Origin of the sequence: Paenibacillus sp. YN15 (assembly GCF_003285005.1) — a bacterium.
Lineage (GTDB): Bacteria > Bacillota > Bacilli > Paenibacillales > NBRC-103111 > Paenibacillus_AR.
On sequence record NZ_QMFA01000041.1, the window covers coordinates 1 to 56578 of the forward strand.

Annotated in this window: 54 protein-coding genes, 1 tRNA gene and 1 other annotated feature (1 of these 56 cut by a window edge); of the genes, 13 read left to right on the top strand and 42 right to left on the bottom strand. The window is 56.5% G+C overall.

Features of this window, described 5'->3' with window-relative positions; all coding sequences use genetic code 11:
- Window positions 1–225: 225 nt before the first annotated feature.
- The gene (locus DQG13_RS24480) at window positions 226–1026 is read left to right on the top strand and encodes an AraC family transcriptional regulator (RefSeq protein WP_113022808.1); all 801 of its coding nucleotides are present in this window, start codon (window positions 226–228) and stop codon (window positions 1024–1026) included.
- 340 nt (window positions 1027–1366) lie between these two features.
- Here DQG13_RS24480 and rbsK read toward each other — a convergent pair whose 3' ends face one another.
- From rbsK to DQG13_RS24495, 3 genes are all read right to left on the bottom strand, one after another.
- On the bottom strand, window positions 1367–2302 hold the full coding sequence (gene rbsK / locus DQG13_RS24485; RefSeq protein ID WP_113022809.1) for a ribokinase: 936 nt from the start codon (window positions 2300–2302) through the stop codon (window positions 1367–1369).
- Complete coding sequence (locus DQG13_RS24490) at window positions 2295–3245, bottom strand: nucleoside hydrolase (protein ID WP_113022810.1); 951 nt, start codon at window positions 3243–3245, stop codon at window positions 2295–2297. The genes rbsK and DQG13_RS24490 overlap by 8 nt, the downstream gene beginning before the upstream one ends.
- A gap of 91 nt (window positions 3246–3336) precedes the next feature.
- Window positions 3337–4773: an aminotransferase-like domain-containing protein gene (locus tag DQG13_RS24495; RefSeq protein ID WP_181592973.1), complete on the bottom strand. Its 1437-nt coding sequence runs from the start codon at window positions 4771–4773 to the stop codon at window positions 3337–3339.
- Between the two features lie 132 nt (window positions 4774–4905).
- On the opposite strand from DQG13_RS24495, the gene DQG13_RS24500 reads away from it, so the two are divergent.
- Complete coding sequence (locus DQG13_RS24500) at window positions 4906–5850, top strand: DMT family transporter (RefSeq protein ID WP_113022811.1); 945 nt, start codon at window positions 4906–4908, stop codon at window positions 5848–5850.
- A gap of 68 nt (window positions 5851–5918) precedes the next feature.
- Here the strand turns inward: DQG13_RS24500 and DQG13_RS24505 are convergent, their stop codons facing one another.
- The 13 genes from DQG13_RS24505 to DQG13_RS24565 form a co-directional block, all read right to left on the bottom strand.
- Window positions 5919–9389 (bottom strand): ABC transporter substrate binding protein, encoded by a 3471-nt coding sequence (locus DQG13_RS24505; RefSeq protein ID WP_113022812.1) that lies wholly within the window; start codon window positions 9387–9389, stop codon window positions 5919–5921.
- Window positions 9390–9643: 254 nt separating this feature from the next.
- Entirely contained in the window at window positions 9644–10522 is an 879-nt protein-coding gene (aguB, locus tag DQG13_RS24510) for an N-carbamoylputrescine amidase (protein WP_113022813.1), read from the bottom strand.
- A 50-nt stretch (window positions 10523–10572) separates the two neighbouring features.
- The gene (locus DQG13_RS24515; protein WP_113022814.1) at window positions 10573–11601 is read right to left on the bottom strand and encodes an agmatine deiminase family protein; all 1029 of its coding nucleotides are present in this window, start codon (window positions 11599–11601) and stop codon (window positions 10573–10575) included.
- 127 nt (window positions 11602–11728) lie between these two features.
- Window positions 11729–12289, bottom strand: a complete 561-nt coding sequence (locus DQG13_RS24520; protein ID WP_113022815.1) for a hypothetical protein — start codon at window positions 12287–12289, stop codon at window positions 11729–11731.
- A gap of 460 nt (window positions 12290–12749) precedes the next feature.
- The gene (gene qoxD, locus DQG13_RS24525; RefSeq protein WP_113022816.1) at window positions 12750–13049 is read right to left on the bottom strand and encodes a cytochrome aa3 quinol oxidase subunit IV; all 300 of its coding nucleotides are present in this window, start codon (window positions 13047–13049) and stop codon (window positions 12750–12752) included.
- 2 nt (window positions 13050–13051) lie between these two features.
- Window positions 13052–13657 (bottom strand): cytochrome aa3 quinol oxidase subunit III, encoded by a 606-nt coding sequence (gene qoxC / locus DQG13_RS24530; protein WP_113022817.1) that lies wholly within the window; start codon window positions 13655–13657, stop codon window positions 13052–13054.
- Window positions 13644–15623 (bottom strand): cytochrome aa3 quinol oxidase subunit I, encoded by a 1980-nt coding sequence (gene qoxB / locus DQG13_RS24535; protein ID WP_113022870.1) that lies wholly within the window; start codon window positions 15621–15623, stop codon window positions 13644–13646. Before qoxB ends, qoxC begins: the two co-directional genes overlap by 14 nt.
- Window positions 15613–16584, bottom strand: coding sequence for a cytochrome aa3 quinol oxidase subunit II (qoxA, locus tag DQG13_RS24540; RefSeq protein WP_113022871.1), 972 nt, complete (start codon window positions 16582–16584; stop codon window positions 15613–15615). The genes qoxB and qoxA overlap by 11 nt, the downstream gene beginning before the upstream one ends.
- Window positions 16585–16920: 336 nt before the next feature.
- Window positions 16921–17280, bottom strand: coding sequence for a 50S ribosomal protein L20 (rplT, locus tag DQG13_RS24545; RefSeq protein ID WP_113022818.1), 360 nt, complete (start codon window positions 17278–17280; stop codon window positions 16921–16923).
- Window positions 17281–17359: 79 nt separating this feature from the next.
- Entirely contained in the window at window positions 17360–17560 is a 201-nt protein-coding gene (gene rpmI, locus DQG13_RS24550) for a 50S ribosomal protein L35 (RefSeq protein ID WP_113022819.1), read from the bottom strand.
- Window positions 17561–17597: 37 nt separating this feature from the next.
- Window positions 17598–18089: a translation initiation factor IF-3 gene (gene infC, locus DQG13_RS24555; protein ID WP_113022820.1), complete on the bottom strand. Its 492-nt coding sequence runs from the start codon at window positions 18087–18089 to the stop codon at window positions 17598–17600.
- 52 nt (window positions 18090–18141) lie between these two features.
- Window positions 18142–18283: a sequence feature (ribosomal protein L20 leader region), on the bottom strand.
- 69 nt (window positions 18284–18352) lie between these two features.
- Window positions 18353–19588: a glycosyltransferase family 2 protein gene (locus DQG13_RS24560; protein WP_113022821.1), complete on the bottom strand. Its 1236-nt coding sequence runs from the start codon at window positions 19586–19588 to the stop codon at window positions 18353–18355.
- A gap of 409 nt (window positions 19589–19997) precedes the next feature.
- Window positions 19998–21176: a glycosyltransferase family 4 protein gene (locus tag DQG13_RS24565; RefSeq protein ID WP_113022822.1), complete on the bottom strand. Its 1179-nt coding sequence runs from the start codon at window positions 21174–21176 to the stop codon at window positions 19998–20000.
- 231 nt (window positions 21177–21407) lie between these two features.
- Between DQG13_RS24565 and DQG13_RS24570 the strand changes: the two genes are divergently transcribed.
- On the top strand, window positions 21408–21929 hold the full coding sequence (locus DQG13_RS24570) for a phosphatase PAP2 family protein (RefSeq protein WP_113022823.1): 522 nt from the start codon (window positions 21408–21410) through the stop codon (window positions 21927–21929).
- A gap of 83 nt (window positions 21930–22012) precedes the next feature.
- Here DQG13_RS24570 and trmB read toward each other — a convergent pair whose 3' ends face one another.
- Together trmB and DQG13_RS24580 are read right to left on the bottom strand one after the other, a co-directional pair.
- Window positions 22013–22723: a tRNA (guanosine(46)-N7)-methyltransferase TrmB gene (gene trmB, locus DQG13_RS24575; RefSeq protein ID WP_113022824.1), complete on the bottom strand. Its 711-nt coding sequence runs from the start codon at window positions 22721–22723 to the stop codon at window positions 22013–22015.
- 168 nt (window positions 22724–22891) lie between these two features.
- Window positions 22892–23098: a hypothetical protein gene (locus tag DQG13_RS24580; protein WP_113022825.1), complete on the bottom strand. Its 207-nt coding sequence runs from the start codon at window positions 23096–23098 to the stop codon at window positions 22892–22894.
- Window positions 23099–23361: 263 nt separating this feature from the next.
- Here DQG13_RS24580 and mnmL point away from each other — a divergent pair, with 263 nt between their 5' ends.
- From mnmL to DQG13_RS24595, 3 genes are all read left to right on the top strand, one after another.
- Window positions 23362–24330 (top strand): tRNA modification radical SAM protein MnmL/YtqA, encoded by a 969-nt coding sequence (gene mnmL, locus DQG13_RS24585; RefSeq protein WP_113022826.1) that lies wholly within the window; start codon window positions 23362–23364, stop codon window positions 24328–24330.
- 3 nt (window positions 24331–24333) lie between these two features.
- Entirely contained in the window at window positions 24334–24924 is a 591-nt protein-coding gene (gene mnmM / locus DQG13_RS24590; protein WP_113022827.1) for a tRNA 5-(aminomethyl)-2-thiouridylate-methyltransferase MnmM, read from the top strand.
- A gap of 115 nt (window positions 24925–25039) precedes the next feature.
- Window positions 25040–26005: a type I phosphomannose isomerase catalytic subunit gene (locus DQG13_RS24595; protein WP_113022828.1), complete on the top strand. Its 966-nt coding sequence runs from the start codon at window positions 25040–25042 to the stop codon at window positions 26003–26005.
- 725 nt (window positions 26006–26730) lie between these two features.
- Here the strand turns inward: DQG13_RS24595 and DQG13_RS24600 are convergent.
- Complete coding sequence (locus DQG13_RS24600) at window positions 26731–28527, bottom strand: B12-binding domain-containing radical SAM protein (RefSeq protein ID WP_113022829.1); 1797 nt, start codon at window positions 28525–28527, stop codon at window positions 26731–26733.
- A 248-nt stretch (window positions 28528–28775) separates the two neighbouring features.
- Here DQG13_RS24600 and cysK point away from each other — a divergent pair, with 248 nt between their 5' ends.
- Window positions 28776–29711: a cysteine synthase A gene (gene cysK, locus DQG13_RS24605; protein WP_113022830.1), complete on the top strand. Its 936-nt coding sequence runs from the start codon at window positions 28776–28778 to the stop codon at window positions 29709–29711.
- Between the two features lie 414 nt (window positions 29712–30125).
- On the opposite strand, the gene DQG13_RS30985 is transcribed toward cysK, so the two are convergent.
- A complete protein-coding gene (locus tag DQG13_RS30985; protein WP_181592975.1) occupies window positions 30126–30302 on the bottom strand; it encodes a hypothetical protein in 177 nt (58 codons plus the stop codon).
- Between the two features lie 171 nt (window positions 30303–30473).
- On the opposite strand from DQG13_RS30985, the gene DQG13_RS24610 reads away from it, so the two are divergent.
- Window positions 30474–31370, top strand: a complete 897-nt coding sequence (locus DQG13_RS24610) for an RluA family pseudouridine synthase (RefSeq protein ID WP_258525845.1) — start codon at window positions 30474–30476, stop codon at window positions 31368–31370.
- 159 nt (window positions 31371–31529) lie between these two features.
- On the opposite strand, the gene DQG13_RS24615 is transcribed toward DQG13_RS24610, so the two are convergent.
- From DQG13_RS24615 to DQG13_RS24625, 3 genes are all read right to left on the bottom strand, one after another.
- The gene (locus DQG13_RS24615; protein ID WP_113022831.1) at window positions 31530–31844 is read right to left on the bottom strand and encodes a hypothetical protein; all 315 of its coding nucleotides are present in this window, start codon (window positions 31842–31844) and stop codon (window positions 31530–31532) included.
- Window positions 31845–31864: 20 nt separating this feature from the next.
- On the bottom strand, window positions 31865–32095 hold the full coding sequence (locus DQG13_RS24620; RefSeq protein WP_113022832.1) for a DUF1128 domain-containing protein: 231 nt from the start codon (window positions 32093–32095) through the stop codon (window positions 31865–31867).
- Window positions 32096–32351: 256 nt separating this feature from the next.
- Window positions 32352–33530 (bottom strand): radical SAM protein, encoded by a 1179-nt coding sequence (locus tag DQG13_RS24625; RefSeq protein ID WP_113022833.1) that lies wholly within the window; start codon window positions 33528–33530, stop codon window positions 32352–32354.
- 223 nt (window positions 33531–33753) lie between these two features.
- On the opposite strand from DQG13_RS24625, the gene DQG13_RS24630 reads away from it, so the two are divergent.
- The gene (locus DQG13_RS24630; protein WP_113022834.1) at window positions 33754–34959 is read left to right on the top strand and encodes a TIGR04053 family radical SAM/SPASM domain-containing protein; all 1206 of its coding nucleotides are present in this window, start codon (window positions 33754–33756) and stop codon (window positions 34957–34959) included.
- Window positions 34960–35111: 152 nt separating this feature from the next.
- Here the strand turns inward: DQG13_RS24630 and DQG13_RS24635 are convergent, their stop codons facing one another.
- The 3 genes from DQG13_RS24635 to DQG13_RS24645 form a co-directional block, all read right to left on the bottom strand.
- Window positions 35112–35723 (bottom strand): TetR/AcrR family transcriptional regulator, encoded by a 612-nt coding sequence (locus tag DQG13_RS24635; RefSeq protein ID WP_113022835.1) that lies wholly within the window; start codon window positions 35721–35723, stop codon window positions 35112–35114.
- 36 nt (window positions 35724–35759) lie between these two features.
- Window positions 35760–36395, bottom strand: coding sequence for a YigZ family protein (locus DQG13_RS24640; RefSeq protein ID WP_113022836.1), 636 nt, complete (start codon window positions 36393–36395; stop codon window positions 35760–35762).
- A 209-nt stretch (window positions 36396–36604) separates the two neighbouring features.
- Entirely contained in the window at window positions 36605–37957 is a 1353-nt protein-coding gene (locus DQG13_RS24645) for a glucose-6-phosphate isomerase (RefSeq protein WP_113022837.1), read from the bottom strand.
- Between the two features lie 134 nt (window positions 37958–38091).
- Between DQG13_RS24645 and DQG13_RS24650 the strand changes: the two genes are divergently transcribed.
- Window positions 38092–39342 carry an NAD(P)-binding domain-containing protein gene (locus DQG13_RS24650; RefSeq protein WP_113022838.1) on the top strand — a complete coding sequence of 417 codons (1251 nt, stop codon included), beginning with the start codon at window positions 38092–38094 and terminating at the stop codon, window positions 39340–39342.
- Window positions 39343–39423: 81 nt separating this feature from the next.
- On the opposite strand, the gene DQG13_RS24655 is transcribed toward DQG13_RS24650, so the two are convergent.
- Window positions 39424–40314 (bottom strand): LysR family transcriptional regulator, encoded by an 891-nt coding sequence (locus DQG13_RS24655; protein ID WP_113022839.1) that lies wholly within the window; start codon window positions 40312–40314, stop codon window positions 39424–39426.
- Window positions 40315–40415: 101 nt separating this feature from the next.
- Here DQG13_RS24655 and DQG13_RS24660 point away from each other — a divergent pair, with 101 nt between their 5' ends.
- Window positions 40416–40787 (top strand): CidA/LrgA family protein, encoded by a 372-nt coding sequence (locus tag DQG13_RS24660; RefSeq protein WP_113022840.1) that lies wholly within the window; start codon window positions 40416–40418, stop codon window positions 40785–40787.
- A complete protein-coding gene (locus tag DQG13_RS24665) occupies window positions 40784–41470 on the top strand; it encodes an LrgB family protein (RefSeq protein ID WP_113022841.1) in 687 nt (228 codons plus the stop codon). The genes DQG13_RS24660 and DQG13_RS24665 overlap by 4 nt, the downstream gene beginning before the upstream one ends.
- A 185-nt stretch (window positions 41471–41655) precedes the next feature.
- Here the strand turns inward: DQG13_RS24665 and ppnP are convergent, their stop codons facing one another.
- The 13 genes from ppnP to DQG13_RS24730 form a co-directional block, all read right to left on the bottom strand.
- Window positions 41656–41967 carry a pyrimidine/purine nucleoside phosphorylase gene (ppnP, locus tag DQG13_RS24670; RefSeq protein ID WP_113022842.1) on the bottom strand — a complete coding sequence of 104 codons (312 nt, stop codon included), beginning with the start codon at window positions 41965–41967 and terminating at the stop codon, window positions 41656–41658.
- Window positions 41968–42022: 55 nt separating this feature from the next.
- Window positions 42023–44044: a transketolase gene (gene tkt / locus DQG13_RS24675; RefSeq protein ID WP_113022843.1), complete on the bottom strand. Its 2022-nt coding sequence runs from the start codon at window positions 44042–44044 to the stop codon at window positions 42023–42025.
- 442 nt (window positions 44045–44486) lie between these two features.
- Window positions 44487–45383 carry a formyltetrahydrofolate deformylase gene (gene purU / locus DQG13_RS24680; protein ID WP_113022844.1) on the bottom strand — a complete coding sequence of 299 codons (897 nt, stop codon included), beginning with the start codon at window positions 45381–45383 and terminating at the stop codon, window positions 44487–44489.
- Between the two features lie 48 nt (window positions 45384–45431).
- Window positions 45432–46565 carry a deoxyribonuclease IV gene (locus tag DQG13_RS24685; RefSeq protein WP_113022845.1) on the bottom strand — a complete coding sequence of 378 codons (1134 nt, stop codon included), beginning with the start codon at window positions 46563–46565 and terminating at the stop codon, window positions 45432–45434.
- Between the two features lie 76 nt (window positions 46566–46641).
- The gene (locus DQG13_RS24690; protein ID WP_113022846.1) at window positions 46642–47802 is read right to left on the bottom strand and encodes an ROK family protein; all 1161 of its coding nucleotides are present in this window, start codon (window positions 47800–47802) and stop codon (window positions 46642–46644) included.
- A 62-nt stretch (window positions 47803–47864) separates the two neighbouring features.
- Window positions 47865–48407 (bottom strand): chromate transporter, encoded by a 543-nt coding sequence (locus DQG13_RS24695; RefSeq protein WP_113022847.1) that lies wholly within the window; start codon window positions 48405–48407, stop codon window positions 47865–47867.
- 81 nt (window positions 48408–48488) lie between these two features.
- Window positions 48489–49130 (bottom strand): chromate transporter, encoded by a 642-nt coding sequence (locus DQG13_RS24700; RefSeq protein ID WP_113022848.1) that lies wholly within the window; start codon window positions 49128–49130, stop codon window positions 48489–48491.
- A 155-nt stretch (window positions 49131–49285) separates the two neighbouring features.
- Window positions 49286–49837 (bottom strand): superoxide dismutase family protein, encoded by a 552-nt coding sequence (locus tag DQG13_RS24705; RefSeq protein WP_113022849.1) that lies wholly within the window; start codon window positions 49835–49837, stop codon window positions 49286–49288.
- A 162-nt stretch (window positions 49838–49999) separates the two neighbouring features.
- Window positions 50000–50719, bottom strand: a complete 720-nt coding sequence (locus DQG13_RS24710; protein WP_113022850.1) for a hypothetical protein — start codon at window positions 50717–50719, stop codon at window positions 50000–50002.
- A 95-nt stretch (window positions 50720–50814) separates the two neighbouring features.
- Window positions 50815–51903, bottom strand: a complete 1089-nt coding sequence (locus tag DQG13_RS24715; protein WP_113022851.1) for a GerAB/ArcD/ProY family transporter — start codon at window positions 51901–51903, stop codon at window positions 50815–50817.
- A gap of 97 nt (window positions 51904–52000) precedes the next feature.
- Window positions 52001–52219 (bottom strand): hypothetical protein, encoded by a 219-nt coding sequence (locus DQG13_RS24720; protein WP_113022852.1) that lies wholly within the window; start codon window positions 52217–52219, stop codon window positions 52001–52003.
- Complete coding sequence (locus DQG13_RS24725; RefSeq protein ID WP_113022853.1) at window positions 52216–53397, bottom strand: Ger(x)C family spore germination protein; 1182 nt, start codon at window positions 53395–53397, stop codon at window positions 52216–52218. The genes DQG13_RS24720 and DQG13_RS24725 overlap by 4 nt, the downstream gene beginning before the upstream one ends.
- Entirely contained in the window at window positions 53394–54974 is a 1581-nt protein-coding gene (locus DQG13_RS24730; RefSeq protein WP_113022854.1) for a spore germination protein, read from the bottom strand. The genes DQG13_RS24725 and DQG13_RS24730 overlap by 4 nt, the downstream gene beginning before the upstream one ends.
- Window positions 54975–55081: 107 nt before the next feature.
- Here DQG13_RS24730 and corA point away from each other — a divergent pair, with 107 nt between their 5' ends.
- A complete protein-coding gene (gene corA, locus DQG13_RS24735) occupies window positions 55082–56017 on the top strand; it encodes a magnesium/cobalt transporter CorA (RefSeq protein WP_113022855.1) in 936 nt (311 codons plus the stop codon).
- A gap of 102 nt (window positions 56018–56119) precedes the next feature.
- Here the strand turns inward: corA and DQG13_RS24740 are convergent.
- Both DQG13_RS24740 and DQG13_RS24745 read right to left on the bottom strand, forming a co-directional pair.
- A tRNA-Ser gene (locus DQG13_RS24740) sits at window positions 56120–56205 on the bottom strand.
- 63 nt (window positions 56206–56268) lie between these two features.
- Window positions 56269–56578 carry the 3' portion of a SprT family protein gene (locus DQG13_RS24745; RefSeq protein WP_113022856.1) on the bottom strand. It continues 179 nt past the right edge of the window, so 310 of the gene's 489 nt are visible here — the last part of the coding sequence; the start codon falls outside the window, past its right edge; the stop codon is at window positions 56269–56271.

A 56578-nucleotide genomic window follows, 5' to 3' on the forward strand; every position in this document is an offset into this window, starting at 1 on the left:
CTTTCCAAGATGCGACTTATTCACAGCACAACAGCTACGCCGAGGCCTCCTGGTAGGCGGCCTCAATTCTACACTGAAAGTGACATTTTCTTAGAAGAGTTACGGTGACATTTTCTCAGACTATTGACACCTTTTTTTATAAAACTTTGAAAGCCTCCCCCCTGCTATATGCTATATTGGAATCAGACCGGTATAAACCCATATCCGAAATAAGGGGCTTCCACTATGAAACACTCACTCCATTTCCTGCGCAGGGCCACCCATCCCCCAGGGCATCAGGTGGATTGGCACGCCCATCCGATTCATGAAATTGTATATTACGAAACCGGCACCGGCACCACCGAATTCAGCCGCAATCACTACCGTTATCAATCCGGCACCTTTGCGGTTTTGCCTGCAAACAGCAAGCATAACGAGCATTCGACTACTCAAACGGATGTGACGTTTTTCTGCTTTGATTATGATCCCGGCTTCCCTACCCTTACCCCGGGGCTCTATCAGGATCACTCGGGCAGGATATTCTATTGGATCGGCCAGATTCACCGTGAGCTTATCTGCAGAACCAGCTATTCGGATGAGGCTGTCGGGTGTTATTTGGAGCTGCTCCTAATTGAGGTATTGCGCTTGACCGGAGACAGAGCGGCTGCCCCTGCAAACCGGCAAACCCTGTATGCCGCCAACTACATCGAACAGTATTATAGCCAAAAAATCCAGCTCGGCCAACTGGCGGATATGTGCGGATACAGCCCGGATCATTTCCGGCATGTTTTTAAGGAAGAGAACGGGATGACTCCCACCCAATACATCCGCAAAATCCGCATCGACAAATCCAAGCAAATGATCCTCGAGCAAGGGGACAAGAACCTCACCGCCATTGCCCTGGATTGCGGCTTTGCATCCCTTTCCCAGTTCGGCAGCGTATTCAGGCAGTTAACCGGACAAAGCCCCAGCGGCTTCAGCAAAAAGGCAGAGCGTACGGCAATCCCCGGAAGCGGCGGGGCAGATGCGGCCAACCCATCCCAATAGCCATTCATGCTGCGTTTCCCGCCCCACCTTTAGACCGATGAAATGTCCGAGAGGCCCTCGAAACCGGCTTTGCCGGTTTCGAGGCTTCCATAACACCATCCGGCCTGCGGCAAGGACCAGTGTTATTTCAGGGTAGCGGCACGCCTTTTTCCCTTACCCCTATCCCCCCATCATCGAGGCTTGCAGAGAAAAAGAAGCGCAATAAGGGAAACTCTCCTTCCCTTGTTGCGCTTTTTGCTGGCGGAAGCAGGCAATAGCGGAAAACCGACTGCCGCTATCCCATAAACATAATCCGTTCCGTCCGCCCTCTATCCGCAGCCCCAGACGGACGGCCTTCCCTCTACCTTCGTCCGTCGAGCCACCGGTTGACCTCGTCCGCCGCCGGAATCGAGGATTGGGCGCCCGGCCGGGTAACGGCAATGGCTGCGGCGGCGCTGGCCCACCGCAACGACTCCTGCACAGAGCCCCCCCGCTCCCGCGCCGCGGCATACGCGCCGATGAAGGTGTCCCCTGCCGCAGTGGTGTCCACGGCCTCCACCCGGAAGGCGGGAACGTTCACCCGCTCCCCCTCCCGGCTGGCATAAATCACCCCGGCCGCCCCCAAGGTGACGATGACCTCCCCGACGCCGCGGCCAAGCAGCCATTCTGCAGCCGCCTCCGCATCCCCGGGACCGCTCACCCGGATACCGCTGATGGCGGCAGCCTCAGTCTCATTGACCACCAGCACATCCACCAGCGCCAGCACCTCATCCTCCACCTTGCGTGCAGGAGCCGGATTCAGATACACAGTGGCGCCGAGGATACGGGCGCGGCGGGCGGCGGCAGATGTAGTTTCCCAGGGAATTTCATTCTGCAGCAGCACCCCGTCCAACCTCCCGTCTCCCCGGTCCGCCGCGTTCTCGAGCCCCGCTTCCATATCGGCAGCATCCAGCTTGCCGTTGGCTCCGGACGACAGAATAATGTTGTTCTCCCCGCTGTTGTCCACGGTAATAAACGCCATACCCGAGGTGCCGGCCTTCACCAGCACTCCACCAGTGTCTACTCCCGCCGCCTCCAACGCCTGAATCAGCGGCCCGCCAAAGGGGTCCCGGCCCACGGCGCCGATCATCAGCACCTGCGCACCGGCCTGAGCCGCCGCCACCGCCTGGTTGGCCCCCTTGCCTCCGGGGACATAAGCCGTATCCAGGCCGCTGACCGTTTCCCCGGGCAAGGGATGCCGCTCCACCCGGTTCACCACATCCATATTGATGCTGCCCACCACCGCTATTTTACCCATCCATTCCACCCGCCTTTATTGTTCTGTATCCTAGCTTCCGGAAAAAATCCCGCATGATGCGGTCCCGCTCCACCCAATACGCGCACCGTATAAAATGCCGGCCCGCATCCTCGCTTAAGGTGAGCTGATCGGTCAATATCGGGCTGTGCACCAGATGCGCCGGGATAAACTCCGGATTTACCAGGTAAGCAATGGCAGTCATATCCCACATAATTTTGGAAAAACCGAAATGGTCCTCCCGGAACCCGTAAAACCGCTCCATCAAAAAATCCCCGATTGCGCCGCAGCCCTTCACATACTGTTCCATCTCGGAGGTGGTGGTGTTCAAGCCAGAGGCAACGCCGTAACAGGGGATTTGCACCAGGGGGACTCCGCAATCAAAGATAAGCCGCGCTGCCGGCACATCCTGCATCAGGTTGAATTCATCCTGGGCAGGCCAATGGCGGGCATGTCCCCCCAGCCACACCACCACAATACGATCCACAATCGCCGGCTCCATCAGAATGGCCGAAGCCACATTAGTAATCGCTCCGATAGCAACCACGTACAGGGGATCATCCGCCGAGGAAGCCATCGCCCGCCGCACCAGATCACGGGCCGCTTCACTTTCCACAGGAGTACGCCCGTCCGGCAGATAGCTCTTGGAGCCTCTGAACACAAATCCCTCCGACGGACGGCCCATCTGCTCCAGCAGCCGGTGGATTTCCTCGTAGCTGCGCTCCATGCCGTCGGCAGGACCGGTGCTCATATGGTTGAAGAAAGGAGCGGCGTACAGCGCTTCCACCTTCAGCTCTTCCGGAGACAGCAAGGCATAGACCACCGCAAACTGGTCATCAATTTCGTTATAGGTGTCCGTATCCAGCACCATGCGGACAGGCGCTGCAGGCGCCCGCTCCAGCCTGCGGACCAGCTCTGCATGATGAAGATTATTCGGCCTGTTCATATCTTTTTCCTCCTCTAATGGTTGAATCAGCAACACTTCCAGCATAGCAGCCGGCGGCCGCAAGGGCTGTTCAAAATCAGGGGAGTATTGTTCAAATCCGGCGGGAAAGCTCCAGCACCCGCCTCATCCCGGCACGGATTTGCGGCTCGTTGGCGAAGGAAAAGCTGAACCGGGCCCACTCGTTCATCTGGCGCAGGGGATCGCAGATGACTCCGGGCACAAAGGCAATGGAGGCCTCCAGGCAACGCTCCAGGAGCGCCGGAGACGACATGCCCACCGCCAGCCTGACCCACAGGTTCAGGCCTCCCCCGGGACTGGACCATTGCCAGCCGGAATCCCGCAGCTCCTCCTCCATCACGTCCTTGCGGATTTGCAGGGCGATCCGCAGCTTCCCCAGATGCTGCTGCAGCCGGGCGGAGGTGAAATAGTGGAGGAAGATTTTCTGGTTCAAAAGCGGGGTGCCGTTGTCCGCCAGGGATTTGGCCGTCAGCAGATGCTTCATAAGCGGCGGCCGGCAGGCCACACAGGCAATGCGGAGCCCCGGCGACACATATTTGCTGAAGCCCCGGATGTACAGCACCACCCCTTCCGTGTCATAGGCGAATAAGGGGGGAGGGGGCTCTTTGCCGAAATAAATATCGTGATTGGTATCGTCATCCACCAGCAGGCAGCGGTACTGCTCGGCCAGCTCCACCAGCCGCTTCCGCTGCTCCGCCGGGACCGTGTAGCCTGTAGGGTTATGGAAGGTGGGATTCAAGTAGAACAGGCGGGGCTTGTAATGCCGCATGCACCATTCAACCTGCTCCATATTGTAGCCGTATGGATGAATATCCACCGTCACCAGCTTTGCGCCCATCTGCGAAAAAATATCCACCGCCGAGCTGTACGTGGGCCGTTCAATCAGCACCGCGTCCATGGGCTTGATAAATATCCGCGAAATCAGATCGATGGCCTGCTGGGCGCCGGAGGTCACCAGGAGCTCCGGGGCGGTGAGATGGAAGCGGTGGGTACGGGCAAAATAGCGGCAGAGGGTCTCCCGCAGCTCCTCATCCCCCTGGACCGGGGCATAGGTGGCCAGCACCTTGGGGTAGAGGTCGAAGACTTTTTTGACATAATCGGAAAAATACATGTTCGGCAGCAGATTGGGGTCAATCAGCGCCTCGGAAAACTGGTAGCCGACGGGAACCTGGTGGATCTCCGAGAGGCGGTTGCGCACGGCATAAGCGGGAACAATCGCTCCGCTGGACGGCTCCGGGGCACGGGCTTCGGCTCCGGGATGGACATAATAGCCGGACTTGTCCTTCACATACACCAGCCCTCTTGTTTTCAGCTCCTGGTAAGCGCGAAAAACCGTCAGCCGGTGCACCTTCAGCTCCATGGCCAGAATGCGGACGGAGGGCAGCTTTTCATGGATCTGCCACTCCCCCCGGGCAATCCGGGTGGCCAGATACTCCACCACCTGCTCGAACAGATGAAACGTCCGGCTCCGCTCCCGTTGCTCCTTTTCTTCCCTTTGCTCCTTTTGCACCTGCGGTCACTTCCCCTGCACAAGTCATATTCCCTATTGTACATGATTTCCGGGCATTCTGTTCTGTCGGTTTCATTCTGTTCTGCCCCCTCTCCCTTATGATAAAAACCACAGCCCTTAGGAGGAATCAGAATGATCGCATTGGGTTTTATTGTTATGTGCCTGATTTTCGGAACGACCTTTCTCGCCATCAAAATTGGGATTGACGCCGGGCTTGCCCCCTTTTATTCCGCAAGCATCCGGTTTATTGCAGCAGGCGGACTGCTGTTCCTCTACTTGCTTTGGAAGAAAAAAGCGTCCATGACCCTGTTGTGGCGGAGGGAAACCTTAGTGACCGGCTTCCTGGTCACCTTCGGCACCTTCTCCACCCTCTATTGGGCGGAGCAGCATATCAGCTCCGGACTGGCGGCCGTATTGTCGGCAACGGGTCCGATCATGATCCTGCTGCTCCAGACGGCGCGCACCCGCAGGAGGGCCCCTTTCACCTCAGCCGCAGGCTGCGTCATCGGCTTTGCCGGAGTATTTGTGCTGATGCTGCCGGGGCTGAAGCTTGATTTCAGCTATATGTGGCTGGCCGGATGCCTGGCGGTGCTGCTGGGCGAGCTCTGCTACTCAGGCGGCGCGCTGTATTCCAAGGCTGTGATGGACCGGCGTCCGGAAGCATCGCCCCTGGCCCTGAACGCGGCGCAGATGCTCTTCGGCGGTGTCCTGCTCCTGATTCTCTCCCTGTTGGTGGAGCATCCCCGGCCAACCCGGATTTTCACCCTTCCGGCAATGGGCTCCATTCTGTATCTGACTGTAGCCGGGTCCATGATCGGCCACAGCCTGTTCTACTGGCTGAATGCCAAGACCAATCCGGTATTCCCCTCCACCTGGCTCTACATTTCCCCGCTGATTGCCATGGGCTTGGGCAGCGCCGTATACGGGGAAGCCTTCTCCTGGATTTCCGCTGCAGGCGCATTGGTTATTCTGGCCGGCATCATTCTGGTGAATCTCCGCAGCCTGCGGATGCTTCTGAACGGCCGGAGGAAACCCGCCGCTCCTGTTCCCCTGCAAGGGAAGGCGGAATCCGCCTGACTGCCGCAAACAGCCCGTTCCTTAAGCAGCTGCCGGAGACAGCATGCAGGAAACGGGCTGTTTATTTTTTATCCCCCGGAATCCGGAGGCGTATCGGAGATATCCTGCGCCGCGGCGGTTTCCCGCAGCCATTCCACAATGGCATGCTCCGGCAGAGGCTTGCTGATATAGTACCCCTGAATTTTATCGCATTTGCGGCTGCGCAAATATTGCAGCTGCTCCCGGGATTCCACTCCCTCGGCAACCACCTCCAGCCCCATCCGGTGGCCGATCATCACAATAGAGCTGGCCAGAGAACGGTTCTCCGCCGCGCCGGGCACATCGTCAATGAAGGTCTTGTCCACCTTCAAGGTGGTGATAGGCAGCGCCTTGAGGTAGCTGAGGGATGAATATCCGGTGCCGAAGTCATCCAGGGCAATGCGGATGCCCAGGGCCTTCAGATAGTCCAGCTTTTCTACGATCCGGTCGAAGGACTCCATAAAAATGGACTCGGTAATCTCAATTTCCAAATACTCAGGGGCCAGATCGGCTTCCTTCAGGGAATCAAGCACCGTGCTGATAAAATCGTCCTGAACCAGCTGAACCACAGAGATGTTGACGGATATCCGGTACGGCTTCCCGTCCCGCCGCTGCAGCTCCCGGATAAAGCGGCAGGCTTTGACCAGCACCCAAGCGCCAATGGGAAGAATCAGCTGGCAGGCCTCCGCAATGGGAATGAACGACAGGGGCGACACATTGCCGAGCTGGGGGCTGTTCCAGCGGATCAGCGCCTCGAAGCCGGAGATTTCGTCGTTTTGAAGCTCGTATTGGGGCTGGTAATGAAGCTCCAGCTCCCCGTTCTGCAAGGCATTGCGCAAATGCCGCTCAATCTCCATCCGCTTGGCAAAAGACTGCTGCAGCGTTGCCCCGTACAGAATGTAGCCGCCCTTGCAGGTTTCCTTGGCCTTGTACATGGCCACATCGGCGAACATCAGCAGCTCCTCCGCCGACCGGCCGTCCTCCGGATAACGGACAATGCCGATGCTGGGAGCCAAATGAATGATGCTGCCCCCCACCAAAAACGGCTCCTTCAACCAGCGGATCAGCCGGTCGGCAGTCCGGGCAACAACCTCGGGAGACTGATATCCCCCGTGGAGCATCACAAACTCATCGCCCCCCAGGCGGTAGAAGGTTCCCTCCACATCGGTAAAGGCGTCCAGACGGCGGCTGACCAGCCGGATCAATTCGTCGCCCACGGAATAGCCCATCGTATCGTTGATATATTTGAAATTATCGATATCCATATAAAAAATGACGGCATGAGCATCTGCGTCCCCCACGTAACGCTCCAATTCCTCCGTCAGGGACAGCCGGTTGGGAAGACCGGTAAGCGGGTCGAAGTAGGCCAGATCATGAAGCTTCTCCTCGGATGTCTTCAGATCATGGATGTCCAAATCCGCTCCTACCACCCGGATAATCTGCCCGTTCTCATCCCTGATCGCCTTGCCCTTGCCCAAAAACCAGCGGTATTCCCCCGTTCCCAGCCTCAGGCGGTACTCGTACTGGTAATAATCGCTTTTGCCGCTTTTATGCTCCTCAATGCAATGTTCGTAACCTGCCAGATCATCGGGATGAATCATCTCGGAGAAGGCAAAATCCTTCACCCGCCGCGACGGGTCCACCTTCATCAGGTCCCACCACCGTGGAGAGATAAACGTCTCCCCGGTTGTATAATCAACCTCCCAGACACCGTCATTGGTGGCTTCGGTAATCAGGCGGTACCGTTCCTCGCTTCTGGCCAGCATAGCCTGATTCTTCACCAGCTTATCGTACTGCTCCATCAATTCATCCTGAAGAGCAGTTACTTCTTCATAAGTTGCCTCCAGTTCCTGATAGCTTTTTTGCAGCATAGCCTCATAATTTTTGCGCTCGGTAATATCGGTCATGGACCCGGCAAAACGTTTGGGCTCCCCTTTATTCCCCCGGCTTACCTTGCCCCTCACCTGAAACCAGATATATTCCCCCGACTGCTTCCGCATCCGGTATTCCGCAGCATAAAAAGGAGTTTCCCCGCGGAGATGGGCCTGCATGGCACGGTCTGCTTCCTCGACATCCTCGGGATGGATCAATTGACGCCAGCCGTCATCGCTGATTATGTACGGGTCTCTGGGATATCCCATCAGCTCATACCACCGGTCCGAATAATAGGAACGTCCCTTCTCCATATCCAGATCCCATATGACCGCTTCAGAACCGTCGGTAGCCAGCCGGAACCGCTCCTCGCTGACAAACAGACTCTCCTTGACGAAGGACAGCTCCTTGAATTGACGGCGCAGCACCTCCTCGGAGGCCTCCAGGTTGCGGTTCAGCATCGTCAGCTCCATATTGCTGCCGGCAAGCCTGCGGCGCATCCGCCGGGTCTGCCGGATATGAAGCAGAAGCAGCAGGATAAAGCCCACAAGGGCCACAAACGACCAAAACACCCCCAGCACCAACGGCCGGTATTCATCATAAAAGGAAAAAGGCTTGTTCAGGATGATGCTGCCCTCGGGAAGACGCTCCTCCCCGATTCCGAATTTGCGGAGCATCTCATAGCTGAAGGTGGTGGTGAAAACCTCAGGCTTCACCCGGGGAATCTCATCGGCCCGCTCCCCCTTCAGAATCCGCAAGGCCAAAGCCGCGGCTTCCTCGCCCTGTTTTTTTCCGCTGATGGTGCTGCCCCCAAAACCCCCGTAATTCATGCCGAAGTTATACAGATGATAGACCGGGGCTTTGCTGGTCAGGCTCAAATCTTTGGACGCCTTTTCGAATTCCACCGTGCTGCCGCTGGCGTCGCTGTAGTAAGTGGTCATGAAGATCATGTCCCGCTCCGGGTTCAAGCCTGAGGCCACATCCAGGACCTGCGGGAAGGTTTTGTCGTCCAGCGGAACCACGGTCAGCTCCGGATAGGTCATACGAATCTTCTCCTGAATCTGCTTGCCCGTCATTATTCCGCTTTCGGAGCGGTCATGGAGCAGGTAGACGCTGGACAATCCGGGATTGACGGCCTTGGCTGTCCGGATGGTGGGAATCGGGTCCACATTTTCCAGGACTCCGGTCACATTCCTTTGGCCATGAAGCAGAGTATCCGCTGCCTCCTCCACAACCCCGGCATAAACCATCGGCGCATTGTTGAAGAGACTTTTGCGATATTGCAGGGCGAATTCCACAGCAAAATCGTCAAAAGCCACAATCAGGTCAATATCCGTGCCCGAATATTTGTAAAGCAGGTTGGAAAACAGATTCTCCCGATTGTATTCCGAAGGAAATCTCTTCCAGTCGGCATATTCGGTATAGATCACCGGATGAAGCTCAGCCTTCTTCAGGGCATCCGTTATTCCCGCCGTTTCTTCATCCGTCCATTCAAATCCCTTATGGTAGGAGTTCAGGACAAGAACCCGGGGAGAGGCAATCATCTTCTCTTCACTGCGTGCGGTCCCCGGAGCCAGCCCGGCGGCGGCCGTCACAATCAGGAAAAGCAGCATCAATCTTTGCAAGTATCGTTGGCGGAATCCTGGCATGAAAAAATCCTCTCCTGAGCAGCCGCATCTGTTTCATTTCTCTTGTAGGCCCGCTGTAAAAACTGTCCCTGACGCTCCCGCCATGTCGAATGATTGACAAATCAATTCCAAATCTATCCGTCTTATCAACATATTTCAACAGGATAATCGGATTTATTATAGCATGTGACATTCCGTTTCGTCATTGATAAATGAAAAAATCCCCAAATCGGCAGTCATAAGACTGTCCAGATTTGGAGATTTTCTACAGGCGTTCAGTCGATGGCGGTGCTTCCGTCATACGTAGTGATCACACGGTACAGGTCCGGGCGGCGGTCCCGGAATATCCCCCATTCAATCCGCTGGATTTCCAATTGGTCCAGGTCGAATTCCGCAGTGAGGACAGCCTCCTCCTCCCTGCCGGCTTCCGCCACCTTTTGGCCGGTGGGTCCGGCAATAAAAGAGGAGCCGTAAAAGGTAATGCTGGAGTCGCCGTCGGACTCCAAGCCGATCCGGTTGGAGGCGATGACCGGCATCAGATTGCAGGCTGCATGGCCCAGCATGCACATTTGCCAGTGATCCCGGGAGTCTATGGTGCCGTCCTGGGGTTCGGAGCCGATGGCGGTGGGATAGAACAGAAGCTCCGCTCCCATAAGCGCCATACAGCGGGCCGCTTCTGGATACCATTGATCCCAGCATACGCCCACGCCAATTTTGGCATAGCGGGTTTTCCAGACCTTAAAGCCGGTGTCCCCCGGGTTAAAATAAAATTTCTCCTCATAACCCGGTCCGTCGGGGATATGGCTCTTGCGGTAGAGCCCCAGCACAGAGCCGTCGGCATCGATCACGGCAAGGGAATTGTAGCGGGCGTAATTCTTCTTTTCATAGAAGCTGATGGGCAGCACTACCTGAAGCTCCCGGGCCACTTCCCGGAAATGGGCCACGGCCTTGTTCTCCTCCAGCTCTCTGGCGTAGACATAATAATCGGATTTTTCCTTCTGGCAAAAATAAGGGGTCTCAAACAGCTCCTGAAGCAGGATAATCTGCGCTCCCTCGGCCGCTGCCTGGCGGACCAGCTTATCCGCCCGGCGGATATTTTCCTCCATATCGGATGTGCAGCTCATTTGGGTAGCCGCTACGGTAACTTTTCTCATTCTTGTCCCTCCTGAAAGTTTTGCGCAAGCAAAACTGGCATCGTAAGCATTTACTGGGGCGCAGGCGTCTGCTGGGTGGTGCAATGCACATTGCCGCCCTCTTTGATAATCGCCATCCCGTCCACGGTGCGAATCCGGCGGTCCGGGAATACCCGGGCCAGCGTCTCCTCCGCCAAACGGTCGGTCTCCGCAGCGTCTTCGCCGAATACGGGGAGGATGATGCCGCCGTTGGCAAAGTAGAAATTCAGATAGCTTAGGGTCAGACGTTTTCCGTTGTACTCCCTGTACGGGGGCTGCTTGATTGGAATAACCTCCAGCGGACGGCCCTTGGCGTCAGCCGCGGCGGCCAGAATCGCCAGATTCTCCCGGGTGATGGCTGTATTCTCATCTCCCGGTTCGTCGGATACCTGAAGAATAACCTTGCCCGGTGCGGCAAAACAGGCAATATTGTCCACATGACCGTCGGTTTCGTCGCCGCTTAAACCCCGCTTAAGCCAGATGATCTTTTCAATACCGGCGTGGCGCTTCAGCTCTTCCTCAATCTGCTCCCGGGTTAAATCGGGATTGCGGTTGGGATTCAGCAGGCATTCCTCGGTGGTGATCATGGTGCCTTCCCCGTCCGTGTGGATGGACCCGCCCTCCATCACAATAGGAGCGTCAAACCGACGCGCTCCCGTGTGGGCGATAATAGCCGGAGCCACCGCGTCATCCAGATCCCAGGGCTCGTATTTGCCGCCCCAGGCATTGAAGCCCCAGTTGACCGCTCCCAGATGTCCGGCCTTGTCCAGCAGGAAGGTGGGGCCGTTGTCGCGGAGCCAGGCATCATTGTGGGGAATGGCGAGACATTCCGCCTGAACGCCGGCCAGCCTGGAGCGCACCGGGCCTTCATCTTCGGGATTGACCACGACGGTCACCGGCTCGAATTCGGCAATGGCGCGAATAATATTTTCATAACCGAGACATACCTGCTCATAATCCTCGGGGTATACCATGGAGTCCCGGACAGGCCAGGAGATGAATGTGCCGCTATGTTTAGCCCACTCGGGGGGCATGGTGTAGGAAAGCTCTTTCGGATTCATGGGGTCCCTCGCATTTCTTGGTATCATAAGTTTGCAGATCCGCAGCGGGCAGGCCTGAGGCCCGTCCATCAACTTCTTATCTTATAGTAAAAACTCCTGTCCCACAATGGCATCCGCCGTTTGAAACTTATTGCAGCAGTTTTTGCGCCACACTCTGCAGCGCGCCGCCGCGTACCAGCTCCTTCAAGGAGATAACCCAAAGCCGGTCTTTATGTGTAAGAAGGCCCGCAGGAATATTTTCATACACGATCAGCAGAACAGCCGATTCAAACTGGTGATGGACGGATGGAGCTTGCTTCATCACTTCTTGAAGCTCGACCATAAACGTATCCGAGCAGTTTTCCAATATGTTTTTGGTGCCGCAAGGGTGATACCAACAGGAACGAAAAGAACGGTGTATCTGCGTCCATTGTTCCTTGTGGCAGCCAGCCAATTGAATATGCGGCGGGATACCCTCCTCCATTTGCTCAAACTGATGAATGTCCAGGGTCAGGAGGGATTGGCCGGGATGCTGCCGCATATACTCCGCAAACAAGCTCAAATACTGTTCCCACGCAGCTTCCATATCATCGAAGCGGCCAATTGGCAAATCAACGGCCCCGGAGCCATCCTGAAAGCGGGACTGCGCTTCATATAACCGGTATATATAAATAAGAAAGTTCAGACAGGCCGATGGCAGGTTGTACAAGGCATCCGCCTCCCTCTTCCGGACAACATCCGGACATAGCTTAATCGCCAACCACATTTTCTTCATATTACCCGACTATCGCTGCAAAGTAAAAGTCCGGGAGGAGTGAAGGCCGAAGTTACTCGCAAGCTCCCTCTCATCCCAACCTCGGAGGAGCGTAGCGGAACTGAGCGACTCTTAAAGCGGCTTTAAGACCCATTGGGCGTCCTTACGGAACTGAGAAGCGCTTATTCCCCGCCACAGCCTCATTTCTCCCCATTTTTGCCGCATAAAGCTGCGTAAGAGTTTCTTAGTTCCGTAAAAACGCCCAGCTCCCGCTTTTGCCGCAATAAGAGTCGCTGAGTTTCCGTCCGCATACCGCCGCCCGTTTCGCCCCTCCATCGCCACCCTGACAACAAAAAAATGGCCCCGCTATAGCCATAGCGGAAGCCATTTTGAGCCGCGATAATCGGGCGATCCATCAGTGATGCTGGTGCAAACCGGACATGATCCAGATGGTGCCTACAACAATGACCAAGGCCAGGAACACTCCGTAGGCGATGTTGAGCAGCTGCACCTTCCGGGCATCGCCCTCGTTCACGTGCATGAACATAAAGAGCTGAAGTCCGGCCTGCAGCAACGCCAGGGAGCCGATGATCCACATAATCGCCGAAAAGCTGAGGGAGGTCTTCAGGGCAATCGCCCCTGCCAGGAAGGTCATCAGAAGAGAGCCCAGAAAACCCAGAACATGCGTGGTAGGAAAGCCGGATTTATTGTGCATCTTTAGATCACCAATCCTTTCAGATAGACGAAGGTGTAGATGAAGATCCATACCACGTCCAGGAAGTGCCAGTACAGGCCGATAATGAAGGTTTTGCGGGTGGTCACCGGGGTCAGCCCCCGCTGAAGCAGCTGGATAATAATCAGCACCGCCCAGCCGATGCCCATGGTCACGTGCAGCCCGTGGGTGCCCAGGAGCACGAAGAAGCTGGACAGGAAGGCGCTGGTCTGCATGGTTGCCCCTTCGTGGATATAGTGCGAAAACTCATTGATTTCCATAAAGAGAAAGCCCGCGCCCAAAAGCAGGGTAACCACCAGCCAGCCGATAAGCCCGTTCCGGCTGCCGCGGCGCATCTGCAGAATGGCCAGCCCGCAGGTGAAGCTGGAGGTCAGAAGCAGCACGGTTTGGATCATCACATCACGGATGTTGATCAGATCCTGATGGGTGGGTCCTCCCGCATACCGGTTGTACAGCACGGCATAGACGCCGAAGAGAGTGGCGAACAGCACAATCTCCGCTCCGAGGAAAATCCAGAAGCCCAGAATATTCATCCGGCTCTGCAGCGTCCGGTATTCCATAGGCAGAGCCGTATTCTCATGATGCGTCATACTTGCTCACCTCTTTCTCCATGCTTCTCCATGCTTTCTCCGTATGGGCGATTTCATCGGTATGAACATGATAGCCTTCATCATAGTCAAAGGAACGGATGACCAGACCGGCCAGGATGCCCACCAGCGCCACCAGCGATGCAATGTGGAGCTCGAACACCAGGAGGAAGCCTGCCACCAGGAACACGCCGCCCATATATACCGGGAGCCAGGAATTGCTGGGCATATGAATCTCCTCCAGCTCCGACTCCTTGAGCGTCAGACCTTCGCCCTTCTTTTTCATATGCCAGAAGGCATCCAGGGAATTAACCTCCGGCAGCTTGGCAAAGTTGTAATGCTGCGGCGGGGAAGCGGTCGCCCACTCCAGAGTGCGGCCGTTCCAGGGATCGCCCACCGTTTTCTTGTCCGCGTAGCGGAAGCTCCAGTAGAGGTTGTAGCAGAAGATGGCGAAGCCTGCGGCCAGAATCGCAGCGCCCAGACCCGAGAGCATAAACAGCGGCGCAAAGCCGGATTCCTCGGAGTAAGTGTAAGCCCGTCTCACAGCGCCGTTCAGCCCCAGGAAGAACATGGGCATGAAGGTCACATTAAAGCCGATGACGAACAGCCAGAAATGCCATTTGCCCAAACGCTCGTTGAGCAGGAAGCCGAAGATTTTCGGCCACCAGTAATACAGGCCGGCGAAGACGGCGAACACAACGCCGGGGATCAGCACATAGTGGAAGTGGGCCACCAGGAACAGCGTATTGTGATATTGGTAGTCCGCCGCGCCCATAGCCAGCATGACGCCGGTTACGCCGCCGATGACGAAACAAGGCACAAAAGCCAAGGCCCACAGCATGGCGGTTGTCATCTTGATCCGGCCTTTGCGCATGGTGAACAGCCAGTTGAACATCTTCACCCCCGTCGGCACCGCAATCAGCATGGTGGAGATGGAGAAGAAGGAGTTCACACCGGGCCCCGCGCCCATGGTATAGAAATGGTGCACCCATACCAGCATACTGAGCAGCGCGATCCCGACAATGGACACGATCATGGACGTATAGCCGTAAAGCGACTTGCGGGAGAAGGTGGCAATCACCTCGGAGAAAATCCCGAAGGCCGGCAGAATGACGATATACACCTCGGGGTGTCCCCACAGCCAGAACAGGTTGGCCCACAGCATATCCATGCCGCCGGCGGAAACCGTAAAGAAGTGGGTGCCGTACAGCCGGTCAAAGGTCATCAGCGCCAGCGCCACAGTCAGAATCGGGAACGCGGCCACGATAATCACGTTGGTAATCAGCGATGTCCAGGTAAACATGGGCATCCGGCGCAGAGTCATGCCGGGAGTGCGCATTTTCAGAATGGTCACAATAAAGTTGACCCCGGTCATCAAGGTTCCGATACCGGATATCTGGAGCGCCACGGCGTAGAAGTTATTGCCGATGCCCGGACTGAATTCCTTGCCCGCCAGCGGGAAGTAGGAGGTCCATCCAGCATCCGGGGAGCCCCCGATAACAAAGCTCAGGTTAAACAGCATAGCGCCGCTGAAGAACAGCCAGAAGCTCAGGGCGTTCAACTGGGGATACGCCACGTCGCGGGCGCCGATCTGCAACGGAATAATAATATTCATAAGTCCGATCAGCATGGGCATGGCCATGAACAGGATCATCACCACACCATGGGTGGTGAATACCTCGTTATAATGCTGCGCGTTCAAAAACTCCATCTCCGGCCGGGCGGTCTGGGCCTTCATCATCAGACCGTCCATACCGCCGCGGAAAAACATCGCCACTCCGGCAAGGATGTACATAATACCGATTTTCTTATGATCAACGGTGGTCAACCATTCCCTCCACAGCCACTTCCAGCGCTTGAGATAGGTTAGAAGGGCCACAATGCCCACCGAAGCCAATATAATGGAAACCTGGGCGCCGAGAATCATCGGATCTCCGGTCACCAGAATTTGATCCCATTTAATGCCCATGATGCTGTTCACCCCCATCTTTCTTGGTGCTGCTTTGGGAATCGCCGCTTGGTGCGTTGTATTGATCAGGCTCCGTAAAGGTTTTGCCCGGATAGCCGTGATCCAGACGGTACATCTCCGGATTGGTGTAAGACTTGGAATCCGGGTCCGCGTGATTTACCCATTCCAGGTGGGTGTTGGAATACGTCTTCCGTCCCAGATGGGTAGGCTCCAGCAGCTTCTCGTATTCCGGCTCCGACAGCTTGGGCGCGGTGGCCTTCACCTCGCTCACCCATTCTTCAAACTCCTTGGGGGTTTGGCTCAATACCTCAAACTCCATTTCCGCGTAGCCCTTGCCGTTAAAGTTGGTATTGCGGCCCAGATACGAGCCCGGGTTATCCGCCACCACGTACAGCTGATTCTCCATCTTCGCCATGGCATACTTCTGGCCTGCCAAAGCCGGAACCCAGAAGGACTGCATCGTGCCGGCGGAGGTCAGCCGAAAATCCACCGCCCGTCCCGCGGGGATGTTCACATAGTTCACCGTTTCGATGTCTTGCTCCGGATAGCTGAAAATCCACTTCCAATCCGCAGAGGTCACGTGAATCACAAGCGGAGCCTGGTCCTCATAGCCGGCAGGCACATCCTCCAGCTTGTAAAGAGCCTTCACCGTAGGGATGGTCAGGGCAATCACGATCAGGATCGGAATGACCACCCAGGTTACCTCCAGGATCATGCTGCCATGCTCCTCGGGAGGCTCGTAGCCCTCATTCTCCGGCTTCTCCCGGTATTTCCACACAATGACTACAAACAGACTGATCACCACAACCACAACCAACAGCATCCATAACATAGACCAGTTGATCAACTCGGCAATGCTTCTTGCCACAGGCCCCTGGGGGTTCAACACCACCAGCTTTTCGCAGCCGCTCAAAAGAGCCGTTCCCGCACCTGCAGTCAACAGAGCAAGCAGCCTTTTCATTCGCATGTATGCCAACTCCCCTTCTGAAAAAATGCGAATTTCACAATATGTTCATTCCACTCTCTATTTTTTGTGATATTTATCACTTTACAAATGAAATCTTACCATGAAAATAAGTTTTCAGCCATCTGAAATTGTTACAAAAGTAGTAAGGAAAATTATACATATGACTTTTTTTACCTCATCTGCTATACTAATTGATCCCATTTTTCAAATTGCTAATATTTAGTTGATTCTATGTGATAGCCGGGCCTTTCATTCCCCAAAATGCAAAAAACCGGACAAGGAGATTTCTCTCCCTGTCCGGTTCTCTCATTCACGCGTAGACCCGCGGTACTAGGCGTTCAGCTTTACCTTGGCGGCGGCAGCCAGATCGGCGAATGCCTTGGCGTCGGTTACAGCCAGATCAGCCAGAATCTTGCGGTTTACATCGATGCCGGCCAGCTTCAGACCGTGCATGAACTTGCTGTAGGACAATCCGTTTTGACGGGAAGCCGCGTTGATCCGGGCGATCCACAGCTTGCGGAAATCGCGCTTCACTTGACGGCGGTCACGGAATGCATACATGTGGGACTTCATTACCTGCTCGTTGGCAGTTCTGAATAACCGGTGTTTGGAGCCGAAATAGCCCTTTGCCAGCTTCAAGATTTTTTTATGACGACGACGAGTCACAAACCCGCCCTTAACTCTTGCCATAGTAGTCAGCCTCCTGAATAAATGAATTGCTTTGCCTGGAATAACATACTCCGGGCCATGGGCCGGATCATGCTATAGATTACTTCACGTATACCAAGAGGGACTCAATACGCTTGGTATCGCCTTTGGTCATGATAGCGGGTTTGCTCAATCCAGCCTTGCGCTTGGAGCTCTTGTGCTCCAGAATGTGGCGCTTGCCCGATTTGTTTCTCTTGATCTTACCAGTACCGGTTTTCGTGAAACGCTTGGCGGCGCCACGGTGAGTTTTCATCTTAGGCATTCCTGAAGTCCTCCTAATAGTTATTGCCGGTTCCGAATCACTTCGGCGCCAGTATCATGATCATGCTGCGGCCTTCCAGCTTGGGTCTGCGCTCCACCGTACAAATGCTCTCGGCTTCCGTCGCTACCCGCTCCAGCACACGCTGGCCGATGGAAGCATGGGTAATCTCACGGCCGCGGAAACGGACGCTGCACTTCACCTTGTCTCCGTCCTGAATGAACTTCAGCACATTGCGGAGCTTGGTTTGGAAGTCATGCTCATCGATGGTGGCGCTGAAACGGACTTCCTTCAGATCAACCACCTTCTGATTTTTGCGGGCTTCCTTTTCTTTCTTCTGCGTTTCGTACCGGAATTTGCCGTAATCCATGATCCGGCAAACCGGCGGCTTGGCGGTAGGTGCTACATTTACCAGGTCAAGATTCGCTTCCTGCGCAATTTGCAGTGCTTCCCGGAACGACTTGATGCCCAACTGCTCGCTGTCGGGACCAATCAAACGAACTTCCTTGGCGCGAATCTCTTCGTTAATCATATGATCCTTGCTAATAACCTTCCACCTCCACTGGATTCTCACCTGTACCTTGAACCTAAAAAAAGGATGCAGGCACTAACCGCCCACATCCTGATCTCGCGTCATAAGCAACACAGCTAAGCGTTCACTTAAGTGACTAGAACCAGCCAACGCTCTGTCGGTCAGGTGAGAAGCGGGCGCTTCTTCTTAATAGCACTCAAACAGTTTACCATAGCAATTTCCATATGTCAACACTGGATCACATGATCCAAACCGCTGCATCCTCAGCTGGCCTGCTTGCTCTGCACTTCCTCCAGCCGGAGCACCCGGGTATGCTGGGTGTGGCTCCATTGTTTGTTGTTCTGGGTGAAGAAGGCGTAGAAGGTGACCGGGTACCAGGAGACCAGAAATACCGGGAACAGGATCAGGGACTTCCAGATCTTCTTCGGGGCCTGCTCCATATACAGAGCCAGCGGGAATACCAGCACATTCATGAGATACAGCACGCCGAAGAACCAGGGCGCGTTCTCGAACAGGGAGGTGAAGTACGGTCCTCCTGCCCGGAGCTGGTCGGCATACAGCATAATGGTGATGATGCCGCTCAGGAACAGGTTATATACATTCAAGGCATATACGGCTGTGTCCACCTTGGCCCAATTGCCTTCCTTCAAGCCCCGCCATACCAGGGGGAAGAAGTAGCGGCGGGCCACATCGAAGTGTCCCTGCATCCAGCGCAGGCGCTGGCGGGCGGAGGCGCTAAAGGTCAGCGGCTTCTCGTCGTATACCTTGGCGTCATAATCAAAATACGGCTTGATGCCCCTTTTGACGCAGCGCATGGTAAACTCCAGGTCCTCCACCAAACTGGTGGCTCCCCAGCCCATTTCCTTGAGCAGGGTGGTCTCGAAGCACATGCCGGTGCCGCCCAAATAATTGGCCAGTCCCAGATTCGTGCGCGGCAGCTGCCACAGCCGGTTGCAATACCAGTACGAAATGGCATACGAGGAGGTAATCCAGGAATCATGGGGATTCTTGGTGTCCAGGTAAGCTTGGACCACACGGTGGCCTGCGCACAGGTCGTTGTTCATGTGGATCAGGAAATCCTGCTCCACCAGGTTGTCCGCATCAAACATCACAATGCCGTCATAGGTGCGGGGAAGCTTCCACAGCTCCTTGAGCATCCATTCGATGGCGTATCCCTTGCCGCGGAGGCTGGGATTAAAACGCTCGAAGGCATAAACGCCGTGGCTTCTTGCAATTTCGGCGGTATTGTCGGTGCAGTTGTCACAGATCACCATCACATCGTACAGCTCTTTGGGGTAATTCAGGCGCTTGAGGTTTTCAAGCAGCGCTCCGACTACCTTGCCTTCATTGTGGGCCGCAACCAGAATGGCAAAGGACTTTTGCGGCTCGAAGCTTTTTTTGGTATTTTTACGCACCCATCCGAAAAATGTAAGCACGAGCTGATAAGCGCCGATTAAAGCCAGTATCAGCTGCAAAGCCAAAACAATATGGTCCAGCATGGTAAGCCCCCTTTTTTTACTTCTTCCCTTTCTTCATTCTCTCTCTAAACCAATCTCTGTAGTTTTGAAAACTTTTTTTGACAGATACGAAAGCCGATTCTGATTTTCCTCTCTTTACCCCCATTTGTCAAAACTCCCAAACCGCCACTTGAGGGCGGTATGCGGCCAATAAAGGGAATACAACCGGGAAATTCCTTCGTCCTGCGCATCCAAGCGCCATCTTGCGGTGTTTCTTGACTTTCGTTGGGTCCCTGGGCATGGAACTCCGCCGGAGCCCAACTCTTGTCCCCTTCTCATTATCACCCAGCATCAGGGGGTTTCATCCACCTTTTTTGGAGCCTGATGGTTCCGCCGGGCATAACAAGGCCCTTCCGGTGCCCGCGCACGGAATTCAGGGCCTTTCGGATTATTATTTGGCGGCTGCCAGCTCATGATTCGACAAATCGTCAAGCTCAGGCACAACCTGTCGATAGCTGTCCAGCAATCGGGAAAAGATGGAATCCCAGGTTTGAAGCTCACTGTAGGCCCGGCCCGCTTGGGCTATTTGGGTACGGAGGGAATCATTCTCCAGCAATGTCGCAATGGCTTCGGCGAAGGCACCCGCATCCCCCGGCGGACAAAGCCAGCCGTTCTCCATATGTCTGACCGTATCCTGGACGCCGCCTGCCGCTGCGCCGATTACGGTTGTGCCGGACGCCATGGCCTCCAGCACCACGTTTCCGAAGGTTTCGGTGGCGGAGGGGAATACGAACAGATCGGCGGCGGCATACAAGTCCGTCAGCGCCGTCCCCTCCGTAAAGCCGAGGAAATGAATATCCGCCCTGTCTATATAGGATTCGGTGAGCTCCTTGAATAAGGGTCCGTCGCCGGCCAGAATCAGCTCCGTTCGGGCTCTCAGCTCCTCCGGCAGACTGTCATACGCTTCGAGCAGCACATCCACGCTTTTTTCGGGGGCCAAACGTCCTACATATAGAAGGGATAATTTGTCGGGATTTGCGCCCGCCCGCCGGAGCACCGCATCACGGTCTACCTCCGGATGAAAGCGGGAAACGTCCACGCCGCGGCTCCAGACCTCCAAATTGGAGAAGCCTCTCTCCATTAAATAATGAAGGGTGGACCGGGAAGGCACATAGATTTTCCGGCAGGTCTGGTGGAACCAGCCCAGATACCGCCACAGCATCCCCTCCACCCACTGGATTTTGTAATATTGAAGATACTGGTCAAAATGGGTATGATAGGAAGCCACGACCGGAATTTTATGCTTCTTGGCGTAATGGAGCCCATATAGGCCAAGATTGAACGGCGTAGCGCAGTGGATGATGTCCGGCTTGAACTCCTGAAGCGTCTTCTTGATGCTGATGGGGTTGGGGATGGCCAGCTTGCACTCCGGGTACAGCAGGAACGGCACACTGTAGAAGCGCTCCACCAGCAAGCTGTTGTAATCCGATCCGGCCTCGTCCTCGCTCTGGGGCGCAAACACACGGCAGGTCGCTCCGTGGCTCTCCAGATAATCCACCCAGCGGCCAAGAGTCCGGGCGACTCCGTTGACATCGGGCAGGAACGTATCGGTAAACAATGCCACTTTCACGAATACTCCCCCTTTTAGAGATCATGCTTACTTTCATTATAGACCCGGATTATTCGGCTATCGTCAAACGCAAGTAAATTTTACATTTCGCGCCCCGTGCGTTTATCTGCGTTTAACATACAAAACGTACGATTATAAAGGTAATATACACAACCTTTACCCGCGATCGCTGCGGATGAATATCTTCGCGCTTGCGCGGGGGCAGATGAATCATTGAGGAGGCGGAAAGCCATGAGCCGTGTTGTCACCTGGCTGCAATACAGGGAAGTGGAGATGTTCCGGTGGGTGAACAAAAGACAGCATATTCTCATCGATTGGCTGATGAACCGGATTACCCATATGGGAGGCGCCACCCTGACCCTTCTGTTTACTCTGGGAATGTCCATTTTGGGCCCCAGCCCCTGGAATGAGGTGGCCATGCAGAGCTTCCTGGCCCTCACCCTGAGCCATGTTCCTGTCCATATTGTGAAGAAGAAGTATCCCCGGCTGCGTCCATACCTTGTCCTGCCCCATATCAATATATGCAAAAAACCGTTGACAGACCATTCATTTCCGTCCGGACATACAACTGCCATCTTTGCCGTGGTCATTCCATTCGTGCTTGCCTGGCCCCTGCTTGGCCTGATGCTCCTGCCTCTGGCGCTGCTCGTAGCCATGTCCCGTATGTATCTGGGTCTGCACTATCCGTCGGACTGCGCGGCCGGCGCCTTCATCGGCACAGTGTCCGCCCTCCTGACGGGCATTCTAATTTGAGGCTACTTCAATATAGTACCAAGAGAGCGGCTTTAATAAAAGCCGCTCTGCGCTCGTTTAAGGAAAGCTTAAGATTCGCCCGCTTACTGCGGTTCCTTCAGACGCTGTACATGCTCCTCCAAGGCAAGCTTGCCAACCAATACCTCGCACCGGTAAATGGGCATGCCCCGATCCACAAACTTCAGCTCATATTCCGTCGGCACCAGGTCCTCGCGCAAGCCCTCCGCATGAAGGTTCAGGGAAATGTTGCGCATGCGCAGCCCCATATCCGCAAAGGAGTTCAGGGAAAACTCGAACAGCGACATGGAATCCGTCTTGAAGTGGATTTCCCCCCAGTCGTTGAGGATCAGCATATATTTGCGCAAAAACTCGTGATGCGTCAGCCTTCTTCTGGCATGGCGCTTCTTCGGCCAGGGATCGCTGAAATTCAGGTAGATCCGCTCCAGCTCCCCGGTTTCAAACATATCAAGCACATATTCCAGATTGCATAATGCCAGAGCCAAGTTGGGAATGGATTCGTCCTCGGCCAGTCCTCCATGAGCCAGCCGCGCTTTCTCCGCGGCTCTCCGCAGCAGCTCATCGTACATGTCCACACCAATGTAATTAATATCGGGATTGCGCACGGACTGCTCGCTGACGAAGCGGCCCTTGCCCATTCCAAATTCCACATGGATGGGATTCGTGTTGCCAAAATACTCGGCCCACCGCCCCTTCAGGCTTTTTCCATCCAGCACAACAAGATCCGGCTGCCGCTCCAGCGACTCGCGGATCCCTTTTCTGCCACGCAAACGCATTCTCTTATTCCTCCAGACAGTGACGAATAGCTTACCTCAAGGATAGTCGATCACCATTGAAAAAGCAAAGCCCTAACCGCTTTCCGAGAAAGAATTGCGGAGAAATGCAAAAAGAGGAATCCTGCCTCATCCGGCGGATTCCTCTATCCGAATACCGACACCATCATGTCAGTGGGTCATCTCCTCATAAAGAAGAGGCATGTCGCTTTCCTTCAACACTTGGCTGTCCAGGGCACTTCTGACCTTGCGGCGGGCATCTGCCAATTGGTTGGAATTCTGATTGAACCGGAAACCGGACAGGGCCATGGCTTCCTTCACCGTCAGCTCTACTGTAATCCGCTCCTCGCCTTGGGGAACCAGAACATGTGTCGTCATTCCTCATACGCCTCCTTTTGTAATTTCCAATTGAATATTGTTGAAAAAAGGGCTTAGTGTCAAGGGTTGGTTGAGAAAAAATCCTTTATTTTTCTCACTTTTAATATAACACATCATGTTAGGTATTGCAAGATGAAACGAAAAATTTCCGCGTTTTATTTCCATTCCCTTTTTTCTTAGAATGCCCGGTATCCGGCAGACTATTCGCTTTCGGCGCCGGCATCCACTACAATGGGAAAGAAGATGGAGCAAGGAGGAAGAAGATGAACGGCAATCAAGGAGCACCGCCGCGGCAAACGCCCCTGCTGTGGGACGACAAGCGGTTTCATACATGGAATTTTGAAATGAAGCGCCAATTCGGGGCCAAGGTATTCAAGGTAATGCTGGATGCGGGCTTCACCTGCCCCAACCGGGACGGCACCATTGCCGCCGGCGGCTGCACCTTTTGCAGCGCCAGAGGCTCGGGAGATTTTGCCGGCAGGCGCCGGGACGATCTGGTGACCCAGTTCAATACAGTCCGGGACCGCCAGCATCTCAAGTGGCCGGAAGCCCGCTATATCGGCTACTTCCAGGCCTATACCAATACCTATGCCCCGGTGGAGGAGCTGCGGGAATATTATGAAGTGATTCTGGAGCAGCCGGGGGTGGTGGGGCTGTCCATTGCCACCCGGCCGGACTGCCTGCCCCCGGAGGTGCTGGATTATCTGGAGGAGCTGAACAGCCGAACCTACCTGTGGGTGGAAATGGGGCTGCAAACCATCCACGAAAGCACCTCCCGGCTGATTAACCGGGCCCACGACACCGACACGTATTACCGGGCGTTGGAAGAACTGCGCAAGCGTGGCATCCGCACCTGCGCCCATATCATTTACGGGCTGCCCGGCGAGGACCGGGACATGATGCTGGCCACCGGTGACGCTGTGGCTCGTATGGATGTGCAGGGCGTCAAGATTCATCTTTTGCACCTGCTCAAAAAAACCCCCATGGTCCGCCAGTACGAGGAGGGGCTGCTCCGCTTTTTGGAGAAGGAGGAGTATGTGGGGCTTGTGGTGGATACGCTGGAGCGGCTGCCGCCGTCGATGATCGTCCACCGCCTGACAGGGGATGCGCCCCGTGATCTGTTGGTTGGCCCCATGTGGAGCCTCAAGAAATGGGAGGTGCTCAACGCCTTCGACGATGAGCTCAAACGGCGGGACAGCTGGCAGGGCAAGTTTTGGACAGGAGGAGCATAAGCAATGGGATTTGTATCGGTACTGAGCCTGGCCCAGGAATTGGCCGGACAGCGCATTGAGCCGGGGGATTGCTGCATTGACGCTACGGCGGGAAACGGGGTGGATACGCTGTTTCTGGCCAAGGCGGCAGGGTCCGGCGGCAGGGTGCATGCCTTCGATATTCAGGAAACAGCCTTGAACAGCACGGCTGCAAGGTTATCCGGCGAGCTTTCGGAGCGTTTTACCGGAGTCAGGCTGCATCTGGCTTCCCATGACAGGATGAAGGAGTTTGTGGAGGCGGAGCACCACGGCCGGATTTCCGCGGTTATGTTCAATTTGGGCTATCTGCCGGGGGCAGAGCATGAGGTGATTACCCGGCCGGACACAACTCTGGCGGCATTGGACTGCTCTCTCACGCTCCTGCGGCCCGGCGGGGTGCTGACGGTGGTGGTGTACTCCGGCCATCCGGGGGGTGCGGAGGAAGCGGAGGCGGTGAACCGGTGGGCGGAGTCGCTGCCGCAGCGGGAGTTTCAGGTGATGTGCTACCGCTTCATGAACCAGCGGAACCATCCGCCCTATCTCATCGCCGTGGAAAAGCGGCAGACGGTGAAATGATTGCGCCGCCGGCATTTTCTGCGGACAACACATTTTCTGCGGGTAGGCTTTACGGGGCCCGGCATAGTGATTACAATGGAAGAAAATCTTTGGAGTGGAAAGTGGGGACGGCATAATGAAACCTTATCCTTTGCAATTTCAGCCCGAGTTTAAGGAACGGGTATGGGGCGGCCGCAATCTGGAGCGCTTCGGCTATACCATGCCTGAGGGCAAAATCGGCGAAGCCTGGACCATCGGCGACCATGCCAACGGCACCACCAAGGTGATGAACGGCGAACTGGCGGGCGCAGGCCTGGATGAAGTGCGGGAGCGCTTCGGCAAGGAGTTTTTCGGGAAGAAGGGCTTCTCCCAGCGGACAGGCCGCTTTCCGCTGCTGATCAAGCTGCTGGACTGCGAGGATGACCTCTCTGTACAGGTGCATCCTACCGATGATTATGACCGTTTGCCTGCGGGCGAGCTGGGCAAAACGGAGATGTGGTATGTGCTGGACGCCAAACCCGGCGCGAAGATCATCTACGGCCTGAAGGACGGGGAAACCCGGGAATCGGTGACCGCAGCCATTGAGGAGGGCCGGATTATGGACACGCTCCATGAGGTGCCGGTTTCCGCAGGGGATACCTTCTATATTCCGGCGGGCACCGTTCACGCGCTGTGCTCCGGCGTGCTGGTGGCGGAAATCCAGCAGAACTCCGACACCACCTACCGGCTCTACGACTATAACCGCCCGGGTCTGGACGGCAACCCCCGGGAGCTGCACGTGGAGGATTCCCTCAACGTGATCGCCTATGACAATGCCGGGGCCGCCCGGATGACCACCGACCTGCCGGAAGCCCATACCTGGCTCAATATCGCCCACTCCCCTTATTTTGTGGTGCAGAAGGGCAAGGTGGACGGCACCTGGGCGCTGACCTCCCCGGGAGACAGCTTCGCCATCCACATTATCTGCGACGGCACAGGCACCCTCCGCTGGGCGGACGGGGAGCTTCCGGCGAAGCCGGGCGACTGCTTCCTGATCCCCGCCTCCCTGGGGGATTACGGCTTCAGCGGCCGGCTGACCATGCTCCGCAGCCTGGTGCCGTAAGGCGCAGCAAACCCGCTTCCCGGGAGGGAGGCGGGTTTTGCTTTGCGGGCATTTGCGAATAAGTATGCGGGCTATCTGCTGATAAGCATGCAGGCTATTTGCGGGCTATCTGCTGATAAGTATATGGACTATCTATGGACATTGCCGATAAGCCTGCGGATAAGCTGAAGACTATCTGCGGGCTATCTCCTGACTAAGATAAACCTATCGATAAACCTATGAATAAACCTACGGATAAGCCTGCGGACAAACTTCCCGTGTAAGCGCCAACAAATGTTTGCTATAAAGCTAAAAGGCGGGAAAAGTGGCAAATAGCGTATATAAAATGTATGCTATTGCCCCGATACGCCGCAAATCGTCCCCACATATGAGCAATAGCATACATTTCAGGTAGCTTATTCGTCTCAAAAACAGCCATCTGAGGAGATAGCAAACATTTTGTGTACCTTATTTGCTCCATAACAGCCGCCGGAGGACACAGCCCCCACCTTGGGGGCATATTTATCCGGGAACAGCCGTTGAAGGACGCCCCCCCACCTTGAGGGGCATATTTTGTCCGGAAACAGCCGTTGAAGGACAGTACCCTCACCTTGGGGGGGCATATTTTGTCCGGAAACAGCCGCTGAAGGACAGTACCCTCACCTTGGGATCATGTTTGTCCGAGAACAACTGTCCGGAGGAATAAGAATCGCCCCGTTGCTCTCCCTCCCGCAGCTATCCTCCGGCTATTCCGCCGCCTCCGTGGCGGTTCCCTTCCGCAGCAGCTCCAGCGGAGCGGAATAATACCGGGGCCCTGCCCCTTCACCGCCCCCGCTGCCTTCGCCGCCGTACAGCACCAAGAGCAGCGTCTCCTCCGGCACAATCTCCCCGCTCTCCTCGTAGGCGCGAAGATTAAACGGCAGCACCTCCACCACCGCCCACTTGTGCAGCTCCCGCTCATTCCACTCTGTCCCGGCCAGCTCCGAAGACAACAGCCCCGGCTCACGGGCGGCCAGCCGCAGCAGCTCCGCCTGACCGCTTTTGCCCAGGGTAAAGTCCCACCAGATTTTCCGCGGTTTGTACTTGTGGTTCAGGAAATAATCCAGCTTCATCAACCCCAGAGCCGTCTCCTGCCCGGCAATGCCCCGCTCCTGCAGAAACGCCTGCAGACGGCTGAACAGATCCTCCAGCTGATGGCCGATCCGCGACCAGCCCTGCTTTTCCCAATAGTCCCCAAACTCCTGGAAAAAATCAAAGGCCGACGGAAACTCATGCCGGATCAGGTACTCCGCGCTCCGGTCCAGCCGGTGGGAGTTCCAGTATTTCTCCAGCACATCCTCCACCCGCTTGATGCGGATCACATCGTCGAAGGACAGCACATCATTGCACAGCATCTCGTAAGGCGCATCCTCCATAAACACATAGCCGTATTTCGCCGCATCCCGCCGCAGGCCCGTCCCCCGCAGCAGCTTCAGGAAGCCCAGTTGCAGCTCCTCCGGACGCAAGGCGAACACATCGTTGAACGTCTTCCGGAAGGAGGCGTAATCCTCCCCGGGCAGTCCGGCAATCAGGTCCAGATGCTGGTCGATGGCGGCGATCTCCTTCACCTTGTTTACCGTCCGGGCCAGCTTCTCGAAATTTTGCCGCCGCTCCACCAGCCGGTTGGCCTCCTCATTGGTGGACTGCACCCCCACCTCGAAGCGGAACAATCCCTTAGGCACATTGCCCGCCAGGAAATCCAGCACCTCCGGCCGCATAATGTCCGCCGTAATCTCGAACTGGAAGGTGCAGCCGCCGTGATTCTTGATTAAATGGCCGAAGATATCCATGGCATAGTCCCGCTTGATGTTAAAGGTCCGGTCCACAAACTTCACCAGCTTAGCCCCGGAATCCACCAGGTACTCCAGGTCGCGTTTGGTCCGGTCCAGGTCGAAATAGCGAACCCCCACCTCGGCGCTGGACAAGCAGAACTGGCAGTTGAAGGGGCACCCTCGGCTCGTTTCAAAATAGACCACCCGGTTGGGCAATGCGGGCACATCCTCCGCAAAGCGGTGCGGCGTAGGAATCGTATCCAGCACCAGCTTCTGCCTGGGCGGGTTCACCACAAGCTCCGTCCCCTGGCGGTAAGCGGCTCCCAGCACCTCATGCCAGCGCTTTTCCCCGCGGAGCTCCGTCAGCAGGTGGTGGAAGGTCTCCTCTCCCTCCCCCATGACGATGAAATCCGCCTGCGGTATACGGCGGAGCCAATACTCCGTATCGTATGAAACCTCGGGACCGCCCAGCACAATGGTCAGCGCAGGCTTCAATTGCTTCAGCGCGGCAATAATCTTGATCGTCTCTTCAATGTTCCAAATGTAGCAGGAAAAGCCCAGAACATCGGGGCTTTTCAGATACAGGTCCGTCACTGCCTGCATCACCGGGTCCTTGATGGTATATTCGGCAATCTCGATATCAAACTCCCGGCCGCTGTACGCCTTCAAATAGCGCAGAGCCAGGGAGGTATGAATGTACTTGGCGTTCAGGGCGGCGAGAACCACCTTCATGGGAATCAAACCTCAATTCATATTAAGTTGCCTCTATCATACCCAGACTCCGCCCCCAAAAGCAAAGCTCCTTCCAGTATCCGCCCAATTAAGCCGGTTTAGGCGGCGGAATGCGCCGAAGCGGAGCAGGAGAGCGCCGGCAGCGACCCAATGTGATGACTTTTTACTTTATTGACATAAACCCATAAAAAACGTAAAATAAACATACTAAATTAATCGGATTTGCCAATTCAATTCAGGAGGGCGCTATGGAACGAATTGCGGAATGCCTGACGGATCTTATCGGGAACACCCCGCTTCTGAAGCTGGGGAAATATGCGGAGAGCCGCGGGCTTTCGGACACCCGGCTCCTGGCCAAGCTGGAATACTTCAATCCGGCAGGCAGCGTCAAGGACCGGATTGGCTACGCCATGATCCGGGATGCAGAGGAGCGGGGTGTGCTTCACCCCGGCGGCACCATTATTGAGTCTACCAGCGGCAATACCGGCATTGCTCTGGCTTTTGTGGCTGCGGCCAAGGGCTATCGCCTGATTCTCACCATGCCCGAGATCATGAGCGTGGAGCGGCAAAACCTGCTCCAGGCATTGGGAGCGGAGCTGGTGCTGACCCCGGGGGCGGAGGGGATGGGTGGGGCGATTCGGCGGGCCAATGATCTGGCCGAGGCCATTCCCGGCTCCGTAATCCTCCAGCAATTCGACAATCCGGCCAATCCCGAGACCCACCGCAACACTACCGCCGAGGAAATCTGGGCGGATACGGATGGGAAGGTGGATATTTTTGTGGCAGGAGTGGGCTCCGGCGGCACCATTACCGGAGTAGGCGAAGCGCTGAAGAAGAAAAATCCCGCCATCCGCATTATTGCCGTGGAGCCGCAGGATTCCCCCGTGCTGTCGGGAGGGCGGCCCGGTCCCAACAAGATTCAGGGAATCGGCGCCGGCTTCATTCCCAAGGTATTAAACCGGAGCATCTATGACGAAATTATTGCCGTCAAATCGGTGGACGCCTACGAAACCACCCGGGAGCTTGGCCGCCGCGAGGGACTTCTGGTGGGCATTTCCTCGGGAGCAGCAGTATGGGCGGCCGCCGCCGTGGCTGCCCGTCCGGAAGCCAAGGGCAAGACCGTCGTCGCTCTGCTGGCCGATTCCGGAGAGCGGTACCTGTCAGTCCCCGGCTTATTCGACTGACCGAAGCTATCCTTTTAGCCCCTATTTAGGAGAGCGGAGTGTAGCGGAACTCAGCGACTCTTAAAGCGACTTTTGCGGCTTATTCCCGTTCTGAACGGAACTGAGAAGCTCTTATCTCCCGTCGCAGCCCCGTTCCCACCCTCTTTTTCGCCGCGTAAGGAATATACGGGTCTCTCAGTTCCGCTAAAAATCCAAATCCACTCTTTTGCCGCAATAAGAGTCGCTGAGTTCGCTGTAAGTTAGAGTAAGTCCAGTAGGTTCAGTCAGTTACACCTTTGCAAGATTTAAAAAAAAGGCTGTCCCCGGTACACCCCTGACAGACAGGATGCTAGCGGCCGGACAGCCTTTTTTCGTCAAAACAGATTTCAGGTGGAGCAGACTTTGGTCCCAATCCCTGCATATCCATTCCTCCGGTCAATAGGTGGCGTGCCTGCCCCAGTCCGAGCAGTCCTCCTCCGCCATTCCCCGCAGGGACAGCTCCATCCGCTCCCGGGCGCGGGCCATTTCCATCAGCTCGCCGAAGGGATCGGAGAACTCCTGCTTCAGGCGGGAATGGTCCTCCACCAGCTTGGTCATACGGTACAATAGCATGCGATTCGTCTCCTTCTCGGCATCAATTTGGTCTTCATGCCGTTTCCATGATACACTGCAAGCATCAACGGATGATGAACACTTATGCCGTATATGGTAAAATGCCCATACGGAGCCTGTTTTATACATGCCGCGGGACAAAGCATCTTTTACAGAAAATGAGGGATTGCATTGAGCAAGTCCAATGAAACTGTCTTCACCGCTTCAGAGCACGAAGAGCTGCTCCCCTTCCTGATCCGCAATATGCCGGGGAAGGGCAGAAACCATGTGAAATCCATTCTGGCCAGAGGCCAGGTCTATGTGGCAGGCAAACGCACCACCAAGCACAACCATCCCCTCTCCCCAGGCCAAAAGGTAACCGTCTCCTGGACCAAAACCTTTGAGGAGGAGATTCTCCAGGGCGTCTCCATCCTGTTTGAGGACGATCACCTTCTGGTAGTGGAAAAAGAGGCGGGACTTCTGTCCATCGCTTCCGAAAAGGAGCAGCAGCTTACCGCCTACGCCATGCTCACGGACTATGTCCGGCGCACCAATCCCCGCAGCCGGATTTTTGTGGTCCACCGGCTGGACCGGGATACCTCCGGAGTGATGATCTTCGCCAAGACGGAGAAGGCCAAGGAAACCCTGCAAAACAACTGGGAGGACGCCGTGGAGGCCCGCATCTATGTGGCGCTGGTGGAGGGCAAGGTACGGCAGCCCGAAGGGGTTATTACCTCCTGGCTCAAGGAAAGCAAAACCCTGAAGATGTACTCCAGCCCCCACCCCAACGATGGCCAAAAGGCGGTGACCCGCTACAAGGTCCTCCAGCAAAACCAGGAGTACACCCTGATGGAGCTGGAGCTGGAAACCGGGCGCAAGAACCAGATCCGGGTTCATATGGAGGATATCGGGCACCCCATCGCCGGAGACAAGAAGTATGGCTCCCGCAAGAATCCCCTGGGGCGGCTGGGCCTGCACGCCCAGTCCATCGCCTTCACCCATCCGGTGACCGGCGAGGCCATGCGTTTTGCAACCAAGGCGCCCAAGGCCTTCTATAAGCGCTCCGAGCAGGGGCAGGGGCAGGAATAAGCCCAAAAAAGGGGCGGGAATATCCTCAAGGGATAACCTCAAAAGAGCAAGGACAAATCCAGAAGAACAGGAACAAACCCAAAAAGGACCGGCAAGGATGTCCCCATCCTCCGGTCCTGCTCTTTTCCCGTGGCTAACTCCCGGGCCGTCCCCCTCCGCCTATTCCCGGGGCTTGTTTTCCTCGTCCGCGAACTCCCCGCGCGCCTTGCGCTCCTCCAGGTCCTTCGCCATCATATCCTGGTAATCCGTGGTGATATGGTAGGCCGTCACTTGGTCCCGGGTAACCTCGAACACCTCGTTGTAATCCCAGGACCCCTCCGACCCGCGTGACCGGCCCCGGAGCGCGTACCGCTGCTGGCCGATGGTGATGAACCGCTCCTCATCGTAATAGGCCTCGTCATGGGCCCCCAGCTTCAGATCCAGCCACTCCTTGGAAAAGGTAATCTTGCGGCCGAATTTAAACATTGTATCCATTGTTCTGTGCCTCCTTGTGCTTACGCCTGCGGCTTGCGCAGCTTGCCCAGCTCGGAGACGATGGCATCAATCTCGCTGACGCTGAACCGCTCCTTGCCGGCAACCAGATCGTAAATATCCTGCAGATCCTCGAATTTGCTCTCGTCAAAAAACTCCGGCCGGATAGCCGCGCCGCTGGCTACCCGCAGCTTGGTTTTGATGGCCTCAATCATATAGGCAATGGCTTCCTCAGTATTGCGGGACAAGTCCATGGTCTACCGTCCTTTGCGGTTTTTTTATGAAAATGCACGACCATCGCATTTTCATTCGGGGGCTCCCTCAAAAGTACCCGGATTCCGCTTCAGAGCTTCTCATCACTTTTGGGGGATTATTTTTCTATTGTATCATGCCTTCCCGCAAAAAACACCGGAAGAGGCTATTCCTCTCTCCCGGTGCTTGTTTGAGATCATTATAGTGTATAGCCTGCCCTATGCAAATATGCCGCAAAGAGGCTGCGCCAAACCCGCTCTAGCGGACAGCCGCCTCGCATCCAATCTCCTCATCGCTTAAGAAGCAGGCCGGATCATCGGCCCACAGGTCGCCATGCACCGCAAGCGAGCGGGAGCGGAAGTTGCCGTTGCAAATATCCAGATAGCGGCAGCCGCCGCAGCGCCCGGTAAGCAGGGGCTTCCTGTCCCGCAGCCCGGCCAGCACCGGATGGGAGCCGAACCAGATGTCCCGGAAGGCTTCCTGCTTCACATTGCCGAAGGTAACATCCGGCGTAAATTGGTCCGGGTGGACATTGCCCAGATGGTCGATATTGCAGATAGCGATTCCCGTCCGATTGCCGCCGTTCATCCGCAGCTTGCGGAGAATATCCGCCGCCCGTTCCCCGTTCAGCTCCAGCGCTTTCATATAAAGGTAAACCGCATCCGCGTGGTTGTCTACTGTGAGAAGCTCCTTTTGCAGCCCGCGGCGGTTAAAATCCCTGGCCTTCTCGAAGATATAGTCCAAGGCAGCCCGGGTCTCCTCGTGGGAAATATCGTCGGACACCGAACCCCGGCCGGTATACACCATGTGATAGAAGCAGGCCCGCTGGATGCCCTCATTCTCCATCAGCTCGAAGATCAGGGGCAGCTGGGCGATATTATGCCGGTTCATCGTGAACCGCAGGCCCACCTTCTGGCCCTGGCCAATGCAATTGCGCACACCCCGCATAGCCAGCTCGAAGGCGCCGGTCCGGTTGCGGAAATAATCGTGAACCTCGCCTATGCCATCCAGGCTGATGCCCACATAACCCACACCCAGCTCCTTGATCCGGCGGGCAGCCGCTTCGTCAATTAAGGTTCCGTTGGTGGAAAAGGTAATGCGTATCCCTTTGCCGATGGCATATTCCGCCAGCTGGAAAATATCCGGCCGCGCCAAAGGCTCCCCGCCGGAGAACAGAATAACGGGAACCTTCATCTCCGACATGTCGTCGATAAGCCGGAGAGCTTCCCGGGTATCCAGCTCCCCTTCATATTTTTTATTCTCGGAATTGGCATAACAATGCATACACTTCAAGTTGCAGGAACGGGTTACGCTCCACACGACTACCGGTCCCGCCCCGGCATGGGTGCCTGTCCGATGGCCCCGCGCCCCCTCCGAATACCGGAGTTGGTCGCCATAGGACTCCACGTCCGCAAGGAGATGAGAAATGGCTAACATGGCTGTCTCCCCTTTCATACATCCACTGGTGTTCCCTAAAATCATGCAGCCTAAACCGCAGCCGCCTGGCCCGCGCCGGAGGGCGGAGGAAATATTGTCTAAATTGTAAACGAATTAGCCGGACAAACTCTGTGATTATTATCATAATAGAATGATTTCGGATTTGATATGGTTAGACTGTTAACGTATATTTTGGAAAATGAAACCAAGGGGGATAACGGCTATGATGCCTGTTGATTTTAACCGGAATCCGTTTATTGTGGTATGGGAGATCACCCGGGCTTGCGCCCTGCATTGCGTGCACTGCCGGGCCGAGGCGCAGCACAAGCGCCACCCGGACGAGCTGTCCACAGAGGAGGGCAAGCGCCTATTGGACGAAATCCAGAGCATGGATTCGCCGATTTTTGTCTTTACCGGCGGCGATCCGCTGCTCCGGGAGGACTTGTTCGAGCTGGCCGCCTATGGCAAAAGCATCGGGCTCCGGGTGTCCATGACCCCCAGCGCAACCCCGCGGGTCACCATAGATTCCATGAAAAAAGCGGCCGAGATCGGTCTGGACCGCTGGGCCTTCAGCCTGGACGGCTCCACTGCCGCCATCCATGACCGGTTCCGGGGCGCCTCCGGCTCCTTCGAGCTGACCATGCGCTCGCTGAAGTATCTCCGGGAGCTGGGGATGCCGCTGCAGATCAACACCACCGTTTGCGTACATAACAAAAACGACCTGCCCAACATCGCCAATTTACTGACGGAGATGGGAGTGGTCATGTGGAGCGTATTCTTCCTGGTGCCCACGGGCAGAGGCAAGGATGACGATATGATCTCGCCGGAGGAGGGCGAGGAGATTCTCCACTGGCTGGCGGAGCTGGGCGAACGGGTGCCCTTCGGCGTCAAAACCACCGCCGCGCCCTTTTACCGCCGGGTCCTGGACCAGCGGGCCAAGGCGGCAGGGCAGCGGCCCGCTTCGGTGGCCGGGCGGATGCTGGGGGTGCCGGAGCTGGCCACCGCCACCGGCAAGCATGTTGCTGCGGCGGCGGTTACCGGCGGCAGCGGCCACTCCCACGCGCAGCGCAGCAACAGCCCCTTCGGGGCAGGCGACGGCAAAGCCGCCATGCGCGCTCCCCGGGGCGTTACCGACGGCAGCGGCTTCGTTTTTATCTCCCATACGGGAGAAATCTCGCCCAGCGGCTTTCTGCCGATTGTGTGCGGCAATGTGCGGGAGGAGAAGCTGTCCGACGTGTACCGGAACCATCCGGTCTTCACCTCCATCCGCTCGCCGGAGCTGTATACCGGCAAATGCGGCGTTTGCGACTATAGCCGCATGTGCGGCGGCTCCCGGGCCCGGGCCTACACCGCCACCGGCGATTACATGGCCAGCGATCCCGCCTGCGCCTATATTCCGCCCGCCTGGCAGGAGCTTCTGCAGCCGTAATCGGCAGCGGCGGCCGCGCCCCAACCCGCCAAAAACAAAACCGGCGCCTGCGTAATCCATACGCCAGGCGCCGGTCTGTTTCTCCAGGATGCACAGAAACCGCAAAATGTCTTTCGTGTAGCAACACTATAACGTTTGAACTCTTTAAATCATTAAAGTGAGGATGCATGCTTAGCCAAGGCCAAGTTCCTACACAGGAATTCCACATGCTCAACGGCCAAACTTTCCACTTCCCCGTAAGATTGATGATAATGAATGCTGTACGAAATAAACCCGTGCAAGGACATAAACAAAATCCACGGCATCGAATACAGCTGGCCGGCGGCAAGCTCGCCATTGGCCAAGACGCCTCTGACTACAGTGGCAAACATCTCCATACATTGGGCCTGTTTGGTCCGCGAATACTTGCGCAGCTCCCCGTCCCGGACGGAGAACATAATTTCATAATGATGAGGGTTCTCCATCCCGAAGCGGATAAATTCCAGCATAATCTCCTTCAAATTCTCGATGCTGAAGGACTCGGAACGCTCCAGCATTTCCTTCTGGCGGGACAGCAGGTAGTTGAAATCCTCCACTACCAGCGCATAGAAGAGCTCGGCTTTATCCCGGAAATGGTAATACAGCGCTCCATGGCTGTAACCGAGGGCTTTGGCAATGCTGCGCATGGTCAGCGTGTCATACCCCCTGGTTACAAACAGCCCCCGGGCCTCCTCTAAAATCCTGTCTCTGCTCAATTCCTGATCCACTATTCTTCTAGCACACATGCTCTCTCCACCTGCTTTCTTCTCGATCTTCTATGTTTATATGTCATGATGATCGACGTAAGACGCCTCGCCCTTCCGAATCTCCGCCTGACCCTGGGTCAAATCCGTCATCCACAAAATGAACGGGTCGGCCTCCTCCGCAAGCGGCCTGCACATGAGGGTAACCTTATCGGTAAACTGTGTTTCCCCCAGGAGCGTACCGCGGTTGCGCAGCTCATTCTCCACCTTGCCCAGCCATGTATAGTCAATGGATACGTGAATATCCTGGTGCAGCTTCCTGCAGACGGGTCCCGCAGCGGCAATACCCGCTACCGCCCCATCCGTGTATGCCCGGATCAGTCCGCCGGCGCCCAGCAGAATTCCTCCGAAATACCGGGTGACCACCACAACCACATTCTTCAGCCCCTGCTGCCGGATGACCTCCAGGATCGGCTTGCCTGCCGTACCGCTGGGTTCACCGTCGTCGGAAGCCTTCTGAATCTGGTCCCGCTCCCCAATCATATAGGCGGAGCAGTTATGGGTGGCATTCCAATACTCTTTCTTCACGGATTCAATAAAAGCGATGGCCTCCTCCTCGGATTCCACCTGTCGGGCCTGCCCGATAAACCTGGATTTCTTAATGACAATCTCAGCGGAACCCCATTGGCTGACTGTCTTGTATTGCGATAGCATGCAGCAGCATCCACCTTCGTATAGAGTCGCTTTAAAGCATTCTAGCATAGAAGCAATCAGATTTCTATAACAATTCAATCAATTAATTGTGACATATCTCGAACAATCACAGTATACAAACAGCCCCCTTTTCTGCTGAAAAGGGGACCGCACTGCATATTTATTCCGTTTTCAATCATGTTCTGCCAAAAATAAGGCTTGGGAAGCTTCTACTCCAGGCGCTTCTCCAGCTCTTCCTTTTCCTTCTCGTAGCCCGGTTTGCCCAGAAGCGCGAACATGTTCTTCTTGTACGCCTCTACGCCCGGCTGGTCAAAGGGATTGACGCCGGAGAGGTAGCCGCTGACGCCGCAGGCCTTCTCGAAGAAGTAGACCATATAGCCGAAGGTGTACGGGGACATATCCGGCAGGGTCACCACCAGATTGGGCACACCGCCGTCGCTGTGGGCCAGCATGGTGCCTTGGAACGCCTTCTTGTTGACGAAATCCATGGTCTTGCCGCTCAGGAAATTCAGACCGTCCAGATCCGCAGGATCGGTGCCGATGGTCAGATGATACGGCACTTCCGCCACCTGGATAACGGTCTCGAACAGGTTGCGGTTGCCCTCCTGGATGAATTGGCCCATGGAGTGCAAATCCGTAGAGAAGTCAACGGAGGACGGGTAAATGCCCTTGTTGTCCTTGCCCTCGCTTTCGCCGAAGAGCTGCTTCCACCACTCGGATACAAAGTGCAGGGACGGCTCGTAGTTCACCAGAATCTCGGTGGTTTTGCCCTTGCGGTACAGGGCGTTGCGGACAGCCGCGTATTGGTAGGCCTCATTTTCGGCCACGGAAGGGCTGGAATAATCGGTTCTGGCATCCGCCGCCCCCTGCATCATGGCATCGATGTCCACGCCGGCTGCGGCAATGGGCAAGAGGCCTACAGGAGTCAGCACGGAATAGCGTCCGCCCACATCATCCGGAATCACGAAGGACTCGTAGCCTTCCTCGGTGGCCAGCTTCTTCAAAGCGCCGCGGGCCTTGTCGGTGGTGGCGTAGATCCGTTTTTGGGCGCCTTCCTTGCCGTACTTGCGCTCCAGCAGCTCCCGGAAAATCCGGAAAGCGATAGCCGGCTCCGTGGTGGTGCCGGACTTGGAAATCACGTTTACGGAGATGTCCTTGCCATCCAACAGCTGCAGCAGGTGCGAGGTATATGTAGAGCTGATATTATTGCCGACAAAATAAATTTCCGGTGTCTTGCGCTTGTCCTTGGGAAGAATATTATAGAAGGAATGGGTCAGCATTTCGATGGCGGCACGGGCTCCCAGATAGGAACCGCCGATGCCGATGACCACCAGCGCATCCGAATCCGACTGGATTTTCTCGGCTGCCTTCTTGATCCGGTCGAACTCCGCCCGGTCATAATTCACCGGAAGATCAATCCAGCCCAGATAATCCGAGCCTGCGCCGGTGCCATTGTGCAGATCATCGTGGGCAGCCTTGATGGCGCCTGCCAGGTTGTCCACCTCATGCTTGCCGATAAAGCCCAATGCTTTGCTGTAATCAAACTGCAATTTTCCGCTCATTGGTCCAAAAACCTCCTTATCCAACTTGTGTCCTTGTGTCTATGATAAGAATACTTATTCAATGCCCGAATTGCAAGCTAGGACTTTCACATCCTTCCGGGCACATGGTAATATAAGGACAAGAGGTGACATGGATGAAAACCATCGGCTTCATCGGGCTTGGCACCATGGGAATGCCCATGGCAATCAATCTGCTGAAAAGCGGATATACAGTATACGGCTATAACCGCACGGCTTCCAAGCGGGAGCAGCTGAAGGCGCTTGGCGCCCTGGAGGCGGCCTCTCCTGCGGAGGCTGCGCGCCATGCAGATGTGATCTTCACCAACGTCAGCAATGACGATGCAATGCTTGAGGTTGTATATGGGCCCGGGGGTATCCTGGAGGGCGTCCGCCCGGAACTCGCTGTAATTGACTGCAGCACCGTCTCCCCCGCCACCAGCCGCCGAATTGCCGAGGAGCTGAAAGCGCAGCAGGCCTTTTTCCTGGATGCCCCGGTAACGGGCAGCAAACCTGCGGCGGAGAACGGCTCCCTGGTCTTTATGGTGGGCGGGGATGCCGCCGTCTACGAGGAGCATCTGGATCTGTTCGAGGTGCTGGGCAGCAGGTCCCTGTACATGGGCGAAAGCGGCTCCGGCTCCTACGCCAAGCTGGCCCACAATACCATCGTGGGCATCAACGCCATCGGCCTGATGGAGGGTTTCTCCATCGCCGCCAAAGCCGGTCTTTCCCCGGAGAAATTCCTGGAGATTGTCACCGCAGGCGGCGCCAACAGCCGCCAGGCGGAGCTGAAGGGCAACAAGATCATTCAGCGGGATTTCTCCAACCAGTTTTCCACCGCCCTGATGCTGAAGGATCTTCTGCTGGCCCAGAAGCTGACGGCGGGCTTTCAGCTTCCTGCGCCGCTGCTCCATGCGGCTACCTCCATTTTCCAAATGGGCCTGGCCAAGGGTTTGGGCGATCAGGACCTGTCCTCCGTGATCCAATGCTATGAGGAATGGATGAAGCTGACCATTACCCCCTCGGGCAACAGGACCGCTCCGGTAGAGAAGGAGCGCCGCGGCGCCAACCGGATCAGCCTGGGCATCAAGCTTCATCTGTCCGTCTACCAATGGGAGCAGGAGGGCAGCTTCTCGGGACAGAATATTGAAGGAACCCTTCATGACCTGTCCGAAAGCGGCCTGCAAATCAGCTCCGCCTTCCCGCTGGCCCAGGATATGTTTGTGGTGATCCACTTCCCCAAGGAAGCCGATCTGCCCCCCATTACCGGCAAAATTATCCGCATCGACTCCCGGGACGGGGAATTCCGCTACGGCTGCATGCTGTCGGGCTTGCCGCCTTACACCCGGATCAAGCTGGAGCATTATATCAAGCGGCATGAGGACTGATGCAAGTTACGCCTCGTCAGGACCACCATCCATACTATCGGCCCGGGGCTTCCCGGGCTTTTCTGTTTCCGGGGCTTCTCTTCACTTTTGGGGGTTAAATATTCCCCTGGTAAACCGCACCCACTCCCGGGCGGCTAACGGCAGGTAGCTTTTTTTGTCCCAGATCATCCCCAGATGCCACGGAATCTTGGGCTCCACCAGGTCCAGTACGGCGACCCTGCGCTTATCCAGCGACCGGCAGATGGTCTCCGGCAGCATCGCCACCCCCAGTCCCGCAGCCGCCAGCTCATAGATGAAATCCCACTGGGAGCTTTCGTACTGGACATTGGGCCGGAAGCCCACTCTCTGGCATTCCGCAATAATCCGGTCATGAAGGGCAAACTCCTCCTTGAACAGGATGAACGGCTCCCCCGCCAGCTGGCTCAAGGGCACACAACCGATGCCTGCCAAGGGGTGGCCCGCCTGCACAATCACCTTCAGCTGCTCCTTCACCACCGTAAAAAAATCAAACCGCTCCCCATCCACCGGAAGCAGGACCACCCCCACATCCAGCTTGCCCTCCGCTACTTTAGTCTCAAGCTTTTTTGCCCCATCCTCCACCATTTGAATCACCAGACCGGGATATTGTTGCCTGAACTGCCTCAGCACCTGGGGAAAAAAGCTGGAACCCGCCATTGGCGGAATGCCGATGCGAATGACGCCCTTGTTCAAATTGGTCAGATCGTCCAGCTCCAGGGTGAGATTATGGAAGGCCTCCGTAATATTGCGGGCCTGTTCGGTGATGGCCCTGCCTGCATCCGTCAGCTCAATGCGCTTGCCGTCCCGCTTAAACAGCTCCACCCCCAGCTCTTCCTCCAGGCTCTTGATGGCCTTGCTTAAGGTAGGCTGGGTAATATGAAGGGATTGGGCCGCCCGGGTAAAGCTTCCGCTTTGGGCCAGCTCCAGAACATACTGCATATGGCGGATATCCATGGTTGTCCTCCAACTATAGCTAAATGGAATGGAATTCATTCAATTCATTCATTTTACCAATGAAAGCTATTGATGTACACTTTCAAAAGGAGGGATTCTTCATGAAGTCATTTTTACGCAGCATCGGCCAGGTAATCTGCTTCATTCTGTATTCCATGCTGATCAACGCCGTCACCGACGCGCTGCATCTGCCGATTCCGGGAAGCATTGTGGGGATTGTGCTGCTGTTTGCGCTCTTGCACTTCAAGGTGATCAAGCTGGAATGGGTGGACCTGGGCTCCAAGTGGCTGTTGGCCGAAATGCTGCTGTTTTTCATCCCTCCTGTGGTAGGCATTGTGGAATACAAGGATTTGATGCTGAAGAACGGCCTGCAGATCACCCTGGTCATTGTGTTCAGCATCCTGTGCGTCATGGTCATAACAGGGCTGATTGCAGAGAAGCTGTCGGCCCATGAGGGGAAGCGACAGTCATGATTGTGGGAATAAGCTGCTTTATCTTAACCTTGCTGGTCTATTTCGGCACCAAAATCTTTTACCGGTCCCATCGGCGGGTGTTCTTCACCCCGGTTATTCTGACTCCGCTCCTGGTCATCGGCATTCTGGCCTTCGCGGATATTCCCTATGCCGCTTACCATGAGGGCACACGCTACATCAGCAATATGATCGGTCCCGCCACCGTAGCGCTGGCCGTCCCCCTCTATAAAAACCGCCATGTGCTGAAAAAGCATGCCCTGTCCATTCTGCTCAGTGTGCTTACCGGCTCCACCGTGGCCATTGTCAGCACCGCCTGGGCAGCCAAGATGCTCCACCTGGACCTGGAGATTATCGACAGCATCGCCCCCCGCTCCGCTACCACTCCCATCGCCGTGGCCGTCTCGGGGCTCATCGGCGGCATTCCCGCGATCACGGCGGTATTTGTGCTGGCCACCGGCGTGCTGGGGATGGTGCTGGGGCCGGTGGTCATCCGCTTCTTCCGCTTTAAGAACGATGTGGCCCACGGCGTTCTCCTGGGCACCAGCGCCCATGCCGTAGGCACCACCAAGGCCTTCGAGCTAAGCTCCGCCTCCGGCTCCGTCTCCACAGTAGCGATGATCCTTACGGCCTTTTTCACCCTGTGTACGGCGCCCTGGATCGTTCCATTGCTGCTTGTGAGATAAAATGCCGGAATGGGCACTTTACAGCAAAATTTTCAGAAGGTATTGGGAACCCTCCTCGCCTGTGGGTGCTGCACAATAAACTTCCTTCTTTGCCCCGGCCGCTCATAGCACGCTAAAAAACCTCCGGCGCTTTGCATATGCAAGCATCCGGAGGTTTTTTTATGCGGGGATTCCCCCACTCTATTCTAGATGTAGGAGCAGCAGTAGTCGGTAGGTGTTTTGACCTCCAGCTTGAAGCGGGTGTGCGCCGGAACGGTAAATTCCCCGGTCCCGCTGATCGCGAGCCATTCTGTGGCTCCCGGAAGCAGCACCTTCAGCTCCCCCGCCAGAATCTCCATAATTTCAATGGTATCCGTGCCAAATTCGTAATCCCCCGGGAGCATGATGCCCAGGGTCTTTTTGGTGCCGTCGGCAAACAGCACAGTCCGGCTGGTTACCTTTCCGTCAAAGTAAATATTCGCTTTCTTCACAACGGATACATTGTCGAATTGGGACATCTCTTCACCCTTCTCCCTCTGTCCGGCCGCAGCGCCTGACGGCGCCCTTCCGGTCTTATTTCAACAGCGCCTTCACCTTGGCGGCCACATTATCCGGCGTAAAGCCGTATTCCGCCAGCACCTTCGGTCCCGGAGCGGAAGCGCCGAATATGCTGATGCCCAGAATTGCGCCCTGGTCTCCCACATAACGCTCCCAGCCCAGGGGATAGGCCATTTCCACAGCCAGACGGGCCTTCACATCGGGAAGCAGAACGGAGTCCTTGTACTCCTGCGGCTGCTTCTCGAACAGCTCCCAGCTGGGCATGCTGATGACGCGCACCTGCACGCCTTCTTCCGCCAGCTTCTTCTGGGCTTCCACAGCCAGGCTGACTTCGGAGCCGGTGGCGATAATTTGCGCCTGGGGCTTGCCGTCGGCGGCATCGGACACCACATATGCGCCGCGGCGCACGTTGTCGCGGGCCAGCTCAGCGGTTTTCTCCAGCACAGGCAGGTTTTGGCGGGTGAGAATCAGGGCCACCGGGCCTTCCTTGTTCTCGATGGCATACCGCCAGGCTTCCATAGTTTCATTGGCATCGGCGGGACGCAGCACGGTCATGCCGGGGATAATCCGCAGGGCCGGCAGCTGTTCAATTGGCTCATGGGTGGGCCCGTCTTCGCCGACAGCAATGGAATCATGGGTCAGCACGTACACGGACGGAGTTTTCATCAGCGCCGCCAGACGGACTGCGGGACGCAGGTAATCGGAGAAAACGAAGAAGGTTCCGCAGTAAGCCCGGACGCCGCCATGCAGCATCATGCCGTTGGTGGCCGCCGCCATGGCGAATTCGCGGACGCCGAAGTAAACGTTGCGCCCGGCATAGTTGGCCGGAGTGAACTGGTCAATTCCCTTCAGATGGGTGTTGGTGGAGGACTCCAGGTCCGCCGAACCGCCGATGAGCGTAGGCAGATTAGGCGCAATGGCGTTCAGCGCCTGGCCCGAGCTGGCCCGGGTAGCCACAGCCTTTTCCGCGGAGGTGAGGACGGGAATATCCTTGTCCCAGCCTTCCGGAAGCTCGCCTGCGAGAGCTTGCTTGAACTGGCGGGCCAAGTCGGGATAAGCGGCGGCATATTTGTCCACCAGGGCGTCCCATTCCGCATTCTTGGATTCGCCGGCAGCCTTCACCTTGGCAAAAGAAGCCTGCACCTCGTCCGGCACATAGAATTCGGGCTCCAGGGGCCAGCCCAGCGCTTCCTTGGTCAGCTTCGCTTCTTCGGTGCCCAGGGGAGAGCCGTGGGGGCCGGCATGTCCGCCCTTGCCGCCCTTGTTGGGGCTGCCGAAGCCGATGGTGGTTTTCACTTCGATCAGGGTTGGACGGCTTGTTTCCGCCTTGGCTTGTGCGATGGCGGCGGAAATAGCGGCCAGATCATTCTCATTTTCCACCCGGATCACCTGCCAGCCGTAGCTTTCGAAGCGGGTATGGGCATTTTCCGAGAAGGACAGATTCAGCTCCCCGTCCAGGGAGATATCGTTGGAATCGTACAGGACAATCAGCTTGCCCAGCTTCAGATGGCCGGCCAGAGAGGCCGCTTCGGCGGAGACGCCCTCCATTAGGTCGCCGTCGCCGCAGATGGCGTAGGTGTAATGATCCACCACCGGGAAGCCGTCCTTATTGTATGTAGCGCCGAGATGGGCTTCAGCCATCGCCATGCCCACAGCCATGGCAACCCCTTGGCCCAGCGGGCCGGTAGTGGCGTCTACGCCTGCAGTGTGGCCGTATTCCGGATGCCCCGGAGTCAGGCTGCCCCATTGGCGGAACTGCTTGAGGTCGTCAATGGTCAGACCGTAGCCGGCCAGATGCAAAAGACTGTACAGCAGCATGGAGCCATGCCCTGCGGACAGAACAAAGCGGTCCCGGTTGAACCAGGACGGGTTGGAGGGATTCACGTTCATGTGCCGGGTCCACAGGGTATAGGCCATAGGAGCCGCTCCCATAGGCATGCCGGGATGGCCGGATTTGGATTTCTCGATGGCATCCACCGCCAGCATCCGGATGGTATTAACCGCCAGTTGGTCGGTTGTCGTAAAGCTTGCTGTCATTCGATCTTTCCTCCTTTAGGAAGTCTCCGGAAAATTTCCGGCACTATTGCTTTCATTCTAACATTACCTTACCGGAAACGCTAGAAGAAATGATAATTGGACCCTACCAATTATTTTATTAATGGGGTTTTATTTTTGGATAAGGCCGGGCTCGCCTTACATGCAGCATTTGCCTTGGGTGTAGCATTGTCTTGGGTCTGGCATTGTCTTGGGTCTGGCATTGTCTTGGGTCTGGCATTGCCTTGGGTGTAGCGCTTATCTCGAATGTAGCGCTTGTCCCATATGTCCGCAAAAATCGGGAAAAGGGCCAAATCAGGAAAATAACGGACCCCCTGTCCGCGACAAACGATCAAGGGGACGATCGCTCCACACACGCCAATCCGGACGTCTATGAAAAAAAGCGGAGAAGCCCAACGCCCCTCCGCCTGCCGTCCATTTTCCGCTAAAACACCACCGTCTTGTTCTCGTGCACCAGAATCCGGTCCTCCACATGCCAGGAGACGGCTCTGGCCAGCACGATCCGCTCAATATGGCGGCCGATGCGCTTCAGGTCATTCACATCGTCCCGGTGGCTCACCCGCTGCACGTCCTGCTCGATAATCGGCCCCCCGTCCAGCTCCTCGGTCACATAATGGGCGGTGGCGCCGATGATTTTCACCCCGCGGTTATACGCTTGGGCATAGGGCTTGCCGCCTACAAACGCCGGCAGGAAGGAATGGTGGATGTTGATGATTCTGCCCTTGTAATGCTTGATAAACGCCGGGGAAATAATCTGCATGTAGCGGGCCAGCACGATGCAGTCCGCCTGGGCCTCCGCCACCAGCCGCATCTGCTCCTCCTCCGCCTGCTGCTTGGTTTCCGCCGTAACCGGCACCACGTGGTACGGGATGCCCATGGACTCCACCAGCTCGCGCATATCCGGATGATTGCTTACCACCAGAGCGATGTCCGCGTTCAAATCCCCCGCCTGCCATTGCCACAGCAGCTCCAAGAGACAGTGGTCCTCCTTGGAGACAAAGATGGCCAGCCGTTTCTTGCGGTTCTCCGGAGTAATCCGCCAGTTCATGTTGAACTTGCGGGCCACCACCTCCGAGAAGTCCATAATCAGGGTGTCCAGCCTTCTGTCCAGCTCCAGAAGATCAAATTCGATGCGGATAAAAAACATGCCGCCATCCGGGTCCATGGTATACTGGTCGGATTGGACAATGTTGGCCCCGTGCTCATGCAGAAAACGGGATACCGCCGCAACGATCCCCGGCTGATCCGGGCAGGAAATCAGCATACATGCCCGGTCCTTCTTCACTTCCTTATTGCCCGCGCTTGAAGCTAATCGATTCATGACGTAAGTAGAGCCTCCTTGTTACTTGTTGCCGTTCCCCTTGCGCTTTTATGCGTTCACCATTGCCCGCAAATCCGCGCCCGAAAGCCAGGCGGTCAGCCGGTGGTTGATCTGCTCCTCCGTCAGCTCCGGGAAAAGGGCGGCGTCCGCCAGGCGGTCGTACAGCCGCTCCATGGGCTCGCGCTTGTCCGCTTTTTTGGCTTTGGGGTCATTCTTCAGCTCATGCCAAACCGTCAGGACGTAGTTCCGGTGATGGACCCCCTCCTGGGCGAAGAAATGGCCAATCCGCTCCACATCCTCCACAAACTCCGGTCCGAACCGCTCCACAACATTCCCGCGCAAAAGGGCGATTTCCACTTCATACATGGGGCGTTCCTTGCCGTCGGTTTTGCCGATCCAGGGAGTCTCCAGAATAAAGGGCAGGTGGCCCAGCCTCTCATGCTGTACAATGGACTGGATGGCCTTGAAGCCAATATTGCCCGCCCCGATGGGAGCATGGCGGTCCTTGGCCGCTCCCCGGGGGTTCTTGCTGTCGTTCAAGTGGATGACAGCCAGCCTGTCCACGCCGACGATTTTGTCGAACTGCTCCAGCACATGGTCGAATTCATGGACAATATCATAGCCGGCATCGTGGATATGGCAGGTATCCATACAAACGGTCAACCGGTCGCTGTTCTCCACGTTGTCAATAATAAGCGCCAGCTCCTCGAAGGTTCTGCCGATCTCCGTGCCTTTGCCCGCCATGGTTTCCAGGGCGATGCTCACGCCGGTGTCAGCGGTTCCCTTCAGCACCTCGTTTAAGCCCTGGGCAATCCGGGTCAGGCCATAGGCCGCGTCCATTTCCGTGTAGGCGCCGGGATGCAGCACAATATTCTTCACGCCCAGATAGTCCGTGCGCCGGATTTCCTCCTGCAGGAAGCGCACCGCCAGCTCGTAGGTCTCTTCCTTGAAGGAGCCGAGATTGACAATATAGGGGGCGTGGACCACAATCTCGTCCATCCCGTGTTTGTCCATAATCTCCCGGCCTTCGCTCAAATACTGGTTCTCGATGGGCTTGCGCCTGGTGTTATGCGGAGCCCCGGTGTAGATCATGAAGGTGCTGGAGCCATAAGAAACCGCCTCTTTGGCTGCATTCAGCAACCCTTTGTCCGAGAAGGAAACATGCGAGCCAATCTTCAACATGGTCAAAAGTCCGCCTTTCCAATGGGGATTTGACCTATTGTAACACAGTTTCCGATCCCCCGGAAACCGAATCGCCCTAAACGGTCAGCCGGTTTACAACCAGAACGGCCGCCCCTACGGCGATAGCCGCCTCACCCAGCTCGCCGCGGCTGAATTCCGCCTGGTAGCTGTGGCGGTAGTAGGCCCCCTGCAAAGCCCGGTCCGCCGCCGTTTCAAAGAAAACCGGATGAAACCCGGCAACCGGTCCGCCCAATATCACCTTTTCGGGATGGAGAATATTCAGCAGGTTGGCAAGCCCGATGCCCATATAGACGCCGGCCTCGCGAAGCAAGTCCACGGCTGCTTCCTCCTCCGCCTCCAAGGCAGCAGCCAGTGATGGGAAGCCGCCGGTCCGTCCCAGGGCCTTCCACTCCCGTTCCAGGGCGTGAATGGACACATAGGACTCCAGGGCGCCTCTGTTGCCTCCCTCCTCCCGGTGAGGCAATCCATCGGCCTGGATGATCATCTGTCCCGCCGCTCCCTCCATGTCCACAGCGCCATACACGATGGCGCCTCCGGTCATCATGGCGGTCCGTATGCCCGCCCCCACGTGGACGTAGAGCAGATGACTTTTTTTCGTGGAAGCCGCCCAGTATTCCCCGGTCAAAGCCGCATTGGCCCCGTTGTCCAGATAAACCGGAATGCCCAAAGCCCCTTCCAGCCCCTCCTTGACGGGAACATTCCGCCAACCCGGCGCTTGGAAATAGAGGGGATCGAGAATCAACCCTCTGGCCGAATCAAGAGGCCCAACGGCGCCTATACCTAAGCCCAGCACCTGGCTATGGGGGATGCCGCGCACCTCCAGCATATATTGGGCGGACGCCGCCACCTCATGCAGCAGCATATCCGGCGTCATGCTCTCGGACATCCGCCATACGGTAGAACCCACAATATTCTGCCGCAGATCCGTCAGCACCAGCATGGACCGGGTCCGGGATATTTCTAGACCAAACGCATACGCATACTGGGGATTAACGCAATAAAGAATCGGCCGCCTCCCGCCTGTGGATTCGCCGAAGCCAACCTCCTGGAGCATCCCCTTCTCCGTCAGCTCTTCCAGAATCCGGTTCAGGGTACTGGGGGCCAAGCCGCTTTGCTCCAAAAGCTCCTGCTTGGCCACCGTATCCTGCAGCCGGACCAGACTGTACACATCCTTGGATTTGCGCACCGCAATCCGTTGCTCCACTGCCTGCATCATACCCGACTCCTTTATCCCGAAATAACCCCGTTCCGGCCAAGGCCAAAAGAGAGTTAGGATGCCTATCCGTACACCGCCATCCCTACCAGCCCCGCCACTACAATCAGCCGCAGCGGGTGAACCTTGTAGTACAGCAGCGCAACCATCGAACCGACAAAAATGACCAGAGCCACAACCGTCTGTTTATCGAAGGCTGTTCCAATCATCCCGTTGGAATCGGCGAAACGGACCGCCCCATAGAGAATCAGCCCCGTTACCGCCGCCCGCAGCCCGTAAAAGGCCGCCTGCACGTAACGGTTTTCGTTCATTTTGGCAAAAAACGCCGCCACCGCAATAATGATCAGAAAGGAAGGCAGCGTCATCCCGGCCGCAGCCGCGATTGCCCCAGGCAGCCCTTCCACCCGGTAGCCGACGAAAATCGCGCTGTTGGTGCCGATAGGTCCCGGCGACATGCCTGCTACCGCAATGATATCCGTAAAATCGGAATTTGTCATCCATTTATGTGCCTCCACCTGGTGGGCAATGACCGGAATCATCGCGTACCCCCCGCCGAAGGAAAGCAGACCGATTACAAAAAAGGTTTGAAATAATGCCCATAGTTCCATAGTTGAGTCCTCCTCAGGGCTTTTCGCAAGAAAAGCCTACATCGTAAGCATAAGCTAAGGGCTTTTCGCAAGAAAAGCCGGCTAAATTCCGTCTCCGAAGAAATAACCTTCCGCATAATTCTCCGTCTTGCCGGGCGGGGCCGCCAGCACATCGATCCCTGTCCAGCGCAGGCGCAAGGGCACAATGGCCATCCCGACAGCCATGCCCATCAACAAGGCAAACACCGGGTTAATGCCGGTGGCGATCAACAGCGCCAATACCCCCGCCGCCGTCAGCAGGGTGACCGCATCCTTAATGGCTGTTCTCCCCACCCGGATGCCCGCGTAGACGATCAGGGCCACTACCGCGGGGCGGATGCCCAGAAAGGCGGCCTTGATTTTGGGCTGATCCCGCACCGCCAGGAAAGCCATGCTTAAGGCCAGAACGATCAAAAAGGTGGGCAGGAGCACCCCCAGCAAAGCGGCGACGGCCCCGGGAATCCCGGCAATGCGGTAGCCCACAAAGGTGGAGGCATTCACCCCCACCGCGCCGGGAGTGGATTGGGCGATGGCGAAGAGATCCGTCACCTCTTCCTCCTCCAGCCACTTTCGCTTCTCCACCACTTCCTGATGGAACACCGGGATCATGGCGTATCCGCCGCCGAAGGTCACCGGTCCCATCTTAAAAAATGACCAAAATAAACGGCCCAGCAGCGGCCAATCGAATGTAGAAATAAATTTCATGATTTCTCTCCTCCTGGAACAAACTAAGCTGTCCCCTCCATTATACCTGACTTTATTCCATTTTGGAATAAACTTTTTGTCCACAGCAAAAAACCGGCTGCAGCCGATCTGCGCCGGTTATTGCTTTTCTATTGTTGCTGCCGCTTTTCCATTTGCTACTGGATGCGTCCGCAGGCGATTCGTTTGCTGGAATTGCCCGACGGGTCTGTTTTGTAATCATCCGGTTTCTCGTGAATCACCAGGGAGGTTCCTCCCGGACGGATCAGGGAATTGGGATGCCCCTCCGCCAGGGTCACATGCTTGGCCACCATCTCGGCCTTTACCGTGCCGTCCGTCCCCACAAACAGATTGGGCAGATCTCCTGCGTGGGGCCCGTTGGGGTTGTCGAATCCGTGCTGCTTGTTCATGGGATTAAAATGGCTGCCGGCGCTCGCAAAATCCGGCGGCTCGCATTTGCCCGATTCATGGATATGAAATCCGTGTTTGCCGGGAACAAGATTGGAGGCCTCCACCTTGATGTGGACACCTCTGGACATTTCCGTCAGCTCCGCCTGACCTATCTTTTCCCCGCTTGAGCCAATCAGCTCCACTACCCTCTTGGCGCCTACGTCGGCGCTGACCTCCTTGGCCAACTGGTGATTCGTGCAGGAAACGGCCGCCAATAGCAGCAGCGCCGCGGCAGCCCATACTCCCGTCTGTTTACCCATTGCCTATCCTCCATTTTCTTGATGATCCGCATGTTCATACGGGGACTCCCCCAAAAACACCCGGACTTCGCTTCAAAGCTTCCCGTCACTTTTGGGGGATTTTTTTTTTGGGGGGGATGGTTGTTAGTGTGGTCGGACTTCCGGCGCTCTAAACCAAATCCTTCAAAATTCCCCCGTCAGCATAGGCGCGCCCACGGCCAAATTCCATGCTCCCGTCTCGGTATTGCGGTGCAGGGCGGTTTGCAAGGCCGCCTCCGTCCCTTCTGCCTTCAAGCCGATGCGGCTGGTCCGGTACAGTGCATTCACGATTCCCCGGTCCTTATATGACTCAAGCTCCTCCGCTCCGAGAAGCGTCCTGGCCAACCCCTTCACAGCCTCCTCCGGCTGCATGGCGGCGTCTCCCTTCCAGACGCCGGCCGCCTTGACGGACCAGTCTCCTGCAGCGCCGGTTTCCCGGAGCCAGCCGTCGATCCGGCTGCCCGCCGCGGCAAGCGCCCCGGCTTCCGCCCCGCCCGCTTCCAGCCTGAGAAAGGACTCCCCTTCATATCCATCGGACAGACGGCTCCAGGTTCCCTGGAGAAGGCTCCCCTCCTTAGGGGAGATGTGGGTAACGGCGGGACCCGCGGATTCGTCCAGCCGGAAGCCGGACTGCAGCAGCTCCCGGAGGCGGTCGGTTTGATCCTCATCCATGCGTCCGTACCATTGGACAGATACGGTGTAGCCCTCGGCCAAACTTAGAGCAGCGAATTCCAGGACCGGCTCAACAGAGAAGGCCGGTTTGGCGCCGTCTCCGGCCCTTGCCGGAAGGAGGCTGGCGCTCCAGAGTCCCAATGCGGCCAACCCGGCCAGAGCTATTTTGCAAAACCCGTACATTCTTTCCATAATCCCGCCTCCCGCTGCCCCGATATTCCGTTCTATCAATCTAGTAACAGGATGGACAGAAATGAGAGAGCCTATACCTGTTGCCCGTATAGCCTTTATGCAGGTCCGGAGGAATCCCCGTCAGGCTGGTTTTGTTTGGGCCTGAACAGTACAAAAACCAGGCAGGTCATGACCACCTCCAGGCTTATGGCGAATAGGGACAAGGGGCGAAGGAAGCTGACCAACTGGGAGGCGTTCCGGAAAAACCAGAAGGAAAAGGAGAAGCAGTACGCCCCGAAGGACAACACCAGCTTGTCCATGTGCAGCGCCGGAATGAGCTGCTCCAAACCGTACATGAAGGCAAACACGAAGAAGGCCATCTTTGTAATCATCAGGGGAATGTAAATCATATCCAGAGGCAGCTCAAACCGGTCCAGAAAATCCGTCACCCGGATCAGCCGCACCATCTCGTAGAAGGGATTCTGCAGCTTGGAGGCCACTGCGCTTCCCATGGCCAGGAGAATGCAGAGGTTAAGCCACTCCATGGTAATCCAGGCCACTGCCAGACTGACAACCCCATCCCGCATTCTGAATTGGTTGGAGGGCAGCAGAAGGGGCAGCAGCAGAATTTGGCCCATAGCTGCAATGGTATACCAACTGCCCTGCAGTACGGGCAAAAAGCCCTTTTCCAGAATAGGCAGGGTATGGCGAATCTCGAATTCGGGAAACAGCAGCACCGGCACCAGGGCCAAAAAAACAAGCATTAAAGGCAGCCATATTTCACTCATCCGGCAGATGACCTCAAAGCGGCTGCTTACAGTGACCACCACCGCCAGCATGATTAATGCGCAGATTACCGGCACCGGCGTATAGGCAAGCAGCTCCACCGTCACAAATTCCGAGAGGGTCCGCACATCCCGGATAATCACCAGCAGGATAAACAGAAGCACCGGCAGTGCCAGCACTCTTCCGATAACCGGACGGCGCAGCACCACAATCTGAAACAGGTTCTTCCCGGGAAACCGGGAGGCTACGCGGGTCTGCAGCCACAAGAGCGCCAACACCACCGGAAGGGCAAGCAGATACGCCATCCAAGCATCCCGTTCCGCAAGCTGAAATACCCGGTTGGGCAAGCTGATCAACATGCCGTCCATGGCCAGAAGAATACCCAGCAGCTTGGCTTGCCTATGGGAAATGATCTCCACTGCATTCCCTCCTCAGAGCTTTCCGTAGGAAAGCTGGCTTCGTAAGCGTAAACTGAGTTTTCCGTAGGAAAACTGGCTTCGTAAGTTTTCTGTCACGTCATGGTACAGGCACCATCGGGCCAAGCAGCGCGTCTATCCATTCGTAAGGGCGGGAGATTCCCGTATTCTCAACCAGCGCCTGCCACACGATTCCGCTTGCCAGAAGCAGCCCCACCGCTGTCCAGCGGGTAACCGCATTGGTTTTCTTCAGCCTGCGCCGCTCCAGCAAGTAGATCATGCCGATCCAGATACATGTCTCAACTATGGTCAAAATCATTGGATGCTTTCCCCCCTTTCCCGGGTGGCCGGCTCCAGAATGATGCCCGTATGCTCCAGATTGATATGGGGCTCCACTTGAACCTCCATGCTGCTGTAGATTTCCCGCCAGTTGGGCTTGATTTTATTCCATAGAGACGGGTCTTTCCGAAAAATGGCATCGCCAAATCCGCAGGGATCGGAGCCATATTCCTGAATAATCCGGATGGAGTCATCCACCTGGTTTTTCAGCTTTTCACTGACCAGTTGGGTCAAAGCCGTCAGATTGTCCAGATTGACATTGTACGCCGTCTGGTTTTCATACACATGCCCGATGCCCCGCAGGATGATTCGCATCTTGATGGTGTCCCCCTGTATCTCCGGCTTTAATTGGGCGGAGGTTTCCGTAAACTGAATGCTCAGCATCCGGTCCGAGCCTGGAGGAGCCACAGTGATGCCGGGCCTTCTCACCTGATTCATGGGCCACAGGAGCCCTTGGGCCTGCTCTCCCTTCAGGAATCCCGCCAGCTTGTCATCCCGGAACACCGCCATACCCTCCAGGGTAATCCGCTGCTTCCTCTCGCCCTTGGCCCCTATGGAGGTTCTGTCCGAAATGTAATACGGAGTGGACACGTCCACTCCCTCATTCAGCAGTCCCTCCATTACATGCTTGACTGTCCGGGGGTTCTTCATCGAGTTGACCGTCAGCTCCCGAACCATCTCTCCGGGCTGCTGTTCCAAGGACGCGTCCGCATTCAGCACATCCACTGCCGGTCCCTTGGCCAGCACCACAAGGGCGGTCAACCGGTTCTGCGAGGACCGGAGGGTAATATCCAGATGGGGCGCGATCCCGTCCCGGGCCAATGCCTCCCCCAAAATAATCACCCGGCGGTGGGCGTAATACTGCTGCCGCGAGAGGGAATTTTGCAGGCGGTCACTGGCATCCTTCAACGTTACGCCAATGGCCGAATCCACATACCAGGATTTCCCGCCGGAGGTGCCGCCGCCCCCTCCGCCGGGTCCGCCGAGCTGTCCCGCCAACGGAAACTGGATGGCCAGGCGGATTTTGTCTCCCGCCTTATCCACCGCCATGGCAGAGACAATGGCCACATCGTTTACTTCCCGTCTGTCCCAGCAGCCCGACAAGCAGACGCATACCAGTCCCCAGGCCGCAGCTGTTCGCAGCCGCTTGTTCATCATGTCCCGCCTCCTCTTTTTTTCGCAAAGGATTGCGCCTGCCCCAGCCTGCGCCGGTTGATCGGCGAGAAGTCGCCAGGCCGGCCAATCATCCTCCACCAGGGAACCCGGACCAGAATATCCTTCTGCTCCTTCTGGTCATACGGGGCGATGCCGCTCAGATAAGGAATGCCGAAGGAGCGCAGCGAGCACAGATGGGCCGCAATCAGGACCGTTCCGATGATGATGCCGAACAGCCCGAACACCCCGGCCAGAATCATCAGCGGAAAGCGCAGCATCCGGATGGCAATGGCCATATTGAACCGGGGAATAGTGAAGGAGGCAATGCCCGTGAGCGAAACCACAATTACCATGGGAGCGGATACGATTCCCGCCTGCACGGCCGCCTGGCCGATAACCAGCGCCCCGAGAATGCTCACCGCCTGCCCTACCGTCTTGGGTAGGCGGATGCCGGCCTCCCGCAGCGCCTCAAAGGCCACCTCCATGATCAAGGCCTCCACAATCGCCGGGAAAGGAATGGTTTCCCGGGCCGCGGCAATGGACAGGAGCAGATTGGTGGGCAGCATGTCCTGGTGGAAGGTGGTCACCGCCACATACAAGGCGGGCAAAGACAGCGCCACGCCGCTGAAAAAAATCCGCAGCCACCGGATCAGATTGCCGATGATATAACGCTCGTAATAATCCTCGCTGGCCTGCATGAACTGCCAGAAGGTCACCGGCCCGATGAGCACAAAGGGAGTGCCGTCCACAAAAATGGCAAACCTCCCCTCAAGCAGCGCCGCAGAAGCGGCATCCGGCCGTTCCGTATATTGCAGCTGGGGAAACGGGGAAAGCGGCTGGTCCTCAATCATTTCCTCAATGTAGCCGGATTCCAGAATGGCGTCGATGCGGATAGCCTTAAGGCGTTTGGAGGCTTCCTCCACCAGCTTCGGGTCAATAATCCCCTCCATATAGCACAGCGCCACACTGGTTTTGGTTTGCTCGCCTATAACGAAGGGCTTCATCTTCAGATTGGCGGATTTGATCTTGAAGCGGAGCAGCGCGGTATTGGTCCGCAGGTTCTCCACAAACCCCTCCCGCGGCCCCCGGATCACCGACTCCGTCTGGGGCTCCTCCACCCCCCGCCTGGCCCCGCCGCGGATGTGCAGGACAATAGCCTCCTCCCGGTCCTGAACAAACAGTACGGCGTTCCCGGAGAGCACTGCCTCCGCCGCTTCTTCATAGCTCTTGCACCGGGAGGTCTGGGGGACCATCAGCGTCCCCTGCTCCAGCTTGGACGGCTGGGTTGGCACATCCTCCAGGCCCAAGAGCGGAAGCAGGGCATGGTCGCCGATTTCATCGCTCTTCACCAGACCGTCGATGAAAATCAGGCAGCCTTTTGCGCCATGGGAAAACTGAATTTCGTGATAAACCACATCGGAGCAGTCGCGGAACATGTCCTTCATGGCCGCAATGGCGGCTTCCCATTTCCCGATGAGGGTTGGCTTGGGCTTGGGGTTTGGTTTGGGCGCCGCCGCAGGATCAGGGGCTTTGGTGCCGGAAGCCCCGCGCTTCCTTCCTTTGAATGTGAAATAACGCATCCGCGCTCACCTCTTGTGCTTATCATTTCCTCCACTGCCGCATTTATCCGCAAATCTTAGCGAATTATGCTATGCTTGAAGGAGTCTTTACAGGAGATGATGAGGATATGCTGGTATACAACAGCCGCACCGGCGAAACGTCGCAGGAGCGGGAAATCCGCGTTCCCCTTGAGCATGAGGTGGCATGGGTCCGCTTGAGGCAGCCCGAGCCGAAAAAGGTCAAGCAGGTGCTGGAGGATGTGTTTGGCTGCCATCCCCTGATGGTGGAGGATGCCATTAAGCTGAACCAGCGGCCCAAGCTGGACCGGTACAAAAGCAATATGTTTCTGACTCTCTTCGCCGTGGAGCGGTCCCAGCTCAAGCTTCAGGAAATCGGCATGGTGGTGGGCCTTAACTATGTGGTGACCATCTCCCAGGACAACATCCCTTTTCTGGACGAGCTGGAGACGGAGCTGCTGCACAAGGAAGGCATGATGGACCACTCCAGCGAGGTGCTGTACCGGATTGTGGACCGCTGCGTGGATGAATACAGCGAGACGGTAAATCATTTTGAGGATCAGGTGGAGCAGTTGGAACGCCAGGTCTACCGGAATCCCTTCGTTCAGGTGACCCATGAGATTTTCCGCCACAAACGGCGGCTTCACCGGCTGCGCAAGGTTTTTGTGGATGAGAAGGCGATTCTGGGGGTATTGACCCATCAGGAGCTGCCCTATATCAGCCAGGACAAGGACGTGTATTTTGTTGATGTGTACGACCACATCTCCCGGGTGGTGGATTCCATCGACCTGTTCCGGGAATCCCTGTCGGGCCTGCTGGAGCTGCAGATGGCCATGAAGTCGGACCGGATGAATGAAATTATGAAGACGCTGACGGTAATCAGCTGCTTCTTCCTGCCGTTGACCTTCATTGTCGGGCTGTACGGCATGAATTTCCACATCATCCCGGAGCTGGATTGGCCTTACGGCTATCTGTACGTGTGGGTGCTGATGGTGGCGGTGTCGGCGGGGCTGTATTGGTTTTTCAAGCGGAAAAAGTGGCTGTAGCGGCGGGAGGAGCTTCTTTGCCAGCGGGCCTGAGCTGAACCCCGCCCGCCTGGGCTTTTGACAACAAAAAAACCGGCTGCACACGGCAACCGGTTTCTGGTACGGAGAGAGAGGGATTCGAACCCTCGCGGCTGTTACACCCTAACGCTTTAGCAAAGCGCCCCCTTCGGCCTCTTGGGTATCTCTCCTTGAGTGGGACAATTCCCATTGTAGCGTGAAGCCCTGCCGGAAGTCAAGAGGCGAAAAAAAGCTCAGCCCGGCGCACAGGACGGAACCGCCGCCTCCGGCAAAACCGTCAGCTCCAGCCTGCCTCTGCATCTGCCGCAGGCATACCTTCCCGGGTCCACACGGCGCTTGCGCAAATACTCCATCCGGCAATTGACACAGACGAGCCGGTAACGGTGGGCCTGCACCTTTTTGCCCCCGGGCAGAGGCTTGCAGTAGCGGGCGCCCCCCACCATCGCCAGCAGCTTCTTGAAATCGGCATCCCGGTGCCGGTAGCCGCCCTTGGCCAGGTGGAGATGGTAATGGCATAGCTCATGCTTGATGATTTTCTCCATT

Excerpts from the sequence above, each read along its gene's own strand:
- DQG13_RS24635 (WP_113022835.1), bottom strand. The coding sequence starts at position 35,723 with ATGTGTGCTAGAAGAATAGTGGATCAGGAATTGAGCAGAGACAGGATT.
- DQG13_RS24710 (WP_113022850.1), bottom strand. The coding sequence starts at position 50,719 with ATGGAAAGAATGTACGGGTTTTGCAAAATAGCTCTGGCCGGGTTGGCC.
- DQG13_RS30985 (WP_181592975.1), bottom strand. The coding sequence starts at position 30,302 with ATGCTATTGTACCGTATGACCAAGCTGGTGGAGGACCATTCCCGCCTG.
- DQG13_RS24630 (WP_113022834.1), top strand. The coding sequence starts at position 33,754 with ATGATGCCTGTTGATTTTAACCGGAATCCGTTTATTGTGGTATGGGAG.
- mnmL (WP_113022826.1), top strand. The coding sequence starts at position 23,362 with ATGAACGGCAATCAAGGAGCACCGCCGCGGCAAACGCCCCTGCTGTGG.
- DQG13_RS24595 (WP_113022828.1), top strand. The coding sequence starts at position 25,040 with ATGAAACCTTATCCTTTGCAATTTCAGCCCGAGTTTAAGGAACGGGTA.
- DQG13_RS24620 (WP_113022832.1), bottom strand. The coding sequence starts at position 32,095 with ATGGACTTGTCCCGCAATACTGAGGAAGCCATTGCCTATATGATTGAG.
- DQG13_RS24655 (WP_113022839.1), bottom strand. The coding sequence starts at position 40,314 with ATGGATATCCGCCATATGCAGTATGTTCTGGAGCTGGCCCAAAGCGGA.
- DQG13_RS24645 (WP_113022837.1), bottom strand. The coding sequence starts at position 37,957 with ATGAGCGGAAAATTGCAGTTTGATTACAGCAAAGCATTGGGCTTTATC.
- mnmM (WP_113022827.1), top strand. The coding sequence starts at position 24,334 with ATGGGATTTGTATCGGTACTGAGCCTGGCCCAGGAATTGGCCGGACAG.
- DQG13_RS24650 (WP_113022838.1), top strand. The coding sequence starts at position 38,092 with ATGAAAACCATCGGCTTCATCGGGCTTGGCACCATGGGAATGCCCATG.
- infC (WP_113022820.1), bottom strand. The coding sequence starts at position 18,089 with ATGATTAACGAAGAGATTCGCGCCAAGGAAGTTCGTTTGATTGGTCCC.
- DQG13_RS24600 (WP_113022829.1), bottom strand. The coding sequence starts at position 28,527 with ATGAAGGTGGTTCTCGCCGCCCTGAACGCCAAGTACATTCATACCTCC.
- purU (WP_113022844.1), bottom strand. The coding sequence starts at position 45,383 with ATGAATCGATTAGCTTCAAGCGCGGGCAATAAGGAAGTGAAGAAGGAC.
- DQG13_RS24660 (WP_113022840.1), top strand. The coding sequence starts at position 40,416 with ATGAAGTCATTTTTACGCAGCATCGGCCAGGTAATCTGCTTCATTCTG.
- DQG13_RS24720 (WP_113022852.1), bottom strand. The coding sequence starts at position 52,219 with ATGATTTTGACCATAGTTGAGACATGTATCTGGATCGGCATGATCTAC.
- DQG13_RS24705 (WP_113022849.1), bottom strand. The coding sequence starts at position 49,837 with ATGGGTAAACAGACGGGAGTATGGGCTGCCGCGGCGCTGCTGCTATTG.
- rpmI (WP_113022819.1), bottom strand. The coding sequence starts at position 17,560 with ATGCCTAAGATGAAAACTCACCGTGGCGCCGCCAAGCGTTTCACGAAA.
- DQG13_RS24700 (WP_113022848.1), bottom strand. The coding sequence starts at position 49,130 with ATGAAATTTATTTCTACATTCGATTGGCCGCTGCTGGGCCGTTTATTT.
- DQG13_RS24580 (WP_113022825.1), bottom strand. The coding sequence starts at position 23,098 with ATGACGACACATGTTCTGGTTCCCCAAGGCGAGGAGCGGATTACAGTA.
- DQG13_RS24560 (WP_113022821.1), bottom strand. The coding sequence starts at position 19,588 with ATGCTGGACCATATTGTTTTGGCTTTGCAGCTGATACTGGCTTTAATC.
- DQG13_RS24695 (WP_113022847.1), bottom strand. The coding sequence starts at position 48,407 with ATGGAACTATGGGCATTATTTCAAACCTTTTTTGTAATCGGTCTGCTT.
- qoxA (WP_113022871.1), bottom strand. The coding sequence starts at position 16,584 with ATGAAAAGGCTGCTTGCTCTGTTGACTGCAGGTGCGGGAACGGCTCTT.
- DQG13_RS24490 (WP_113022810.1), bottom strand. The coding sequence starts at position 3,245 with ATGAACAGGCCGAATAATCTTCATCATGCAGAGCTGGTCCGCAGGCTG.
- DQG13_RS24515 (WP_113022814.1), bottom strand. The coding sequence starts at position 11,601 with ATGAATCCGAAAGAGCTTTCCTACACCATGCCCCCCGAGTGGGCTAAA.
- aguB (WP_113022813.1), bottom strand. The coding sequence starts at position 10,522 with ATGAGAAAAGTTACCGTAGCGGCTACCCAAATGAGCTGCACATCCGAT.
- DQG13_RS24625 (WP_113022833.1), bottom strand. The coding sequence starts at position 33,530 with ATGTTAGCCATTTCTCATCTCCTTGCGGACGTGGAGTCCTATGGCGAC.
- corA (WP_113022855.1), top strand. The coding sequence starts at position 55,082 with ATGCTGGTATACAACAGCCGCACCGGCGAAACGTCGCAGGAGCGGGAA.
- qoxC (WP_113022817.1), bottom strand. The coding sequence starts at position 13,657 with ATGACGCATCATGAGAATACGGCTCTGCCTATGGAATACCGGACGCTG.
- DQG13_RS24690 (WP_113022846.1), bottom strand. The coding sequence starts at position 47,802 with ATGATGCAGGCAGTGGAGCAACGGATTGCGGTGCGCAAATCCAAGGAT.
- DQG13_RS24665 (WP_113022841.1), top strand. The coding sequence starts at position 40,784 with ATGATTGTGGGAATAAGCTGCTTTATCTTAACCTTGCTGGTCTATTTC.
- DQG13_RS24615 (WP_113022831.1), bottom strand. The coding sequence starts at position 31,844 with ATGGATACAATGTTTAAATTCGGCCGCAAGATTACCTTTTCCAAGGAG.
- DQG13_RS24685 (WP_113022845.1), bottom strand. The coding sequence starts at position 46,565 with ATGTTGAAGATTGGCTCGCATGTTTCCTTCTCGGACAAAGGGTTGCTG.
- trmB (WP_113022824.1), bottom strand. The coding sequence starts at position 22,723 with ATGCGTTTGCGTGGCAGAAAAGGGATCCGCGAGTCGCTGGAGCGGCAG.
- DQG13_RS24505 (WP_113022812.1), bottom strand. The coding sequence starts at position 9,389 with ATGCCAGGATTCCGCCAACGATACTTGCAAAGATTGATGCTGCTTTTC.
- DQG13_RS24730 (WP_113022854.1), bottom strand. The coding sequence starts at position 54,974 with ATGCGTTATTTCACATTCAAAGGAAGGAAGCGCGGGGCTTCCGGCACC.
- DQG13_RS24570 (WP_113022823.1), top strand. The coding sequence starts at position 21,408 with ATGAGCCGTGTTGTCACCTGGCTGCAATACAGGGAAGTGGAGATGTTC.
- cysK (WP_113022830.1), top strand. The coding sequence starts at position 28,776 with ATGGAACGAATTGCGGAATGCCTGACGGATCTTATCGGGAACACCCCG.
- DQG13_RS24725 (WP_113022853.1), bottom strand. The coding sequence starts at position 53,397 with ATGATGAACAAGCGGCTGCGAACAGCTGCGGCCTGGGGACTGGTATGC.
- qoxD (WP_113022816.1), bottom strand. The coding sequence starts at position 13,049 with ATGCACAATAAATCCGGCTTTCCTACCACGCATGTTCTGGGTTTTCTG.
- qoxB (WP_113022870.1), bottom strand. The coding sequence starts at position 15,623 with ATGGGCATTAAATGGGATCAAATTCTGGTGACCGGAGATCCGATGATT.
- rbsK (WP_113022809.1), bottom strand. The coding sequence starts at position 2,302 with ATGGGTAAAATAGCGGTGGTGGGCAGCATCAATATGGATGTGGTGAAC.
- ppnP (WP_113022842.1), bottom strand. The coding sequence starts at position 41,967 with ATGTCCCAATTCGACAATGTATCCGTTGTGAAGAAAGCGAATATTTAC.
- DQG13_RS24480 (WP_113022808.1), top strand. The coding sequence starts at position 226 with ATGAAACACTCACTCCATTTCCTGCGCAGGGCCACCCATCCCCCAGGG.
- DQG13_RS24500 (WP_113022811.1), top strand. The coding sequence starts at position 4,906 with ATGATCGCATTGGGTTTTATTGTTATGTGCCTGATTTTCGGAACGACC.
- DQG13_RS24640 (WP_113022836.1), bottom strand. The coding sequence starts at position 36,395 with ATGCTATCGCAATACAAGACAGTCAGCCAATGGGGTTCCGCTGAGATT.
- tkt (WP_113022843.1), bottom strand. The coding sequence starts at position 44,044 with ATGACAGCAAGCTTTACGACAACCGACCAACTGGCGGTTAATACCATC.
- rplT (WP_113022818.1), bottom strand. The coding sequence starts at position 17,280 with ATGGCAAGAGTTAAGGGCGGGTTTGTGACTCGTCGTCGTCATAAAAAA.